We start from the raw sequence: 54,971 nt of genomic DNA, 5'->3' as shown, positions 1-54,971 counted from the left end.
AGGCGAGCTCCTCGATGCTCGGCAGATAGAACCGGTCGGCGCGCGGCACGATCACGCTCGCCACCGTGTCCCACACGCCGATGAAGTGGATCGTCGGCCAGCGCGAGGAGGTGATGCGCGCGAACTGGGCGGCGAGATCGAACTTGTCCTTCGGCAGCGGGCCGTCCTCGTCGCTGCCGGCATCCGTGAGGTCGCTGACATCATTGCCGCGCCCCGAGCCGGAATATTGCTTGTAGGAGACGAGGCCGGAACCTGGGAGGTTGACCTGCTCCGGCGAGATCAGCCCGACCTTGTGAATCAGCCCCGCCAGCACCCGCACCGTATAGGCTCCGCGGGAGAAGCCGAACAGATAGATCTTGTCGCCCGGGCTGTAGTTCTCGATCAGGAAGCAATAGGCCGACAGCACGTTGTCATCGAGCCCGTAGCCGGTGGCGAGCCCCAGCACCAGATTGATGTTGGCCTTCCAGCGGTGCCACGTGCTGGGCTTCGTCACCGTGCCGACGCCGGGATCGTAGAACACCAGCTGCCGCGGATGCGTCTTGTCGGTTTTGCGCAGGCAGCGATAGAGCTTCAGGACGTTGGAGATGTTCTCGCTGATCTCGTTGCCGGTGCCGTCGCAGCAGATGACGAGATTTTTCGGATCGGTTTTGCGCTCGTGCTCCACGGTACGCCCCTCCCGGTAATGCTACCGGTGCGAGTATAGCTGAAGCCTAGCCCGATTGCTTAATCATCTGTTGACATTAACCACTTGTTAACCATGCGGTCGCCTAATGTTGACGAGTGGGGGATCACCATGTCGGCCCATGTGACGCGAGCGAAGTTGATGCCTGTTTTGGCCGATCCGGCCATTCGTTCGGCTGCGAGGCTCGCGGTTCGCGCCACGGCCGTCTTACAGAGCAAAACGGCTGTCCTACGGAGCAAAGCAATGTTCGGAAAGGACGATCTAGTGGACAATCTCAGCCGCGACCTCGATCGCGTGCGCGTAAGGCGCGATGCGCTTGCATCGGAAGCCACGACCCTGACGGCCCAGATCGCCGAAATCGAAGCCCGCCTTTCGGAGGAGAAGAAAAGGCGGGAGCGTGATCGCGTCCTGGCCGAGATCGAAGCAATCAAGACCCGAATCAAGCAAGCCGCCAGCGCGTTTGCGCCCGTCGTCGATGGTCTCTCCAAGGCGATCGAGTCGGCCGCGACAGTCGTGCCCGAGGCGCGCGATCTCAACAGTTTCCTGGTGTCGGTGGCGACCGAGATCGACAGCGTGCTCGATCCCCTGCTGCGCGGACTGGACCAGCGCGCGGATGCGGTGCGGATCGGCCAGGTCGCACTGGACCTCCCGAGTACGGTCACTGAAGCGCCGATCGAGCCGCCAAAAGACAACGCCGATCGCCTGCTTCGTTTCCCGGCATGGCTGTCTCGCGACAAGGAGACGGAAAAGCCGGAAACAGCGGAGAACCCGCGCAGCACCGCGGCGTGAATGGTCCGCGCACGGCGCGCAGCTCAGGAAGCTCGCAGGCTGTGAACGTGCTTCGCCTCATGGTTCGAGACGCGCCGTAAGGCGGCGCTCCTCACCATGAGGGTCCAGGATCTCGCCGCAAGACAAGACCTCATCCTGAGGAGCCCGCTTACAGCGGGCGTCTCGAAGGATGGGCCGCGCACGCGGACAAGTCGCTAGCGGTGAATTTCCGGCGTTGGGAGAGCTAAGTTTTGCCCCGTCATTCCGGGGCGCGCCTCTTGGCGCGAGCCCGGAATCCATTGCTCAGCAGTCACTGCGGTCCGATGGATCCCGGGCTCGCGACTTCGTCGCGCCCCGGGATGACGACCTGTTGTTGGGCGCGCTGGTCGCCAGGCAAGTAACCCCGGCTTCCGCTGCCGCTCAGTTCGCGGTGCGGCGCAGGAAGGCGGGGATATCGAGAATGCCTTCGTCGGCCACATTGCGCGGAGAGGCGCGGCCGTAAGGATCGAGCGGCCGGGGAGCCGCCTGGCGCGCATAGTCCTGATTCGGCCTTGCCGGTTGCCCCGCGGGCGCCGCCGGGCGGAGCGGCGGGCTCTCCACTTGCGGCAGGGGTGCGCCACGCTCGATGCGATCGGCGATGCGGCGGCTGTCGTTGCGCAGCCTGCCGGCGAGCTGCGTGAGCGCGGTTTCCACCGGATGCGCCTCTTGCGCCGGGTCGAGATTGTCGATGCCCGTCGCCACCACCGAGACGCGGACGATGCCTTCAAGGCTCTCGTCGAAGGACGCGCCGACGATGATGTTGGCGTCCGGATCGGCCTCGTCGCGAATGCGGGTGGCGGCTTCGTCGACCTCGAACAGCATGAGATCCCGGCCGCCGGTGATGGAGATGATGAGGCCGCTGGCGCGCTTGATCGAGGGGTTCTCGATCAATGGATTGGAAATCGCGGCCACCGCGGCGGCGAGCACGCGCTTCTCGCCGGAAGCCTCGCCCCGTCCCATCATCGCCTTGCCCTTCTCCTTCATGACGGAGAGGACGTCGGCAAAATCGAGATTGATCAGGCCTTCCTTGACGATGAGGTCGCTGATGCAGGCGACGCCCGAATAAAGTACCTGGTCGGCAAGGGCGAAGGCATCGGCGAACGTGGTCTTCTCGCTGGCCACCCGGAACAGGTTCTGGTTCGGGATGATCAGGAGGGTGTCGACCGACTTCAGCAGCTCCTCGATGCCGGCTTCGGCAAAGCGCATGCGGCGCTGGCCCTCGAAGTAGAACGGCTTGGTGACCACGCCGATGGTGAGAATGCCGAGCTCGCGCGCGGTCCTGGCGACAATCGGTGCGGCCCCGGTGCCGGTGCCGCCGCCCATGCCGGCCGTGACGAACACCATGTGTGCGCCGGCCAGATGCTCGCGGATCGTATCGATCGCCTCCTCGGCTGCGGCGCGTCCCAGTTCGGGCTGCGAGCCGGCGCCGAGGCCTGCGGTGACCTGGGTGCCGAGCTGGATGAGGCGCTTGGCCTTCGACATGGCCAGCGCCTGCGCGTCGGTATTGGCGACGACGAACTCGACCCCCTGTAGCCCGGCCGTGATCATGTTGTTGACGGCATTGCCGCCGGCGCCGCCGACCCCGAACACGACAATGCGGGCCTTCATCTCGCGAATATCGGTATTGCCTGTCATCTGTCCCTCGAGGTCGCTCCGGCAAGCCGGGGATTTGAGAAAGTACTTAAGTCACCTGCGGGCCGCACGGTCTGCCTCCACGATGGAAGCGGCCAGACGTCCCAATCGCAGCGCGGCCTGTCCCGCGACCGAGCCGCCAGCCCGGCCGCTGCTCCGCAGCGCCGCCACTTCATCTTCCAATCGTGCCGCCCGCTCATTGGCTGCCGCCGTCTCGGCCGCCGCCTGCAGCAGCTCGACAGCAAGGCGATCGGCGCGCTCGCTCTCGCGCTCGAAAACCGCCCGGTAGCCGGCTGCAATGGCTTCGAGCCGCGCGATCTCCGCCTTGTAGGCCTCGATCTCCAATGCCGCGGTCTTCGATGCCGCGATCTCTGAGGTTTCGGTCTCTGCAATGGGGGCTTTGAGGTGGCCTGCCTGGCGGCCAATTCGCGGGCGGGGCATGTAGCGCAGTTCGGAGAAATCGACGCCCACCAGCGCCTTGCCATCATCCGACCGCGCGCGCGGCCACCGGCGCCGTCTGGCAAGCGAACGAGCGGCCTCGCGCGAGACGTTGAGGCGGGCAGCTAGCTCGGCATAACTCAACAACTCAACGGACATCGGCTGTCTCCAGGAACGAACCGGGGAGGCATTGCAGGCTGATGATGGCTGGGCAATGACTTGAAGCTAGGCTGCGTTGGTTAATGGACGGTTAACGCGCGCGCGGGCGCGTTAAGTTCGTCGTGCGCAGGCGGCGATGGAGCTTCGGGGCGTTGGAGATGGTCTGGCTGATCTCGTTGCCGGTGCCGTCAGAGCAGATGACGAGGTGTTTCGGCTCGGACTTGCGCTCGTGCCACACGGTGCGACCCTCCCGGTGATGCCACCCGGCGGGTAGGGCGGAAAATGTGCCGACCATCGTTCGATTTTGAGTTGGCTCAGCCCGACTTCATCGCTCTTACTTTGATCGAAAGGGCCAAGCAAAGCACGATAGAGGATTGTCAGGAATGTCGTTTTTCCCAGTCCGTTGATGCCTACGACTGCGTGCACACCTCTCTCGAACGCATGCACGATTCCCTTGGACTTCTCCGTCTGAAAGAGTTCGTAACCTTGAATTTCAATTCGTCGGATTATCGGAAATTGGATCACGACCGGAAAGGACTGCTAGCTAGAGCCAAACTACCGGTGCGGCAAATGCACTGAACATCGATTTTGAGAATGCATTGCCGAAATGGCGGGAGAAATATTGCTGACTAAGGTATTTCGGAATGCATGCGCCGCCCCGAACCGAGTATCGCCAAAAAAACCGCCAGCGCAAGCAGAGGTTTAGAGTTGGGTGGATGCTACTTTGTGAGTAGGAAAGTGGAGTGCAGAGTTGCGCAGCCACAAACAAAAACGGCCGGATCTTTCGATCCGGCCGTCACGCAAACACCTACTGGCTAAGACTTACGCCACGCGACGCAACTTAGCCCTCGCCCAAACTTTCGAAGTGCCTAGCTCGCTTTCTTCGCCGGCTCGCCGCCGACCTTCTTCTGGATCTGGCGCTTGAGCTCGAGGGCGCGCGGCGACAGGGCGTCGGCGTTGGCCTTGAGCAGGAAGGCGTCGAGGCCGCCATTGTGGTCGACGCTCTTGACCGCATTGGTGGAAACGCGCAGGCGCACGTTGCGCTCGAGGGCTTCGCTGATGAACGTCACGTTGACGAGGTTCGGCAGGAAGCGGCGCTTGGTCTTGATGTTGGAGTGGCTGACCTTGTGGCCGACGAGGGGGCCCTTGGCCGTCAGTTCGCAGCGGCGAGACATGGCAAAAATCCTTATCCTTTCCCCCAAGCGTTGCGGCGGCCATTCGGGGCGCCACGGGGGTCGTAAATTCTCTGTCCTTGCAGGGAGCGGGCGGACGTATAGGGGGGAAGGGGCGGGTAGTCAAGGCGACGGGGCCGAAAGGCCCTGTCGTCCCGGGGCGCGCGGAGCGCGAACCCGGGATCTTGGCCCACCGGGAGGTGCGCTCCCTCTCCCGCTTGCGGGGGAGGGCGGGGTGGGGGTGCCTCCGTGGCGAAGGGCGGTCGATATCACGGTTGGTGTCCCCGCGTGGAGAGAGCCCTCACCCGCGCCTTCGGCGCGACCTCTCCCGCAAGCGGGAGAGGTGTTCGAGCCCGCGGCGGCCCGATCACGAAAACGGCAATGTTTGAAATGCCTTACCACCACATAAAGGGCGTATTCGGCCGCGAAGAGGGAGGCTGAGTTCCCGGCCTTTCGTGCCCGGATCATTGTTTGCCGCGATTTTCCGCTTAAGTAACAGCCACTCGCATCCCGATTGGATCGCTTCGTGCCCATTTCCCCTCTTTTCCCGCATCGGCTGCGCATCGCCGGCAGGTTCGCGCTGGCCGCTTTGGGCGGGCTGACCCTGGCGTGGGGGGCCGCGCCCGCCGCAGCGCAGGGCAAGCTCGAGGCGCAGTATGAGGCGACGCTGGCGGGCATTCCCGTCGGCCGGGGCGCCTGGAACATCGACATCCAGGACGACGTGTTTTCCGCGGCGGCAAGCGGCGGCACCACCGGCATTCTGAAATCCTTCACGGGCGGGTCCGGCACCGGCGCCAGCCAGGGGCGAGTGGTCAATGGCGCGCTGGTCGCGACCGCCTACCAAGCCTCCACCATCACCTCGAAGAAGAAAGAGGAGATCCACATTGTCCTCGACAAGGGCAATGTGAAGGAGTTCGGCATCGTGCCGGAGCCGCCGGTCGATCCCGACCGCATCGTCGTCACCGACGCGCATCGCCGCGGCATCTGGGACCCGATGACGGCCTCGCTGCTGCGCGTGCCCGGCAATGGCGATCCGGTCTCGCCGGAGGCCTGCCACAACGGCGCGCCGGTGTTCGACGGCCGCATGCGCTACGACCTCAAGCTCGATTTCAAGCGCATGGAGATGGTGAAGGCCGAGAAGGGCTATCGCGGCCCGGTCGTGGTCTGCGCGCTCTATTTCGTGCCCGTCGCCGGCTACATCCCCGATCGTCCCGTGATCAAATACCTCGCCGCCCAGCGCAACATCGAGATCGCGTTTGCGCCGATCGCGGGCACGCGGGTCCTGGTTCCGTTCTGGCTGAAAGTGCCGACGCCCTTGGGTCCGGCGATGCTGGAGGCGACGAGCTTCATCACGGCACCGCAGCCGCCAAGGGTCGCGAAGACGCAGTAGGCGCCGCGCTGCCGTCGCTGCGTAGCCCGGATGGAGCGAAGCGCAATCCGGGATTTTCACCCGCTGCTCCCCGCATTCCGCTGCGCTCCATGCGGGCTACGATGTCCCGTCATTCCGGGGCGCGACGAAGTCGCGAGCCCGGAATCCATCAAGCCGCAGAGCTTGTCTCCCAATGGATTCCGGGCCCGCGCCTGACGGCGCGTCCCGGAATGACGAGACGGAGCGTTTGGCACGCCGCCTCAACGCCTTACGCGCCGTCACCCCGTCCACCCGTTCTCCTTTGCATGGGGTTGTTTTCGCGAAAATGCGTGGGGGCAGGCAGCGGGAATCCATTTGACTCCGCCCCGATTCTGATTCGACTCGGCGCCATCCCCAATTTTAAGGAACTCGCTACGAAATGATCGCTTGTGCGGCGGAGCAAAACTCCATCTAGTGCGCAACCAAGAGGCGTCCCGCGACATGTTGCGTGAACGTAACAGGAAGCAAAGGGGAGTCAGCGATTCGGCCGCGATTCGTTCTAGAGTCGTTCCGAGGCTTAAGAAGAGCGGAAAAAGCGTCGCAAAGTGAGACAGTTGGCCGGGATTTTTAGGGAGCTCTCCTGCTCCCTGTCCCCGTCCTTACGGGGAGAGGGTTGGGGTGAGGGGCTGCTTCCACGGATTCGGTGATGGCTGGACTAGCGGAGACTCCCCCTCACCCGAATTCGAGCTGCGCTCGAATTCGACCTCTCCCCGCAAGCGGGGCGAGGTGACTTCCAAGCGCTTCGCGCCTCCAGCGACAACGGCTTCGCCGTTGCGCGGGGATGATGGGGACGGATCCAGCTCGAGCCGCCCCGCCGCCCCAAAACGGCACTGACAATCGCCCAAATCGCTACTACCTAATCCGCTAGTCATGGCCTTTCCTCCTTCCCCCTTCGCTTCCGAGCGCGCTCCCGGCGCTGGCGTCACTGCGGTGCTCGGGCCGACCAACACCGGCAAGACCCATCTCGCCATCGAGCGGATGCTCGCGCATTCCAGTGGCATGATCGGGCTGCCGCTGCGCCTGCTCGCGCGCGAGGTCTACAACAAGATCGTCGATCGGGTTGGTGTTGAGGCCGTCGCGCTGATCACGGGCGAGGAGAAGATCAAGCCGAAGAACCCGCGCTACTGGGTCTCGACCGTCGAGGCGATGCCGCGCGACCTCGACGTCTCGTTCCTCGCCGTCGACGAGGTGCAGATCGCCGCCGATCTCGAACGCGGCCACGTCTTCACCGACCGCATCCTCAACCGCCGCGGCCGCGACGAGACGCTGCTGCTGGGCGCTGCGACGATGCGCCCCATCATCGAACGGCTGCTGCCAGGCGTGTCCATGATCACGCGACCGCGCCTGTCCAGCCTCGAATTCGCTGGTGACCGCAAGATCACGCGCCAGCCGCGGCGCACCGCGATCGTCGCGTTCTCCGCCGATGAAGTCTACGCCATCGCCGAGCTGATCCGTCGCCAGCATGGCGGCGCGGCCGTTGTGCTCGGCTCGCTGTCGCCGCGCACGCGCAATGCGCAGGTCGCGATGTTCCAGAACGGCGACGTCGATTATCTCGTCGCCACCGATGCGATCGGCATGGGCCTCAATCTCGACGTCGACCACGTCGCCTTCGCCTCCGACCGCAAGTTCGACGGCTACCAGTTCCGCCGCCTCACGCCGGCCGAGTTCGCGCAGATCGCGGGCCGCGCCGGCCGCGCCACGCGCAACGGTACTTTCGGAACGACAGGACGCTGCGCGCCGTTCGAGCCCGAGCTCGTCAACGCGCTCCAGAACCACACCTTCGACGCCGTGAAGATGCTGCAATGGCGGAACTCCAAGCTGGATTTCTCCTCGCTCGGCGCGCTCCAGGTCTCGCTGAACCTGGCGCCCGGCCATGAGGCACTGACGCGCGCGCCGATCGCCGAGGACATGCGCGTGCTCGATCACGCCGCCCGCGACGTCGAGGTGCGCGACAAGGCGCACGGCAAGGCGGCGGTGGAACGGCTGTGGGAGGCCTGCCAGATACCGGACTACCGGAAACTGTCGCCGGCGGCCCATGCCGAGCTTGTGACCACGCTCTACGGCTTCCTGATGGACAAGGGCTGCATCCCCGATAACTGGTTCGCAGCCCAGGTCGACCAGGCCGACCGGATCGACGGCGACATCGACACGCTGTCGGGCCGGATCGCGCAGATCCGCACCTGGACCTTCGCCGCCAACCGCCCGGACTGGCTCAAAGACCCCGAACACTGGCAGGGGATCACGCGGGAGGTCGAAAATAAATTGTCAGATGCGCTTCATGAACGGCTGACGGAGCGTTTCGTTGATCGTCGGACCAGTGTATTGATGCGCCGCCTGCGGGAGAACACGAGCTTGAATACTGAAATCGGCAAGACCGGCGAAGTCATCGTCGAAGGCCATGTCATCGGCCGCCTCGATGGCTTCACCTTTGCACCGGATGCGGCGGAAGCCGGCTCCGATGCGAAAGCCTTGCAGGCTGCAGCGCAGGCCGTGCTCGCCGGCGAGATCAACACGCGCGCGGAAAAGCTCTCCGGAGCACCCGACGAGCAGTTCGTGCTGACCTCCGAGGGCATCATCCGCTGGACCGGCGATGCGGTGGCGCGCCTCGTCGCCGCAGAGGAGGCGCTGCATCCGCGCATCCGCATCATCTCCGACGAGCGCCTGACCGGCAGCCCACGCGAGAAGGTGCAGGCCCGGCTCGATCTCTGGCTCAAGACGCATATCGAAAAGCTGCTCGGGCCGATGTTCGAGCTCAGCAAGGCCGAGGACGTCACCGGCATTGCCCGCGGCATCGCCTATCAGCTCGTCGAGGCGCTCGGCGTGCTCGAGCGTCCGAAGATCGCCAATGAGCTGAAGGATCTCGACCAGCCCTCGCGCGCTACGTTGCGGAAGTACGGCGTCCGCTTCGGCGCCTATCACATCTATTTCCCCGGCCTCTTGAAGCCCGCCGCGCGTGCGCTCGCCGCGCTGCTCTGGGCGCTGAAGCAGGACAATGTCGACCTGTCGGCGCTGTCGGGCGCGCAGCATCTGGCGAGCTCGGGCCGCACCTCGTTCCCGGTCGACAAGCAGCTCCCGCGCGATGCCTATCGCGTGCTCGGCTACAAGCAGGCCGGCGAGCGCGCCGTGCGCGTCGACATTCTGGAGCGGCTCGCTGACCTGATCCGTCCGGCGCTGGCCTGGCGTGAGGCTTCGCCCGGCGAAAAGCCGGCCGGTGCTTTCGATGGCCGTGGCTTCGTGGTGACGCAGGCGATGACCTCGCTCACCGGCTCCGCCGGCGAAGACTTCGCCTCGGTGCTGCGCGCGCTCGGCTATCGCATGGAGAAGCGCCCGCCGCTGCCGCCGAAGCCGCAGGTCACCGAGACGCCCGCTGCGGAGACGCCGTCTGGCGAGGGCAGCGCGGAGACTGTTGGAGAGACCACTTCGGAAGTCGTTGCCGGCGGCCTGCTGGAGGAGGCGACTGCGCCTGCCGAGGCTGTGACCGAAGTGGCTGCCGAGGCCGTCACGGTCGAAGATGCGCCCGGCATGGAGCTGCACGACGAGCCCGTGCACGAGGCCGTGCCCGCGCTCGAGGCATCGCCTGACGCGCCCGTTACGCCGGAAGATGCGCCCGGCATCGCGCCGCCAGCGGAGGAAGGCACTGCCCCGGCCGAGCCCGCCGGTCTCGAGGCTGCCGCTGCTGAAACCGCTGCGACGGAAGCTGCCGCGTCGCCCGATGCCGCCGCTCCTGGTGCGGAGGCTGCGGCAGAAGGCGCACCCGCTGAGCCCGAGCTCGTCGAGGTCTGGCGTCCCGGCGGTCGTCACGAAGACCGCAAGCCGCGCCACGAGCGCCACCGTCACCAGCGTCATCAGCGCCCGCAGGCGGGCGCCCAGGCAGGCGCTGCGCCCGCGGAAGGCGAGGCCGCACAGGCCGCCGACGGCGAGAAGCGTGGCGAGCGCCATCGTCATGGCGGGCATCGGAAAGATTTCCGCAAGGGCCGCGAAGAGGGCGGCCAGGGCGGTGATCGCCGCGAGCCGCGTGGTGACGACAAGAACCGCCGCTTCGAGGGCAAGGATCGCGATCGTAGCAAGGGCAAGTTCGGCGAGCGCGAGGGTGGCCGCGAGCATCGTGGCCGCGACCGCGACAAGGGCCGCGATCGCCGCGACCGCGAGTCCGGTCCGTCGCTCCGTCCCTACGCCTCGAGTGCGAACCCGCGCGAGCGCGATCGTCCGATCGATCCGAATTCGCCCTTCGCAAAGCTCGCCGCGCTGAAAGAGCAGCTCGCGGGGCGCAAGGAGTAATCCCACGACGACCGAGCGCCAGCGACTCGATAAATGGCTGTGGCATGCGCGGGTGGTGAAGGCGCGGACCTCGGCGGCCGAGCTCGTCGAGTCCGGCCATGTGCGCGTCAACGGCGTGCGCGAGACCTCGCCGGGGCACGCGATCAAGATCGGCGACGTCCTCACCATCGCGCTCGATCGCGCCGTGCGCGTCTTGAAGGTCACCGCTTTCAACGAGCGTCGTGGCGATGCGGCCTCCGCACGCGTGCTCTACGAGGAAGTCGGTGACGTAAAGCGCAATTAATTGCGCTGCGTATTCATTTCTTGGCTGATCAAACGCGGAAAGCCGTCATGATCGCCGCTGTCGATCTTGCAGCGCCGGGCCATCCGCGCTACGCAAGCCTCGACTTTTAAAAGAGCTTTTCGGAGCGTTGGATGACTTACGTCGTCACTGAGAACTGCATCAAGTGCAAGTACACCGACTGCGTCGAGGTCTGCCCGGTCGACTGCTTCTACGAGGGTGACAACATGCTGGTCATCCATCCTGACGAATGCATCGACTGCGGCGTGTGCGAGCCGGAATGCCCCGCCGACGCCATCAAGCCGGACACGGAACCGGGCCTCGAGAAGTGGCTCGAGGTCAACGCCGAATACGCCAAGAGCTGGCCGAACATCACCCAGAAGAAAGAATCACCCGCCGACGCCAAGGAATTCGACGGCAAGGAGGGCAAGTTCGAGAAATATTTTTCTCCGAATCCCGGCTCTGGTGACTAATTCGCGCCCAAACTTAACCCTAATACCTTCGTCAGCGCCGAAAACCAGCCCGAAAAGCCCCTAAATCATTGATTTTTGCGGGAAATGTGCTATATTGGGCACATTAAGCCGAACCCCGTCAGCCCGTTTGGCCCTTCTGGGTTCCCGTGAAACCAAATGTCGAACAGGGGCGTGGCAGTTTCCGCGCGCAGGCTGTGTCACAGAAAACGCGTAAAAAGAGTACTTCAGCGAGGGCTTCCCATAAGGAGGCCAAAAAAGTCGCCGCGGCGAGCCGTAGCGCATCCAAGGGCCGTGCCGCCACGAAGGCGTCGGCTGCAAAGTCCTCCAAGAACAAAAGAAGTGCGATGCCGAACAAGCCTGTGAAAACTGCCGCGAAAGCGACCGTTTCGAAGCCTGCCGCTGCCAAGACTGCTGCCGCCAAGCCCGCGCCGAAGGCGCCTGTTGCTGCCGCCCCTGCCAAGGCCCCCGTCGCTGCCAAGCCGGCCGTGAAGCCCGCTGCTGCGCCGAAGGTCGAGGAGAAGAAGGTCGTGACCCAGCGCCAGGGGTTCAAGGCCAACGAATTCGTCGTCTATCCCGCTCACGGCGTCGGCCAGATCCTGGCCATCGAGGAGCAGGAGATCGCCGGTGCCAAGCTCGAGCTGTTCGTCATCAACTTCATCAAGGACAAGATGACGCTGCGCGTTCCGACCGCGAAGGTCGCCAATGTCGGCATGCGCAAGCTGTCCGAGCCCGCTCTGGTGAAGAAGGCGCTGGAAACCCTGAAGGGCCGCGCCCGCGTCAAGCGCACCATGTGGTCGCGCCGCGCCCAGGAGTACGAAGCAAAGATCAATTCGGGCGACATCGTCGCGATCGCGGAAGTCGTGCGCGACCTCTATCGTTCCGAGTCGCAGCCCGAGCAGTCCTACTCTGAACGCCAGCTTTATGAAGCGGCGCTCGATCGCCTGTCCCGCGAGATCGCGGTGGTGCAGCACTCGACCGAGACCGAAGCGATCAAGGAGATCGAGGCCCAGCTCGCCAAGAGCCCGCGCCGCACCAACGCCAAGGCGGAAGCCACTGAGGGCGAGGGCGATGCGGACAACGAGAGCGATGCCGACGATACCGACGGCGACGACAGCACGGTCGCCGACGAGGCAGCGTAAGCGCCACGCGTCGATCGCAACAGATCAAAAGCCCGGCCGTTCGGCCGGGCTTTTTGTTTGGCCGGCTCGGTAGGGTGGGTTAGCGCAGCGTAACCCACCGCTTCTCTTCACGCGTGGACAGCAAAGAGGTGGGTTACGCTGCGCTGACCCACCCTACGTTCGCGCTACGCGTGTCGCTTGTCCGGGGCAACGACGGAGCTACTTCACCGGCCGCTTCTCGAGCTTCCGCGCGAGCGTCCGCCGGTGCATCCCCAGCCGTCGCGCCGCTTCCGAGATATTGAAATCCGTCTCGATCAGTGTCTGGTGGATGCGCTCCCACTCCAGGGTCTTGATCGAGGTCGGGCGCGCATCCAGCGCGACCTCGGCGTTGCCGCCGGCCTTGTGGAAGGCGGCCTCGATGTCGTCGGTGTTGGAGGGCTTTGCCAGATAGTGGCAGGCCCCCAGCTTGATGGCTTCGACCGCTGTCGCGATGCTGGCAAAGCCGGTGAGGACCACGATCAGCATCTCCGGATCGTGGGTGTGCAACAGCTCGACGCAGGCAAGGCCGGAGGCGCCGCCGAGCTTGAGGTCGACCACGGCGTAGCCGAAGGAGCGCTCCTCCAGGACTTTCCGGACCTCTTCGATCGATGCCGCCAGTACGACCTCATAGCCGCGCCGCTCGAAGGAGCGCTTCAGCGTGCGGGCGAAGCCGGAATCGTCCTCGACGACGATGAGCGAGCGGTCAGGCGTCAAAGCCGCCTCCGATAGCGAGCGTTGCCAGCGGCAAAGTAAGGCGGACGGTGGCGCCGCGCTTCCTGTGGTTCTCGGCGGTCACGCTGCCTCCCAGTTTGCGCACGACGTTCACCACCAGGAACAGGCCGAGCCCGCCGCCGGCGCGGCCCTTGCTCGACTGGTAGGGTTTGCCGACCTGCGCCAGCATCTCGGGCGCAAAGCCGGGGCCGCGGTCGCTGATCGACAGCACCAGCTTGTCGCCCTCGCGTTCGGCGAGCAGCTCGACCCAGTCGCGCGAGACCTCATAGGCGTTGTCGAGCACGTTGAAGATCACCTGCTTCAGCGCGATGTCCGAGACGATCGCGACGTCCTCGCCGAAGGTGTTGACGAAATAGAGCGTCCGCGCCGAGCGCGCATTGCGCCACTCCTCGACCATGTCGGTGAGGAACGCCGTCACCGTTGTCGGTGACGATCCCTCGCCGCGCGCTTCGCCTGCGGAGACCAGGATGCCGGTCACGATGGTCTTGCAGCGTTGCAGCGAGGTTTCCATCTCGGCCAGATCCTCGGCGAGCTCGCGGTCGGCCGCGAGGTCCGGCATGCGGCGCCAGTCGCTGAGGATGACGGAGAGCGAGGCGAGCGGCGTGCCGAGTTCGTGAGCGGCGCCGGATGCGAGCAGGCCCATGCGGACGATGTGATCCTGCTCGGCCGCGTGCTGGCGCAGCGCGGCCAGATGCGCATCGCGCTCGCGCAGGTTCCTGTTGATGCGGGTCACGAACACGACGAGCAGCACGGCATTGAGGATGAAGCCCAGCAGCATGCCTGCAACTGTGAGTGTATATGTCTCGCTGAGCGGATTGGGCGGCAGATCGAGCGGACGGTAGGCCACCGTCAGCCAGACGAAGCTCGCGCAGGTCAGCGCCACCAGCGACCAGGTCGAGCGGCCATCGAGCAGCACCGCACCCAGCGTGACTTGAAGCAGGAACAGCGACGTGAAGGGATTGGTGGCGCCACCGCTGAGGTAAAGCTGCGCGGTCAGCGCCGCGACGTCCAGCATCAAGGCGACCAGCAGCTCGTTGTTGGTGATCGCGGCGCGATGGTGCACCCAGACCAGGCTGGAGACGTTGAGCAGGACCAGGGCACCGATCACCGCGCCCATCCGCTCCAGCGGCAAGGGAATGCCGAGCCCGTAATGCACGGCGCCGATGGTCACGATCTGGCCGACCACCGCGGTCCAGCGCAGCTGGATCAGCAGCGCCATGTTCTTGCGGTTGGTCTCGTCGTCGGTGGGCGAGGCGCCGGTCAGGCCGCTGCGCGCGTCCGCCTGCGATTGCAGCGCGACGGCCAGCTCGGCATGGGGAAGCATCTTCCCGTCGTCAGGTGGGCTCGATCGTTCCAGCATCTGATCCCGTCCTGCGGGCGGTGGCATCCGAGCCGCCGGCCGGTTCGTGGACGAAGCGCCTGCGGCGGAACAGCCCGCCGCCGAATGTGACGAAAAGTTTACCGGCCAGCATGAAGGCCAGGGCAAACCACGTCAGCGCGTAAATCAGGTGGTTATTGGGAAAGCTGATCACGGTCAATCCGCCGATTGGACCGCTGCCTGTACGCGGCGCAGCGTCCGCATCAATGAAGAATGGGGCGACGCCGTGCAGGCCACGTGCCGCTGCGATTGCAGCGACGTCGCGCGAATACCAGCGGTCGTGAACGGGGTCGTTCGTCCTGAGGAATCCGCCTTTCGGCTCCGTCATGCGCAACAAGCCGGTGATATCGACCTGACCCTGCGGATTGCTATCCTGGCGCGTCGATGCGTCGCGCCGCTCGGAGGGCACGAAGCCGCGGTTGATCAGGACCAGCGTGCCGTCGTCGCGCCGAAGCGGCGTGAGCACCCAATAGCCGGCGCCTTCCTCGGTGACGGCCTGAACCAGCGTTTCCCGGTCATGCAGGAAGCGGCCTGTGACGGTGACGTGTCTGTACTCGTCATTTGCGGTGGAGACCGCGGGCCACGCTGCAGGCGAGGGGATCGGCTGGGCGGTGGCGTGGACGCGCTGCTCGACGCGGTCGATCAGCGCCAATTTCCAGGTGCGGCGTTCGATCTGCCAGACGCCGAGGGCGATCAGAGCAGCGAAGGCCGCGAGCGCGAGGACCGTGAGCCACAAGGGAGGCCGCGCGGTCTTGCCGCGCGTCCCGTTTGTCCCGTGGTTCGCGGTCCCGGTTTCGTTCACTTCATCCCGCTCATCTCGTGGATCGGCATCATGTTGGCGTTGAGGTGGTTCATGACCCATAGCGAGCCCGACAGCGCGATCACGACCATGACGATGGTGAAGATCAGCGCCATCATGCTCCAACCGTTCTCGGATGTCGTGTTCATGTGCAGGAAGTAGATCATGTGCACGACGATCTGCACAACCGCGAAGGCCATGATGACGAGCGCGGTGATCTGCTTGCTGGGCAGCGCGCCGCTCATCACGAGCCAGAACGGAATCGCGGTGAGCACGACCGACAGCACGAAGCCGAGCATATAAGTCGAAAGCGTGCCGTGCGATTGGTTGTCGTGGTGATGCTGGCCCGCAGCGGTGGCGTGGGTGTCGGTGTTCATCGCAGCACTCCCAGGAGATAGACGAAGGTGAAGACGCCGATCCAGACCACGTCGAGGAAGTGCCAGAACATCGACAGGCACATCAGGCGACGGCGATTGGCCTCGATCAGGCCGAACTTCCAGACCTGCACCATCAAGGTCACCAGCCAGATCAGGCCGCAGGTGACGTGCAGGCCGTGGGTGCCGACCAGGGTGAAGAAGGCGGACAGGAAGGCGCTGCGCTGAGGCGTCGCGCCCTCATGGATCATGTGGGCGAACTCGGTGAGCTCGATGCCGATGAAGGCGGCGCCGAACAGGCCGGTGATCGCGAGCCACATCTGCGTCTGGCCGATGCGGTTCTGCTGCATCGTCAGCATGGCGAAGCCATAGGTGATCGACGACAGCAGTAGCATCGAGGTGTTCACCGCGACCAGCGACAGGTCGAACAGATCCTTCGGCGCCGGGCCGGCGGCATAGCTGGCGCCGAGCACGCCGAAGGTGGCAAACAGGATCGCAAAGATGAGACAGTCGCTCATCAGATAGATCCAGAAGCCGAGCGAGGTGCTGTATCCTTCCGGATGCGGGTGCTCGTCGGCGAGGTAGAACAGCGGCTCGCCCGTTTGGGTGGGTTTGACAGCGATCGTCATTTACTTGGCTCCGGCGAGCAGTTTGGTGCGCGCGTCCTCGGTCCGGATGACGTCGTCAGCCGGAATGTCGAAGTCGCGGTGATAGTTGAAGGTGTGACCGATCCCGACGACGAGCATCGCGATGAAGCTCGCAGCGGCCAGCCACCAGATGTACCAGATCAGGCCGAATCCCATCGCGGTGGCAAAGCCGGCGAGGATGATGCCGGTGCCGGTGTTGCTCGGCATGTGGATCGGCTTGAACCCGGTGAGGGGGCGCTGGTAGCCGCGCTTCTTCATGTCCCACCACGCGTCATTGTCGTGAACGACGGGCGTGAACGCGAAGTTGTAGGCCGGCGGTGGCGAAGAAGTCGCCCATTCCAGCGTACGCGCGTCCCAGGGATCACCGGTGACGTCCTTGAGCTGCTCGCGCCGGAGGAAGCTGACCGCGAACTGCACCAGCATGCAGATGATGCCGAGGAAGACGAGGCCCGCGCCGATCGCGGCGATGATGAACCAGATCTGCAAGCTCGGATCGTCGAACACGCGCAGGCGCCGGGTCACGCCCATCAGGCCGAGCACATAGAGCGGCATGAAGGCGAGGTAGAAGCCGGTGACCCAGAACCAGAACGACAGCTTGCCCCAGAACGGATCCAGCTTGAAGCCGAACGCCTTCGGGAACCAGTAGCCGATGCCGGCGAACGCGCCGAACACCACGCCGCCGATGATCACGTTGTGGAAGTGCGCGATCAGGAACAGGCTGTTGTGCAGGACGAAGTCGGCCGGCGGCACCGCGAGCAGCACGCCGGTCATGCCGCCGACCACGAAGGTCAGCATGAAGGCGATGGTCCACATCATCGGCAGCTCGAAGCGGATTCTGCCGCGATACATCGTGAACAGCCAGTTGAACATCTTCGCGCCCGTCGGGATCGAGATGATCATCGTGGTGATGCCGAAGAAGGAGTTGACGCTGGCACCCGACCCCATCGTGAAGAAGTGGTGCAGCCAGACCAGGTACGACAGGATGGTGATGACCACCGTGGCGTAGACCATCGAGGTGTAGCCGAACAGGCGCTTGCCCGAGAAGGTCGAGGTGACCTCCGAGAAGATGCCGAAGGCGGGAAGAACCAGGATGTAGACCTCGGGATGGCCCCAGATCCAGATCAGGTTCACGTACATCATCGGGCTGCCGCCGAAATCGTTCGTGAAGAAGTTGGTGCCGACGTAGCGGTCGAGCGAGAGCAGCGCGAGCACGACGGTCAGAACGGGGAAGGAGGCGACGATCAGCACGTTGGTGCAGAGCGAGGTCCAGGTGAAGACCGGCATCCGCATCATGGTCATGCCGGGGCATCGCAGCTTGACGATGGTACAGATCAGGTTGATGCCGGATAACGTGGTTCCGACGCCGGCGACCTGCAGCGCCCATATGTAATAGTCGACGCCGACGTCTGGACTGTAGCCGATGTTCGACAGCGGCGGATAAGCAAGCCAGCCGGTGCGGGCGAATTCGCCGATGAAGAGCGAGGCCATCACCAGCACCGCGCCGCCGACCGTCATCCAGAAGCTGAAATTGTTCAGGAACGGGAACGACACGTCGCGGGCGCCGATCTGGAGCGGCACGACGTAGTTCATCAGGCCGGTGACCAGCGGCATCGCCACGAAGAAGATCATGATCACGCCGTGGGCGGTGAAGACCTGGTCGTAGTGATGCGCGTTGAGGTAGCCCTCCGAGCCGCCAAACGCGAGCATCTGCTGGCCGCGCATCATGAGCGCGTCGGCGAAGCCGCGCAGCAGCATCACGATGCCGAGGATCATGTACATGATGCCGATGCGCTTGTGGTCGACGGTGGTGAACCACTCGCGCCACAGATAGCCCCAGAGGCGGAAATAGGTGAGCCCGCCGAGCAGCGTGATGCCGCCGAGGGCCACCACCACGAAGGTGCCGACGACGATCGGCTCGTGCAGCGGCAGCGATTCGATGCCGAGCCGGCCGAAGATGAGCTTGAGAAGATCAGGAGACATGCGAGCTCTCTTTAGGAGTCTGACTTCGGACGTTGTCCGAGGAAGAAGGACGAAGACTTGAGCGGCGTGAAGCTCGGACGCTTCAGGCCGGCGCCGAGCAGCGGGGTTGCGTCGCTGGGCGCCTTGATGTCGGCGGTGGTCTGGCCTTGCGGCGCATCGGGCGTGCAGGTACCGGCGACGAAGGTCGGCTCGCCGCCGAGCGCGGTGCCGCGGCGCGCATACTTGTCGTAGGCGAGCGGCAGGGTGTTGTTCAGGCCGTCGTGGCCGAGGCCGCCCTTGGCGTCGATCGCCATCATTTCGCTCTGGCACATCTTGCCGGTCTCAACGCACATGTTGAGGATCAGGCGATAGAGATCGGCATCGACAGTGCCGTAGCGCCGCACCGGCTCGTTCTGGCTCGGCTTCTCGAGCTGAAGATATTCGGCGCGACCGAGCGAGCCGCCGGCCGATTTGGCGCTGGCGATCCAGGCGTCAAAGCCCTTGTCGTCGAGGCCGTGGAAGGCGAAGTGCATGCCGGAGAAGCCGGCGCCGCTGTAGTTCGCCGAAAAGCCCTTGTAGGTGCCGGCGTGGTTCACGACGGCGTGGAGCTTGGTCTCCATGCCCGGCATCGCATAGATCTGGCCGGCGAGCGCGGGGATGTAGAACGAGTTCATCACCGAGGAGGCGGTGATGCGGAAATTGATCGGGCGATCAACCGGAGCAGCCAGGTCATTGACGGTGGCGACGCCGTAGTCCGGATAGATGAAGAGCCATTTCCAGTCGAGCGCGACGACGTCGACCTCGAGCGGCGCCTTGGCCTGATCCACGGCGCGCTCCGCATTGATGCGGCCGAGCGTGCGATAGGGGTCGAGCAGATGCGTGCCCATCCAGGTCAGCGCACCGAGGCAAACGATGATCAAGAGCGGCGCCGACCAGATCACCAGCTCGAGCTTGGTCGAGTGGTCCCAATCCGGCTCGTAGCGCGCCGACTTGTTGGACTGGCGGTAGCGCCAGGCGAACAGCACCGTCAGCCCCATCACGGGCACGACGATCAGGAGCATCAGGACGGTGGAGATGATGACGAGGTCGCGCTGCTGGGCAGCGATATCGCCGGCTGGCGCCAGCACGATGTAGTTGCAGCCGCTAAGTGCAGCCGCCAAAGGTAGTAACGCCAGGATCTTGAGACGAGACACGGGCCGAGCCTTCTGAGAATGAGTTTCCTTTGCGGGACCAAGGGGTAGCTGCGGCGCAACAATCCGGACATTGGACAATTTGTCCAATGTTGCAGTGCGGGAGGTTGGTTCAGACAGGCGCAGATTGCCCGGCGTCCGCCGGGTGCTCGGCTTTGGTTTTCAGGACGTTAAGGGCGCACGATGGCGACGGCACAAACCCCCGCAATGGCAGACCTCCACACGGGCGAGCACGGCCACGACCAGGCCAGTCCCGGCGAGATCGCCATCGGCGTCATCATCGGCCGCACCTCGGAATTCTTCGACTTCTTCGTCTACGCCATCGCCTCGGTGATCGTGTTTCCGCGCCTGGTCTTCCCGTTCGCGAGCGAACTGACCGGCACCCTCTATTCCTTCGCGATCTTCGCGCTCGCCTTCATCGCGCGGCCGCTCGGCACCGTCATCTTCATGACGATCGACCGGCAATACGGCAAGACGGCCAAGCTGGTCACCGCGCTGTTCGTGCTCGGCACCGCCACCGTCGCGATCGCGTTCCTGCCCGGCTATCACGAGATCGGTGCCACCGCGATCTGGCTCCTGGCCATGGCGCGCGCCGCGCAGGGTCTCGCATGGGGCGGTGCATGGGACGGCCTTGCCTCGCTGCTGGCGCTGAACGCGCCGCCGTCGAAGCGCGGCTGGTACGCGATGGTGCCGCAGCTCGGTGCACCGCTCGGGCTGATCGTGGCGAGCGCCTTGTTTGCCTATTTCGCCGGTAATCTGTCGGCCGACGATTTCTTCGACTGGGGCTGGCGCTATCCATTCTTCGTCGCCTTCGCCATCAACGTCGTGGCGCTGTTCGCCCGCCTGCGCATGGTGGCGACCGAGGAATATGCCGCGCTGTTCGAGACTCGCGATCTGCAGCCGGCGCGCATCTCCGACACCGTCGCGCGCGAAGGCCACAACATCATGCTGGGCGCGTTCGCGCCGCTGGCGAGCTTCGCGTTGTTCCACATGGTCACGGTGTTTCCGCTGTCCTGGGTGTTCCTGTTCACCCGCGAGAGCCCGGTGCGCTTCCTGATCATCGAGATGGTCGCCGCCGTGTTCGGGGTCGCTGCGATCGTCGCCTCGGGCGTCATCGCCGACCGGGTCGGCCGCAAGTCGCTGCTGATGGGCTCGGCGATCGCGATCGCGGTCTATAGCGGCTTTGCTCCGCAGCTGCTCGATGCCGGCGCGTTCGGCGAGACCATCTACATGGTGATCGGCTTCATCCTGCTCGGCCTGTCCTTCGGCCAATCCTCGGGCGCGATCGCCTCGAACTTCAAGCAGATGTACCGCTACACGGCCTCGGCGCTCACCTCCGACATGGCCTGGCTGTTCGGCGCCGGCTTCGCCCCGCTCGCCGCGCTCCTGCTCGCCACCAATCTCGGCGTCATCGCCTCCGGCGCCTATCTGCTCTCGGGCGCGCTGTGGACCCTCGTGGCGCTCTGGCTCAGCGGCCAGCGCGAGGCAGGGGACATGGATGCGGGGCGGTAGGTTCAACTCAGGCGGAGCAGCTTATTCAGCCGTCGTCCCGGCGATGGAGTTTGTGGCTTCGTAGGGCGGGCAAAGGCGCACAGCGCCGTGCCCACCATCCTTCCACGATTGCGGGCAGACGTGGTGGGCACGCTTCGCTTTGCCCACCTACGAGAAACTAGCGGGCGTCAATCCACCACGATCTTGACGCGGTCGCGTACCTTCACCTGCGCGGTGCGATCGAGGCCGTTGAGAACGCGGAAGCGTTCGGTCGGGTGATCGACGCCCGACATGCGGTGGGAGAGCGATTCCACAGTGTCGCCGGGCTGCACGGTGATCACCTTGAGGCGCAGGGGCCGGGCGGCCTGGATCTCATCGAGCGTCAGGCGGCGGAATGAATTGACGGTCTCGCGCGCATTGCGCTCGCTCTCGGTCGATTTCTGCTTCGTGGCGAAGATGAAGCGGTAAACGTCGCTGCCGAAGCGCAGCGCATAGACCTTGAACTGCCACTGGTCGCCCTTGGCGGTTGCGGACGCGCCAGGAAAACCGTTGATGGTGAGATCCTCGATCGAGGCCTTCTCGACGCCTTCCATCCAGCCCGAATTGAGGTAATCGCCGAGCGACTGCTCGGCCGGCACGCGCACCACGTCGAAGCGCATCGCCTGCGAGCCGCCCTCGCGCACGCCGATCACCGCCTGTGCGGTGTTGTCGAGCGTAAAATTGTCCGGCGCCTGGAAGGTGAAGCCGAGTTTTGGATGCAGGAAGCGGCGGCCGCGAACGAAGCCTTCGCTGGGATCCTCGCCATAGACGAGGTTGTCGATCGCGGCGAGATAGCTCTCGCGGTCACGTTCGCCGCCTTCGGGCGCAGCATATTGCCGCGCGATCGTCTGCGCATTCTGCACGCGCTCCGGGGTTGCCGGATGCGACGAGGTGAAATCCTGCGCGCGCGGATCGAGGGTGTTCTTGCCGGCCTTGAGCTCGGCATTGCGCTCCATCGCGGAAAGGAAGCGCGCGGCGCCATAGGGGTCGAAATGCGCGCGGGCGGAAATGCCCACCCCGATGCCGTCAGCCTCGAACTCCTGGTTGCGCGAGAAGCTTGCCATGGTGAGCTTGGTCTTGGCCAGCGCAAGCGCGGTGAGATCGGGATCGTTGCTCATGTCGGTGACGACGCGGGTGACGATCGCGGCCTGGCGGGCCTGGTCCTCGCGCATCGCGGCGTGCTTCGACAGCACATGCGCCATCTCGTGGCTGAGCACGGAGGACAATTCCGAGGTGTCGCTCGCGAGCGCCAGCAGGCCGCGCGTGACATAGAGCTGTCCGTTCGGCAGGGCGAAGGCGTTCACCGCGCCGGAATTGAGGATGGTGACCTTGTAGCCCTGGTCGGGACGGTCGGAGGCCGCGACCAGCCGCTCGACGGTCTTGGTGACCAGTGATTCGAGCCGCGGGTCGTCATAGGCGCCGCCATAGCTCGCCAGGATGCGCTCGTGCTCCTTTTCGGTGGCCGGCGTCTGCGCGACGGCCGGCTTCGGCTTGGGCATCGCGACCGTCGGCGGCGCCGCAGCAGTCTGGAACCGGCCCATGTCACCGCATCCGGCGAGCGTCGTGCCCAGCAAAAGGCATAGCGCGGCCGGCGCAGCTCGAAGTCTGCGGCGTTCGCCCTTTCCGTGCCGTTCTAGCACCCCGTTCACGTCGCTTAACCCGTGCCCTGGCCCTAAGGCCTCACCCCAGTAGGCTCGATTGCGCCCAGCAATTCAACCTGTCCCAAGAGACGCACGTCAATCCGTGGCCCCGTATTCCCCTCGACCCAGCCTCGGACTCGAATCCGTCGATTCTCCAGAGACTTAAGGGCAATTCCGGCGCCCTCAAAGGCCGGTGCGATGCGCCTTGAAATAGTCGCGGTAAAGCCGCGTGTCCAGTTCCGTCCGAAGTTGAGGTAGGTCATTGCCCCAGCTTGCCGGACCGACAGGACTTTGCCCTCGACCACCATAAAGCGCCCAATCCCGGCCAAAATATCGTCCGGACTTTCCGCGTTTTTTATGGCCAACGGGTCAGCCCAGCTGCCCCTTTTTTGGCGCCGCGCCTCGGCTTCCGCCGCCATCAGGGCGGCCGCGCAATCCTTGTCCGCGATCTCGGCCGAGACGATCGCCTCGCCCTGGGCGAGCAGGAGCGCCTGCGCTGACGTTTCGCTGTCCCGGATGAAGACGAGCGCGGACTGGCGCCCATAACGATCGGGCGTGTCGTCGCTGCCGTGGAGCGCCACGTCGCGCCCGACGAGCAGCGATGTCAGCGCCTGCTTCGTCGTTGCGGTCGGCTCGATGCCGGTGAGACGCACCTCGCGGCCGTCATCGAGACGCAGGCTGCGTGCGTCCGTGATCGCAGCAACGCGGCCTTCGCCTTGAGACTCGAACTGGCAGACCGCCGCGAACGCGGCGTCGCGCGATCCGATGAGGAGTGCCGCAGTGGCGATGAAAGTGAGCGGTCGCTTCACGTTGCCCGGAGAGGTTGCGTTGCGTGACACTTTTAACTCAAACGTGGCCGAGGACGAAGGGAATTTGGCCGGGCGCCGCTGCCGTAGGGTAGGCAAAGCGAAGCGTGCCCACCACTTTGCCAAGCGAAACAGATTGGTGGGCACGGCGCGCAAAGGGCGCGCCTTTGCCCACCCTACAACTGTCGTGCTCGGCCGCTTCCGCATCCTCAGTCATTGCGAGTGCAGCGAAGCAACCCAGAGTCTTTCCTCGGTGACAGTCTGGATTGCTTCGCTGCGCTCGCAATGACGAATGTGGAAAGAGATTAGCCAATCGCGCCATTCCGTTTTGCGGAAAACGTGCGCTGCTCGCGTGGCGCTTCTGCTTGCTGCGCTCTCGCGCATGCGGCATGATTGCGGCAATAGCGATAACCAAGAGCAATAACCAAGCCGCCATTAGAGTAAGGCGATCAAGGGAGGATTTTAATGAGGAAAATTTTGTCCGGCATTTTTGCCGCCGCGTTCGCGATCGGTGCGAGCGCCGTGCAGGCCCAGGACAAGCCACCCCTCAAGATCGGCGGCATCCTCGACATGTCGAGTCTCTACGCCGATATCACCGGGCCCGGCAGCGAGACCGCGGCCAAGATGGCGGTGGAGGATTTTGGCGGCGAGGTGCTGGGCCGCAAGATCCAGGTGCTCGCGGCCGACCATCTCAACAAGGCCGACCTTGCCGCCAACATCGCCCGCGACATGCTCGACAACCAGGGTGTCGAGATGATCTACGACGTTGCGGCCTCCGCAACCGCGCTCGCCGCCGGCGAGATCGCGAAAGCGCGCAACAAGATCATCATCTTCAACGGCCCCGGCTCGATCCGCCTCACCAACGAGGCCTGCGGTCCCTTGACCGTGCACTACGTGTTCGACACGTTCGCCCAGGCCAATGTGACTGGACTTGCCGCGGTGAAGTCGGGCCTCGACACATGGTTCTTCCTGACCGCCGATTACGCCTTCGGGCAGGATCTGGAGAAGGACACCAGCGCCGTCGTGGTGAAGACCGGTGGCAAGGTGCTCGGCAATGTCCGTCATCCGCTCAATACGTCTGACTTCTCCTCCTTCCTGCTGCAGGCGCAGGCTTCCAAGGCCAAGGTGATTGGCCTTGCCAATGCCGGCGGCGACACCGTCAACGCCATCAAGCAGTCGGCGGAGTTCGGCATCATGAAGGGCGGCCAGAAACTCTCGCCGCTGCTCGCCTTCGTCACTGACATCGACTCGATCGGGCTCGAGACCGCGCAGGGTCTGTTGCTTGCGGAGGCCTTCTACTGGGACCTCAACGACGACACCCGCGCATTCTCGAAGCGCTTCACCCAGCGCATGAAGCGCCCGCCGACCTCGGCGCAGGCCGGCGTCTATTCTTCGGTCACCCATTATCTCAAGGCCGTGAAGGCGGCCGGCACGACGGACTCTGCTGCTGTTATGAAGGTGATGAAGGAGACGCCGATCAACGACTTCTTCGCGACGAACGGCAAGATCCGCGACGACGGCCGTATGATCCACGACATGTACCTGTTCGAGGTGAAGAAGCCTTCGGAATCGAAGGGCCGCTGGGACGACTACAAGCTGCTCGCCACGGTGCCCGGGAACGAGGCGTTCCAGTCGCTGGAGCAGTCACGCTGCCCGCTGGTGAAGAAGTGACGGCGTGAGCCGTCGTGGCGACAAGCAAGCCATGCGGCAGGTCGTCATCCCGGGGCGCGACGAAGTCGCGAGCCAGGGATCCATCGGGCCGCACTGACAGTTGAGAAATGGATTCCGGGCTCGCGCCAGGAGGCGCGCCCCGGAATGACGGAGCAAAACAACGACAACAAGGGAAACGTCTCATGAGCAACGACATGGTCCTGCAAAAGCTCGAAGACGGGCTCCTCACCATCACCATGAACCGCCCCGAGCGGAAGAATGCGCTCAACCCCGACATGGTGCGCGGTCTGGTCGAGGCCGCGCGGCGCGCGGCCGATGATCCCGAGGTGCGCGCGGTGCTGTTCAAGGGCGCCGGTGGCTCGTTCTGTGTCGGCGGCGACGTCAAATCGATGGCCGAGGGACGCGCGCCGCTGCCGTTCGAGACCAAGCTCGCCAACCTGCGCCGCGGCATGGAAGTTTCGCGCATCCTGCACCAGATGCCAAAGCCTGTGGTAGCGCAGCTCGATGGCGCAGCGGCCGGTGCCGGGCTTTCGATGGCGCTGTCCTGCGATCTGCGCGTTGCCTCTGAGTCCTGCAAGATCACGACCGCCTTCGCCAAGGTCGGTTTCTCCGGCGACTATGGCGGCACTTATTTCCTCACCCAGCTGCTCGGCAGCGCGCGGGCGCGCGAACTCTATCTGATGTCGCCGGTGCTGAGCGCGAAGGAGGCGCATGCGATCGGCATGGTGACGAAGGTCGTGCCCGACGCCGAGATCGATGCGGCAGCCCATGAGCTCGCGCTGTCGCTGGCCCAGGGCCCGTCGATCGCGCTCGGCTACATCAAGCGCAACATCAACAATGCCGAGCATCTGGCGCTGGAGGACTGCTTCGACGGCGAGGCGATCCATCACACCCGCTGCGGCGACACCGCGGATCACAAGGAGGCCGCAAAGGCCTTCGTCGAGAAGCGCAAGCCCGCTTTCAAGGGCGCGTGACGATGGCCGCCTATATGCGGCTGCGGCAGATCTGCCTGGTCGCGCCGCAGCTCGGCCCGGTGATCTCTGACATCGCCGAGATCATGGGCCTCGCCGTCTGCTATCGCGACGGCAATGTCGCAAAATACGGCCTGGAGAACGCGCTGCTCCCGGTCGACACGATCCTGCTCGAGGTGGTGGCGCCGTTCAGGGACGGCACCGCGGCCGGCCGCTTCATCGAGAAGACCGGCGGCCGCGGCGGCTACATGGCGATCTTCTGCTGCAACGATCCGGACGAGCGCGGCCGCAACGCCAATGCCTTGGGCGTGCGCACCGCGAGTGTGATCGACCACCCACCGTATCATGGCGTGCAGCTTCATCCACGCGACTGCCGCGCCGCCTTCATCGAGTTCAACCACACCAAGGGCAGCGACGACATTCTGGGTCGGTATCCGCCGGCGGGGCCGGACTGGCAGAAGTTTATCCGGAAAGAGACGACGCAGGCGCTGACGGGCGTGGAGATGCAGAGTCCGGACCCGGAAGGGCTGGCCGAGCATTGGGGCAGGATCATCGGCCTCGCACCGGGCAATACCGGCGACGGTGCGGCCGAGCTGAAACTGCCCAACGCCAGCTTCCGCTTCGTGAAGGGGCCGAACGAGATCATGAGCGCCCTGGAATTTCGTGTCACTGATGCCGCGCACGTGCTTCATGTTGCGCGCGAGAAGGGACACGCGGTCGCAGGGAGCGAGTTCTTGCTGGGCGGGGTGACGTTCCGGCTTGCTTCGTGAGCTCTTGCGTTCGCGGCTCTCAATCCGTCATCCTGAGGTGCGCCGCGCGGTGCACGCACCGCATGGCGAGCCTCGAAGGATGAGCGGCCCGGCTGGTGGCGTTCATCCCTCGAGAGCTCCGCTGCGCTCCGGCACCTCAGGATGACGGGCTGACATAAGAAAGGGGTCAAACACATGCCGCATCCGCTCGACAGCTTCTTCGCGCCGGCCAGCATCGCGCTGATCGGGGCCTCGCGCGATCACGAGAAGATCCCGGGGCGGCTGCTCGCGATGCTGCGCAAGAACGAGTATCCCGGAAAGATCTATCCGGTGAATCCGAACTATGCCGAGATCGACGGGCTCGCCTGCTACAAATCGATCGCCGATGTCGGTGCGCCGGTCGATCTCGCCGTCATCATCATTCCCGCGCGGGCGGTTCTCCCTGCGCTCGAGCAATGCGCGAGCGCCGGCGTGAAGAACGCCGTCATCATCTCCTCCGGCTTTGCCGAGGAGGGCGGCGACAGCGCGGCGATGCAGGACGCGATCGCGGCGCTCGCAAAACGCACGGGCATACGGATTTCCGGGCCGAACGCCGAGGGCTTTTTCAGCCAGGTGCAGCGGGTGGCGGCGACCTTCAGTCCTGCGGTCGATGTCAAGCCGGACGTGGTGCCGCTCATTGCCACCACGCGGCGGATCGGCATCGTCGCGCAGAGCGGAGGTATCGGCTTTGCCTATTATCACCGCGCCAAGGCGCTTGGCATTGCCGTGAGCTATGTCGTCAGCGCCGGCAATGAGTCGGACCTCGGCGCCGGCGAGTTCCTGGACTACATGGTGCAGGACTCTTCGACCGACGTGATCCTGCTGTTCATCGAGGGCATCCGCGACGTCGGCAAATTCCTTGCCGCCGCGCGGCGCGCCGCGGAGGCGAAGAAGCCGGTCATCGTCACCAAGGTCGGCCGCTCCAGCGCGGGGATGCGCGCCGCCGCCTCGCACACCGCCAGCATGGCCGGCTGGTCCGCGGCCTATGATGCGGTGTTCGCAAGATTCGGCTTCATCGTCTCCAACGATCTCGACGAGGCGCTGACGATCGCGGCGGTACTCGCGAGCAATCCGCTGCCGAAAGGCGATCGCGTCGCTGTCGTCACCGTCTCCGGCGGTGCCGGCATCTGGGGCGCGGATGCCGTGGCGCTGCGCGGCCTGCAGGTGCCGGAGCTGTCCGAATCCATCCAGGCCGGGATCGCGACGCTGATGCCGTCCTACGGCAGCGCGCGCAATCCGATCGATGTGACAGCGCAGGGCGTGACCTCGGGCGGTTTGCAGAAGAGCGTCGATCTGCTCACGGTCTCCGACGAGGTTGATGCGATTTTGGTCGTGCTATCGCTGTCGAGCGACGTTCGGATGCCCTTTAAGGAGCCCGAGCTGAAGCCGGTGCTGGCAGCGCAGCACAAGCCCGTGGTGTTCTATTCCTACACGCTGCCGTCGGAGTTTGCGCGGCGTGAGCTTGCTAAATCCGGCGTCGTCGTGCTCTCCGGCCTCACCCATGTCGGGGTCGCGATGCGGCAGCTGGTCGACTATGCCGGCTTCAGGCTGCCGAAGCTTGCCGATGAGACGCGGCTGCCGGCACGCGATCTCTCTGCGCATCTGACGTCGCCCGTTCTGTCTGAAGCCGACAGCAAGGCGCTGCTCCGTGCCGCCGGGATTGCGCTGCCGGACGAAGTGCTGGCGAAGGACAAAAGCGGGCTCGACGAGGCAATCGCGCGCACAGGCTTTCCGCTGGTGATGAAGATCCAGTCGCCGGACATCGCGCACAAGAGCGAGGTCGGTGGTGTGCGGGTCAACATCACGACCAAGGGCGAGGTGTTTCTGGCCTTCGAGACGCTGCTGAACAATGCGCGCCAGCATCGGCCCGAGGCGGATATTCAAGGCGTGCTGGTCGGGCCGATGGCGAAGCGGGGCGTCGAGATCATCGTGGGCACGATGACGGATGAGACGTTTGGCCCGATGGTGATGGTTGGGCTCGGCGGCATCACCACGGAACTGTTCCGCGACGTCGTCTATCGCCCTGCGCCGGTGAGCGCGGAGGAGGCCCGCGCGATGTTGGCGGCGCTGAAAGCGGCGCCGCTGCTGAACGGTTTTCGCGGGGCAGTAAAGACGGATGTCGCGGCGCTGGCGCAACTGATCGCCGACATCTCCGTGCTCGCCGCGCGGCACGCGAGCGAGATCGCGGAGATCGAGCTCAACCCGGTACTGGTGCACGCCGAGGGGCAGGGCGTGACGATCGTCGATGCACTGGTGGCGGGGCGGGGTTAAACCTCTCCCCTTGTGGGAGAGGGTGACTGCGCGAAGCGCAGCGGGGTGAGGGGTCTCTCTCCGCGAGCCAACTGCTTCAGTTGAATCTGCGGAAGCAACCCCTCATCCGGCGCTTCGCGCCACCTTCTCCCACAAGACAAGGGGAGAAGGAAGAAGGTGATCACCGCCCCTTGAAATTCGCCGCGCGACGTTCCTCGGTCGCCTTCACGCCTTCCTTGAAATCCTCCGTCGCTCGCAGCCTTGTCTGCTCGCCGAGCTCGTGGTTGGTTGCGGCCATCACGCGGTCGGCGAGGCCTTGGCGCATCGTCGCGCGGGTGGACACGAGGCCGAGCGGCGAGCATTCGGCGATCTCGCCGGCGAGCTTCATCGCGGCCGATTTCACCTGGTCCTGCGGCACCAGCTCGTTGGCGAGGCCCCATTTGTAGGCCTCTTCGCCGGTGACGCGGCGGCTGGTGTAGAACATCAGCTCGGCGTTGTTCTTGCCGATCAGCTCCGGCAACGTCACCGTCAGGCCGAAGCCGGGATGGAAGCCGAGTTTTGTGAAGTTCGCGGAGAAGCGCGCTTCGGGGCAGGTGACGCGAAAATCCGCGGAGACCGCGAGGCCGAGCCCGCCGCCGATGGCAGCGCCCTGCACGGCGGCGACGATCGGCTTCTTGGCGCGGAAGATGCGCACGGCCTGGATATAGAGGTGATTGATCGGGCCGAGGCTGTCGGCGGGATCGCCCTTTGCAGTTTTATCGGCTGCGCGTGCCTCCTGCTCCTGCCGTGCGGGATCGTTGAAATTGGCGCCGGCGCAGAATGCCTTGCCCTGTGCCGAAAGCACGGAAGCGCGGATCTCGATGTCGCGATCGAACTCGTCGAGCGCGTCCGCGATCTGGTTGATCAGCGAAATGTCGAAGAAGTTGAGCGGCGGCCGGCGGATCTCGATGGTGCCGACGTGTCCGACCTTCTCGACGCCGATATCTTTGTAGATACTCATGATGTTCCTCGATAATTAGCGCAGACCAAGCCCGCGGGCGATGATGCCGCGCAGCACCTCGGTGGTGCCGCCCTGGATGGTGAGTTTCGGCGCGGTCTTGATGGCGAAGTCGAGCTGCCGCTCCAGCGTCTCGCGGTTGGTCGCGGTCTCCTCGACGAAGGCGGCGAGATCGCGCACGCGATGCGGAAGCTGCTGCTCCCACACCGTGCCGATGTCCTTGACGATGGAGGCCTCCACCACCGGCTCCTTGCCGGCTTGCAGCATGCCGGCGACCGACACCGACATGCGCCGCATGGTGTGGAGCTGCGCCACGAGCCGGCCGATGCCTTCGGCGCTGCGCGTGTCCGGGTTGGGACCGACCGCGCGCACGAGCTCGGTCAGCACGTAGTAGGTCTCGAGGAAACGCTCGGGGCCGCTGCGCTCATAGGCGAGCTCCGATGTCGCCTGCTTCCAGGCGCCGTCGACCTCGCCGAGCACGTGATCGTCGGGAACGAAGAAGTCGGTGAAGACGACCTCGTTGAACTCGTACTGGCCGGTGATCTGGCCGATCGGGTTCACCTTGATGCCCGGCTGCTTCATCTTGACCAAAAACTGCGTCAGGCCGTGTCGGCGGTTTTCCTTGGTCGGCTGTGACGTGCGGAAGATCGCGATCATGTAGTCGGCGATATGCGCCGAGGAGGTCCAGATCTTGGTGCCATTGATGAGGTAGCCGCCGTCGGTCCTGGTCGCGCGCGTCTTTGCCGCGAACAGATCCGAGCCGGAATTCGGCTCGCTCATGCCGATCGCGAAGCAGATCTCGCCACGACAGATGCGCGGCAGGATCTCCATCTTGATATGCTCGGGCGCATACTTCAGAAGCACCGGCCCGCTCTGGCGGTCGGCGACGAAGAAGCGACGCGTCGGCGCGTTGGCGACGCGCATCTCCTCCGTCACCACATAGCGCTCGAGGAAGGAGCGCTCCTGGCCGCCATACTTTTTCGGCCAGGTCATCCCGAGCCAGCCTTTGGCGCCGACCCGGCGGGAAAATTCCGGCGCGTCGGTGTCCTCACGGTTAGGCTTGTGCGGATCGAAGGTGCCGGCGGCGATTTCTTCCGCGAGGAAGGCGCGCACTTCCTTGCGCAATTGCTCGCATTCGGGCGGCAGGCGGATCGGATCGAAACGGAGGGCAGCGGTCATAGATCTCGTCCCCTGATCAGCGCGAAGCCACGAGCGGCCACAATTCATCGGCGCCGCGACCCGCAACCAGCTTGCCGAGCTCGACGGCCCAGTGGCTCTCCGAACCGAAATCGTCACGCCAGGCCAGCGCCCGCAGCGAATAGCGGTGCAGGATGTGTTCCATGGTGAAGCCGATCGCACCATGCACCTGATGCGCGATGGCCCCGCCCTTTTCCGCGGCTTCGGCGCAGCGGATCTTTGCCGAGGCGGCTTCGAGATAAACTTCGTCGTCGAAGGCCTTGGCGTTCGCGATGGCATCGGCGGCCGAGGTTGCGGCCGCGAGCGCGGCGGCGGATTCACCCGCGAGCCGCGCGAGATTGTGCTGCACCGCCTGGAATTTCGAGATCTTCTTCTCGAAGGCGACGCGCTCGTTGGAATAGCGCACGGAGATGTCGAGCATCGCTTCCAGCGCGCCGGCGATCTGAAGGCTGCGCGCAACGCCGCCCATCAGCATCAAGTTGGTCTGGTCAAAGCCCTTTGGCGCCGGCTTGATGGTGACGGGCTGGACCTTGTCGAGCGTGATGGTGTCGCTGTGGTCGTAGCCGACATTGAGCCCGGATTCGATCCGCGCCTTGGCGGCGTCGACCTGCGCGATCGAGATGCCGTCCTTGCCGTGCGCCAGCACCGCAAAATGCTTGGCCGCTTTTGCGAACGGCACGCCGCGGGCGCGGCCGGAGAGCGAGCCGTCAGGGTTGAGCGTGATGCGATCCTTCGGGCTTGCCGGCACGACCGTCATCTCGCCGTCGGGCGAGGCGATCTTCGCCTGCGCGAGCAGCCAGCCCGCGAGCATGGTTTCGGCGAGGGGAACCGCGACCGCAAAACGGCCGGCGGCGTTGAGCAGGGCGAAGCCGTCGGCGAGGCTGGCGCCGGAGCCGCCGAGGTCATCAGGCACCCAGGACAGCGGCAGTCCGGCTTCGCTCAGCGCTTGCCACAGCGGCGCTCTCCACGCGTCCTTCTTGTCGTTGTTGATGGTTTGCGGATCGGCAAGATCGGCGAAGATCTTCTCCGCGGTCTCGACGACCATATTGTCACTCTCCGCCACAGCGTTCCCCGTGTTTTTCCATTGGCGCGACCGGCTCGTGGGCAGGCGCGCGGGTTCTTCTTGCGCCCGATGATCGGAAAAAGCCATGGCCGTGACAAGCGTTGATCGCAGGTCCATCTGCGGCGGCGACATGGGCGAAGGGCTAATTCCGCTTAGCGGAGTTTGCTCGATTTGCAGGGCGCGGCAAACTCGCTAAACAGAGCCCAGTGCATCGAAGAGCTTGCATTCAAGACAGGGGAAGGAAATCCGGATGGCAAAGGACGGCTTGTGCGCAATCGTGACGGGGTCCGCATCCGGGCTGGGCGCGGCGACCGCGGAAATTCTCGCGCGGAGTGGGGCGCGGCTCGTCATCAACTATTCCTCGAGCCAGAAGGAAGCCGAGGCCACCGCGGAAGCCTGCCGCAAGGCGGGCGCGGCTGAGGTTGTGGTCGCGCAGGGCGACGTCTCGCGCGATGAGGATTGCCGCAAGATCGTCGGGGTGGCCGCGCCCTGGGGCCGGCTCGACGTGCTCATCAACAATGCCGGCACCACCAAGCATGTCGCTCACGGCAATCTCGAAGGGCTGTCGTCGGAGGATTTCCAGCGGCTGTTCGGGGTCAACACCATCGGCCCGTTCCAGATGGTGCGCGCTGCGCGCAGCCTGCTCGAGGCCGGCGCGAATGCGTCAGGACGTCCGTCGGCGGTGGTGAACGTGTCTTCGGTCGCCGGCATCAGCGGCGTCGGCTCGTCGATCGCCTATGCCGCGAGCAAGGGCGCGCTCAACACCATCACGCTCTCGCTGGCGCGCGCGCTTGCGCCCCTCATCCGCGTCAACACGGTGTGCCCCGGCTATATCGACACGCCCTGGTTCACCAAGGGCCGCGGCGAGGATGCGGCGAAGCAGGTGCGCGACAACGTGGTGGCGAAGGTGCCGCTGAAGGTCGCGTCAACGGCCGAGGATATCGCGCAGCTCGTCTGCTTCCTCGCGACGCCGGCGTCGAGCAACATGACCGGCGAGATCGTGCGCATGGATGCCGGGCTGCATTTGATTACTTAGCTCGTCATTGCGAGCCAACGGGTCCGCGCGGAGCGCGGCCCGATGACGCGCTCCGCGAAGCAATCCAGAAAGCGTCCGCGGTGATAGTCTGGATTGCTTCGTCGCAAGAGCTCCTCGCAATGACGGAGCATGAGGGCTTCTGCGGAGAACAAGACGGAGATGCCCGGGTCAGGCCCGGGCATGACGATGGGGAGGCAGTGCGCCTCTCTTCGGCGACGCTTTGAAGCGTCACCCCTTGATCACGCCGCTCGCGACCAGCCGGTGCCAGATGAACAGCACCACCACAGCGCCGATCGTTGCCATGATGAAGCCGGCGCCTTGGTCGGGGCTGTAATGGCCGATGGCCTGGCCGACGAAGGTGGCGAGGAATGCGCCGGCAATGCCGAGGATGGTGGTGAGGATGAAGCCGCTCGGATTGTTTGGTCCCGGTGCCAGAAAGCGCGCGATGAGGCCGGCAATGAAGCCGACGACGATGATCCACAACAGGCCGCCCATGCTCATGTCAGTGCTCCCCTTCCTGAAGCGTAGATCAGAGTTCGATTAAATTCTGCCCGAGATCTCGTCCTCGGTCGGTACTCGTCCGTCCGGCGTCAGATGGTCGACCACCTGCGGCAGGTACTGGCTGAGGCCCGAGAGCAGCTCCTCGCGCGACAGGCCGCTCTGGGCGGAGAGGCTCTCGATCTGATCGGCGCCGAGTGCATTGGCGAGATCGCCGGGCGCGATCGGCTTGTTCTGGCCCTTGCCGACCCAGGAATTCGCGGTCTCGCCGTGACCGCCCTGCTGGAGCTGGTTGAGGAGATCGCCGAGGCCGCCGCTGAGCACGGTGCCGGCCGCACCACCCGCAAGCAGGCCGCCGAGGCCGCCCTTGAGCAGATCGCTGAGACCGCCGCTACCACCGGGCCCGCCGGGAAGAACTGCGCCGCCCGCATTCGCAGGGGTCGGAGGCGGCAACGGTGACCGCTGCTGTGGCGCCGGTGCCGCATCAGGTTGACCGGCTGTCAAATGCTTGAATGCCTTCCAGGCGAGCAGGCCGAGGATCGCCATGGTCATCGGCGACATGCCGCCGGAGGATTCTTGTGAGCTTGGCGTGCTCGGACCGCGCGGGCCGTTCTGCATGCCGTTGAGGACGTCGAGTAGACCCATGGTGCTCTCCTTTGGCGTTCACCTTCGGCGAGCTCTCGCCGGTGACAGGCCCCCCCGGGGCAAAAACATATGAGGCTCTCATGACGGTTACAAGGCAGATGCGGCGCAACCCGCGATGGGCAGCCGGCCTCGCCTCTGCTATCGAGACGTCGGTTCAGGGGGGAGCAGGGCGTGGTTACGGATCGACCGATCGTGGTGGCAGGCGCGGGCGCCATCGGCTGTTTTGTCGGCGGCATGCTTGCGGCCGGCGACCGCCGCGTCGCGCTGCTGGTGCGGCCACGGGTGAAGACCGAGATCGAGCGGTTCGGCCTGCGGCTGACCGATTTCGACGGGTCCGAGACCAGGCTCGGCGCGGGCCAGCTCGCGCTGTCGGAGGATCCGTCGATCTTCCACAGCGCCGGCATCGTGCTGGTCACGGTGAAGAGCGCCGACACCGCTGACGTGGCCGATCAGATCGCGCAACATGCGCCGCAGGATGCGGTCATCGTCTCGCTTCAGAACGGCGTCGGCAACGTCGCGGTTTTGCGACAGCGCCTGGGTGGCCGGCGTGTGCTCGCCGGTATGGTGCCGTTCAACGTGATCGCGATGGGTGAGGGGCGTTTCCACCGTTCGACCTCCGGCGACATCCATGTCGAAGCGGACGAGGCCAATACGGCTCTCGAACTAGCGGTGCCCGGCCTCGCCATGCGCGCCAACAGCGACATCACCGGCGTGCAATGGGGCAAGCTGATCATCAACCTGAACAACGCGCTCAGCGCGCTGTCCGACTTGCCGCTCGCCGCGCAACTGGCTAGCCGCGAATGGCGGCGGCTGTTTGCCGATCAGATGGCGGAGGGGCTGGCCGCGATGAAGGCCGCCGGCATCACGCCGGTGTCGGCGACGCCGATCCCGCCGAACTGGACGCCGACCTTGCTGCGGCTGCCGGATACCATCTTCAATCTGATCCTGGGACGAACCATGAAGATCGATCCCGAGGCGCGTTCCTCGATGTGGCAGGATCTGAAGCAGGGGCGAAAGACCGAGATCGACTATCTCCAGGGCGCGATCATCGCGCTGGCCGAGCGGAACGGCGTCAACGTGCCGCTGTCGCGCCGCATTGTTGCGTTGATCAGGGAAGCCGAAAGCGCAGGCCAGGGCCCGCCGAGGCTGACGCCGCAACAGATCAGGGGCGCGGCGTGATCTCGCGCAGGCCGACAGGAGGAGCGCGATGAAACCTTGTTTGACGATGGGTCTCGCGCTGGCCGCGCTCTGCGGCGCGTCGACCTTCGCTCAGGCCCGGCCACCGACCGTCACGCCATCACCTGGTTATGACAGACGATTGCAGGAGAGCCGGTCGGCACTGAGTGGCACGGCGACGGCGCCGGTGAATCCGCCGGTGACTACACCCAAGCACAAAAACAAAAAGAAGAAGCGGACGAACTGAGGCGCCGCATCCTCAGTCGTCGTCCTGGCGAACGCCAGACCCATACCGCGGAATCTATCGATAGCGCCCGCGTTGACGGAGCAACAGCTCAGCCCTTCTTCGCCGGCTTGCTCGGTGTTGTCGGGTTGAACAGCTTTTTCAGCTCGTTCAATCCCTCGGACAGCCGTGGCCATTCGCAGGAGAACGAGCCCTTGGTGCAGGCTGCGCCCTTTGGTCGCGGCCCGCCGACGGTCTGCTGGACCTTCGGCCGCTCGACAGGGACCGGCACCCGCTCAGCCTCGCTGCGCAGCGCGATCCGCTGGAGCTGTTGTTCCTGCTGCTCGCGCTGCTGGCGCGCCGTGACTTCCGCCACGGCATTCTTGCGGCGCTCGTTGGCGAGATAGGTTGTGTAGGATTGGTCGATCTTCTTCTGCTCCTCCGGAGTCGGGTTGGGCCCGGCGATGTCGAAGGTGCGGTCCTGCAGGAAGTCGTAATAGGTGTAGCCGCCGCCCGCCTTGCGGCGCCCGGCGAACTTCGCGTTGCAATCGGCAAGCGCTGCCGTCTTCTCCGCCTTGGTGGCGGACTTCTCGGCGGCGTCGGCGCATTCCTCGAAGTCGACCGGCGCGCGCTTCCACCATTGGGCGTGGCCATGCGACATCGGCAGGACCAGTCCTGCCGAAGCAACGGCGAGCAGCGCCGCACGACGCCATGCAATCACAGACGACATTCTTACAAGGGTAATCTCTAGGGGACTCAACCCGAACTGAATCGGACCGGATTTTTGCCCGTTTATTGCCGCCTTGTCACCCATGGAACCCGGGAATTTCGCGTCTGTGTTGCTGACATTTTTTGCTTGACGTGGCCGAGGAGTCACAGCCGCGCGGCATGCGATGCGCTTAGAGTTCTATGGATCTGAATTCGAAGGGAAACGTCGGACATGAGAGCGTTGGCCCGTCTCGCAGCAATCGCGATGGCGTTGATTTGCGGCCATGCGTTTGCCGCGGACGAGGATGCGCTCAACCGCAAGCCGGTGCGGGCGATCGCCGACACGCGGCTCTCGGTCGGCGGCCAGGGCATTCTGCCGCTCTATCTCTCCAGTGACTGGTCGATGCCGCTGCCGGCGATCTCGCGCGCGATCATCGTGCTGCACGGACGCCTGCGCAACGCCGACGAATATTACATATCAGCCCATACCGCGCAGCTCGCTGCGGGCGACGTCGGCAAGAGCGCGCTCATGATCGTGCCGCAGTTCTTGGCAGAGATCGATATTGAAGCGCATAAGCTGCCCGCGGACACGCTGCGCTGGTCGCTGTCGGGATGGGAAGGCGGCGACGCTGCGCTCGCGCCGAACCCGCTATCTTCCTTCGAAGCGCTCGATGCGATCCTGGCCAAACTCTCCGACCGGCGCATCTTCCCGAACCTGAAGCAGGTCGTGGTCGCCGGACATTCCGGCGGCGGGCAGGTCGCGCAGCGCTACGCCATCGCCGGCAGGGGCGAAGCGGCTCTGTCGCGTCAACATATCGATGTCCGCTATGTCATCGCCAATCCCTCGTCCTACGCCTATTTCGGCGCCGAGCGGCCGAAGCCGTCCATCGCAGCATCCTGCCCCGGCTACAACAATTGGAAATACGGCATGGGCGATCGTCCGTCCTATCTTGCGGACGCGACCCCGGCCGCGCTCGAGCAGCGTTATGTCGAGCGTGAGGTGATCTATCTGCTCGGCACCCTCGATACCAATCCCGAGCATTCCGCGCTCGACAAGAGCTGCATGGCCCAGGCGCAAGGCGCCAATCGCTACGCCCGCGGCCACGCCTATGCGGACATCATGGCCAAGCGCGACAATGGCACGCCCAATCATCGCGTGTGGGACGTCGCCGGCGTCGGCCATGACGGCGAGAAAATGCTGACCTCGAAATGCGGCCTCGAAGCCCTGTTCGATCTGCCGGGCTGCGCGGCGGAGCGTTGATGCGGATGGCTTGAAGCAGCCGCCGCGGCTGCTACACTTCGGCTCGTGGCGCCTCGCCCTGGGGCGACACCAACAAGAAGACGAAGTGGAATCGCCTGATGCTGCTCGCAGCGCGATGATCCCGGAAAAGTCCGCCGCACGCTGTTGCGCGACGAGCGCGCGGCGTGGATGAAGGAGCGGGCGCGCGTTCCGGATTCCGTTGAAGGCGCGGGCCACATGTCGACTAACGAAAATCACGGAAGGACCGGACTTTCATGACAATTACAATCGCTGCGAACGGCGTGCCGAAGCCGCCGGCTGACATCATCGAGGGATTCAGGAGCGCGCCGACCTCGATCATTTCGGACAATCTCGGCCGCCTGCCTGGAGCGGTCGGGCTGAAGCCGTTTCATCGCGGCGGCAAGCTGGTGGGGACGGCCTTCACGGTGCGCACGCGTCCTGGCGACAATCTCGCCATCCACCGCGCGCTCGAACTGGTCGGGCCTGGGGATGTCATCGTGGTCGACGGCGGCGGCGACGAGACGCGGGCCCTCGTCGGCGAAATCATGAAGAACATCGCCGAATGGCGCAAAGCGGAAGGTTACGTCATCGACGGGGCGATCCGTGACGTCGCGGCTTTCGCCGCGTCCGACTTTCCCTGCTTCGCCCGCGCGGTGATTCATCGCGGCCCCTACAAGAACGGTCCCGGCGAGATCAACGTGCCGGTCTCGATCGGCGGCTCGGTGATCTCGCCCGGCGACATCGTGGTCGGTGACGAGGACGGCGTGGTGTCGTTTCCCGCCGCGACCGCCGCTGGGCTGCTCGAAGCGGTGCGCGCCCAGATCCTGCGCGAGGAGGAGACGTTGAAGGCGATCCGCGAGGGCCGCTACCAGGGCTCTTATGGAAAATCCTGATCAAGAGGGGAGGACGGCGTGAGCCAGAAGGACGAATTCCACAATCTCGACAATCCGAGTGATGGTCTCTTCCGCGAGCTCGGGCCGGGCCTGACCACGCGCATCTTCTCCGGCGAGCAGGCGATGCTGTCGGTGGTGACGCTGGCGCCGCATGCGCAAGGTACGCTGCATCATCATCCCGAGGAGCAATGGGGCGTGCTGCTCGAGGGCTCGGCGGTCCGGGTCCAGGGCGGCGAGGAAATTCCGGTGAGGAAGGGCGATTTCTGGCGCACGCCGGGCAACGTGCCGCACACCATGCGCGCCGGCCCCGACGGCGCCCGCGTGCTGGACATTTTTAGTCCACCGCGGCCCGAATACAGAAAACCGGGGTCCGGTTTCGGGACGATCTGAAGCGCTCAAAAGCAAAAAGCAAAGCGCAAAAAAAGGGGAGGGAGACCATGAGCATCACACGACGTGCGCTGCTGGCCGCACCGGCCATCCTCGCGATGGCGCCGGCGGCAGCGCAGGCCGGCAAGATCACGCTGGTGGTGCCGTTTCCACCGGGCGGCTCGACCGACGCGATGGCGCGGCTGCTGCAGAGCAATCTGCAAACCAAGCTCAATCGCATCGTCGTGGTCGAGAACAAGTCGGGCGCCGCCGGCGCGCTCGGCGCGGCGCAGGTCGCAAAGAGCCCGCCGGACGGCTCGTCGTTCCTGGTGACCTTCGATTCGCATGCGGTGATCCCGTCGATCCTCGACAAGCCGCCGGTCGACGTCGAGCGCGAGCTGATGCCTGTCCTCCTGGTCGGCACGGCACCTTATGTGATCGCCGCCAACGCCGGCCGTCCCTACAAGAGCTTTGCCGACGTGGTCGCGGCCTGCAAGCAGACGCCGGGCGCGGTGAAATATGCCTCCGTCGGCATCGGCACGCTCGGCCATCTCGCGATGACCGTGCTGGGCAGCAAGGCCGGCGTCGAGATCACCCACGTGCCCTATCGCGGCGGTGGGCCTGCCATGAACGACGTGCTGGGCGGCCATGTCGATCTCATCGCGGGATCGGCGGCGCTGGTTGGCGCCCAGCTCGGCACCAACATGCTGCGGCCGATCCTGCAACTCGGCCGCGAGCGGCTGCCGCTCCTGCCGGACACGCCGACCGCGATCGAGGCCGGCTTTCCGGATTTCGAGACGCTGGCCTGGTGGGGCATCTTTGCGCCTGCCGGAACGCCTCCCGACATCGTCGCAGGCCTCGCGACGGCGTCCAAGGAGATCCTGAGCGAGCCCGCGACCGCCGCGCAGCTCAAGGAGACACAGCAGATGACGTTGCTGCTCGAGGATGGTGCCGCATTCAAGACCTTCTTCGACAAGCAGGTCGCCTATTGGGGCAAGGTGGTGCGCGAGAATAATATCAGGGCATGAGAAGCCTCCTCCCGGGATTGCCATCCCAGGTCCGGTGCCTCGCGCGTGCCTTAAGCGTCAGAGCATCTTGCCGACGATCTTCGTCATGTCTGCAGCCGAAAACGCGCGCAGCGTTTCGGTGCGGACATTGCCGAGTGCGCTGAGACTGAGGCTGAGCGACATCGCGGCAGCCTCGTCTGGAGCCTCCAGAACGGTCACAACGTCATATCGTCCCTGCGTCCAGACGATCTCTTTCACGGTCACGCCGAACGTTTTGGCCATCTCCTTGTAGGCGTCGGCCCGCTTCGGCGAGTCCTTGACGTTGCGGACTCCCTGATCGGTGAAATTCCCCAGCACGACATAGGTTACCATGGTCGTCCTCCCTGGTTACTCGCATGAGGAAACCGCGCCGAGTTTGCCACGGCGGCCGAGACCGCGCCACTTGCGCGTTGGGAACGTCAGCGGATGCGACTTATCCGGTCAGGACAACGGCCGCGCGAAACTGAGCTCGTGGCCGTCGGGGTCGATGAGATGGAAGTAGCGCTCGCCCCATTCCGCATCGCGCGGTGTGGTCGACGGCTGCCACCCGGCGGCGCGCGCCTGCTCGTAGATCGCGTCGACATCGGCAACATGGAAGATGACGCGGCCCCACCAGGACCAGCGCTTGTCGTCCGGCTGCGCGGTCAAATTCAGATAGCCGGTGCCGGCGCGAAAGCTGGTGAATGCAGCAGCATCGCCGCCATACAGGAGCTCGAACCCCAGCGAATGGTAGAAGTGCACGGCGCGCCCCATGTCATGCGTGCCGAGCGTGATGGCGCTGATGCTTTCGATCATGTGAACTGCTCCGCCGGGAGGGACCTGGGCACGATTGTACAGCCGCCTTGCTTGGGTTGACGATGGTCCGGGCCGCCTTGCGGCTGGCGAACCTTATCCTGCTCTGCTATGAGGAGGCCGAGCCCGCCCCGCGGGTTCCGCGGTCCCGTAGCTCAGCCGGATAGAGCGGCGGTTTCCTAAACCGTAGGTCGGATGTTCGAGTCATCCCGGGATCGCCATTTTGTCATGTGCCATCATCCCCATTGGCCACGCTCCGGCGCGAGCTGGAGGTCATCGGCTGCCGCTGGTGGCATCCGACGGGACCGGGGTCAGGCCTGCTCGCGATAGAATTGCAGCAACCGCGTGCCGGCCGGCGAGAGCCAGTCGGGCGCGCCGGTGATGTAGCCCTCGAGGTGATTGCTCGTTCCGACGAGATAGGTGATGGGCATGCCGACGAGCCTGAAGATGGAGGCGGACGCCTCTGCCGTCACGCCATACGCATCGACGTAGCAGGCGAGGTTTTGCACGGGGAGGCCCCCGAGAAACGTGCGGATCTTTTTGAGGTCCTTCGTGTCCGTGCAGATCGCGACGATGTCGAGCCGGTCCGGCCGCGATCCGGCAAGGCTGGCGAGCGCAGGCAGGTCGAGCCGGCACGCGGCGCACCATGTCGCCCAGAAATTGGCCAGCGTGATGCGGCCCGGTTTCGCCGTCACGACGACGTCCTTGCCATGCAGGTCCTGAAGCCGGAGCTGCGGCATCGGCGCGCGCGGCCGCACGACCGTGAACTGGCTGCGGCCGGTTTCGAACATCGGCGGCCAGGCCGGCTCGGCTTGCGCGCCGCTTGCGCGTAAGGACGTAACGAGTGCCGGCGCGGCGATCAGGAGCGATCGCCGCGACAAGGCCGGGCCCTTCTTGCGAGATCTCTCATGCATGGATGTAGGCCCAGCCCTTGAGCTGCAGCTCGACCACACGTCCGATGCCGAAGGGCACGAGGCTCGCGCCGGCAATCAGCGGGATCGAGATCTGCTCCTTGGCCTCCGCGATCGCCTTGGATGACGCGCACATGCTGTAACTGAGGTTGGGCAGCGACTGGCGCAGCGTTGCGAGCGGTTCGGTCAGCGTGCTCTTGTCCGCCCGGAATACGTCGATGCCCTTGCCGTTGGCAACGACCTCGATCAGCAGTTTCGTGCCCTTCTCGGCAAAATGCCGGGCGAGGTTGGCCGAGTAGCTGACGGCGTGTCCCATGACATAAGGCTCGTTGCTGTCGATCAGGATGACGACGCCGTCGACGAGACGATCCTCCTTGGCCGCGGCGGTGCCGCCGGCCGTGAGGATCGAGGCGCCGGCGAGCAAGCCCCGGCGCGACAATCGGTTGGAAAGTGTCGTCACGGTTGGCGTGCCCGCGTATCAGACCTGACGCGGTGCGATCGGCGCCTTGCCGTTGCGTCCCCACAGCACGAACAGGGCGAGCGCCAGCAGGACGACGTTGAGCGGGGTGACCGGGGCCTCGCCGCGCGAGATGTGGAAGACCAGCGCGAGGACCTGCAGCACGGCGCAGCCGAGCGCGGCCAGCACGGTCAGCCGCGGCAGGATCCGGGTCAGCGCCGGCAGCAGAATGCCGATACCGCCGGCGAGATCGACCACGGCGACGAAGCGCACGAAGGTTTCGGAATACTCGCCCGCCCAGGGCATCATCGCGGCAAGCTGCGGGATGGGCGTGAGCAGCTTGACCAAGCCGGCCGAGATGAAGACGAAGGAAATCAGGATCTGCGCGATCCAGAGGCCGATGCGGAGGGCGCGGCCGGGCGTGGCGGTCTCGAGGGCGGTGATGGACATGGTGGTCTCCGGTTGTTGACGGTCGCCACCATTTGATGATTTCACCAGATTTAATCATTATATGTTCCGGGATAGGTTCCTTTCCTGAATGTTGATGATCTCATGGATTCGCTGGTCAGTATGCGGGTGTTCTGCCTGGTCGCGGAGCTGAAGAGCTTTGCGGCCGCGGCCCAGCGCCTGCGCATCTCGCCCGCCATGGCGAGCAAGCACGTGATGCAGCTCGAGAAGCGGCTGGGCACGCGGCTCCTCAATCGGACCAGCCGGCGCGTGAGCCTGAGCGAAAGCGGGACGCTTTATTTCGAGCAGACGCGGCAGATGCTCGATTCGCTCGACGAGATCGAAGCCGCCGTGAGCAAGGCGACCGTCGTTCCGCGCGGTACGCTGCGGCTGACCGCGCCGGTGTGGATGGCGAACGCGATATTCGCAGGCGTACTGGCCGACTATCAGGCCCGCTATCCGGAGGTGTGCCTGGATGTCGACCTCAGCGGTCGGCTGGTCAATCTGGTCGAGGAGGGATTCGATCTCGCCTTGCGCGCAACCGGCGCGCCCGACGAGGCCCTGATCGCGCGGCCGATCACCAGGGTCGCATTCTACCTGGTCGCCGCCCCCGCGTTTCTCGATCGCGCCGGCCGCCCGAACAAGCCGGCCGACCTCGCCGGTCAGGCGCTGTTGCACTATGCGCTCTATCCCGGCGATAGCTTCTCATTCACGAGCGAGCGCGGCGTCGAAACCGTCAAGCTCAATCCGGTCCTGCGCAGCGGCAACGAAACGCTGCTTCACATGGCAGCGCTGGAGGGCATGGGCTTCGCCTTCCTGCCGAAATGGCTGGTCGCCGACGACATCGCCGCCGGCCGTCTCGAGCACATCCTGCCCGACGATGTCATCTTCGAGGGGCGCCTGTTCGCGGTCTATCCGAGCCGCAAATATCTCTCCGCGAAGGTGAGGACCTTCATCGACTTCATCGCCGCCGACAGGCGGATGAGATAGCAGGCTACAACGACCGCGCGATCAGGAGCTTCATGATCTCGTTGGTGCCGCCATAGATCTTCTGGATGCGGGAATCGATGAAGATGCGCGAGATCGGGTATTCCTGCATGTAGCCATAGCCGCCGAAGAGCTGCAGGCATTCGTCGGCGGTCTGCACCTGCTTCTCCGAGCACCAGTATTTCGCCATCGAGGCGGTGACGGTGTCGAGGTCTTTTGCGACCAGGCGCTCGATGCACCAATCGACGAAGACGCGCGCGATCATCGCCTCGGTCTTGCGCTCGGCCAGCTTGAAGGCGGTGTTCTGGAAATCCATCAGCGGCTTGCCGAAGGCGGTCCGCTCCTTGGTGTAGTCGGTGGTGAGCTTGACCGCCCGTTCCATCGAGGCGACGGCACCGACCGCGAGCGCCAGCCGCTCCTGCGGCAATTGCTGCATCAACTGGACGAAACCCTGGCCTTCCTCCCGGCCGAGCAGGTTTTCCGGCGGCACCGCGACGTTGTCGAAGAACAGCTCGGATGTGTCGGAGGCGTGCAGGCCGATCTTGTCGAGGTTGCGCCCGCGCTTGTAGCCATCCGCGCCCGCGGTCTCGACCACGATCAGCGAAATGCCCTTGGCGCCGACCTCGCCGGTGCGCGCGACGACGATGACGAGATCGGCGGCCTGGCCGTTGGTGATGAACGTCTTCTGGCCATTGATGACGTAGGAATTGCCCTGCTTCTTCGCGGTGGTCTTGACGCTTTGCAGGTCCGAGCCGGTGCCGGGTTCGGTCATGGCAATGGCGCCGACCATCTCGCCCGATGCCATCTTCGGCAGCCAACGCGTCTTCTGCTCCTCCGAGCCGTAGTTGAGGATGTAGTGGGCGACGATGGCGCTGTGCACGGAGACGCCGGTCGTCAGCTCCGGCACCGTGCTTTCGAGGTCTTCCAGCACGGCGGCATCGTAGGCGAAGGTCGCACCCAGGCCGCCATAGGCCTCGGGCACGCTCGCCAGCAGCGCGCCCATCTCGCCGAGCCCGCGCCAGGCGAAGCGGTCGACCATCTTCTGCTCGCGCCATTTCTCGGCGTGCGGCGCCAGGTCCTTGGCAAGATATTTCCGGAACTGGTCGCGGAAGACGTCGAGCTCTTCGGTCATCCAGGAGGAGCGGTAGGACATGGAAACCTCGGTTGATGCGGCTGCCGGCTTGGTAGTCCAGCGCACGGCGACAATTATTGTGTTTTCAGGCTGCGCCGGTGACGCTACCAAGGCGGCCGGATACGCGTCTTGTTGGGATGTCTGATTTTGGCCGTCAAAACCCAAACCGTCAAAACCCAAACCGTTAAAACCCAAGAGCTCAAGCTCGACATCGAGCGCATCGGCACCGTCTCCGCCATTCTGATGCAGCCGGACAATGCGCGCGCCTGTTACGTCCTGGCGCACGGCGCGGGCGCCGATATGCGGCATGCGTTCATGGACAAGGTCGCGGCGGGCCTCGCGGACCGCGGCATCGCGTCGCTTCGCTTCAATTTTCCCTATATGGAGAACGGCAAGGGGCGTCCAGACCAGCCGGCCGTTGCACACGCCACCATCCGCGCGGCTGTCGAGGAGGCGGCGCGGCTCTGCCCGGGATTGAAGCTCATCGCCGGCGGAAAATCGTTCGGTGGTCGCATGACCTCGCAGGCGCAGTCCAAGGCGCCGTTGCCGGGCGTAAAAGGGCTCGCCTTTCTCGGTTTTCCCCTGCATGCCGACAAGAAGCCATCGACCGAGCGCGCCGAGCACCTTGGCGGCGTCGCCATTCCCATGCTGTTCCTCCAAGGCACGCGAGACGGGCTCGCCGATCTCGGCTACCTCAAGCCCGTGATCGAGACGCTCGGCCCAAAGGCCAGGCTGCATGAGGTCGCCGGCGGCGATCACTCCTTCGCCGTGCTGCGAAAGTCCGGCCGCAGCAATGAGGAAGCGCTTGCGGAGGTGCTCGACACGCTCACGGCCTGGATCGACGAGATTGCCTGAGGTTCAGGCCGCGTAGAGGCCCTTGTCGCGCGCCTTCTGGATCGCCAGCGCGGCGATCAGGTCGAGCGTCGGCGTCGACAGGCCGCCTGCGCGGGCGAAGGCCGCGGGGGCCTTCACCAGCACGTCGATCTCCATGGCGCGGCCGAGCTCGTAATCCTGGAGCAGCGACGGCTTGTGGTTGGGGGCGGGGCCACTTCGCGTCACGCGCTTGACCTCGGGAATGAAGTGCTGCGCGATCTCGTTGGCCTCGTTCAGCATGCGCGGGATGACGTCGGTGAAAGCGGGGTCGTCGCGCACGCCGCGCGCGGTCTGGCCGGTCAGCAGGCACAGCACCGACAGCGACATGTTGGTCAGCAGCTTTGACCAGATCGCCTCGCGGATCTCCGCCACCGGCGGCGATTCCAGCCGCGCATCGTTCAGGACGCCGCGGAGTTTCGTGATGCGCTCGCAATTGCGGTCGTCGCATTCGCCGATCAGCAGGCGGTTGCGGTCCGGCGTGAGGTTTTGAACCACGCCGGGTGCGACCACCTCGTTGGAGGAGAAGACCACCCCGCCGACGATCCGCTCTTTCGGGATGCAGGCGCGCAGCCGCCCGCCCGGATCGAGGAAGGTAATATCGGGCGGTGTCGGGTGTCGTGGCGGCAGGCCGATCCCGTACCACCAGGGAATGCCGTTCTGCGCGAAGACGATCGCGGTGTCCTCGCCGAGCAGCGGTTTGATGCTGCTGACCAGTCCCGGAAGCGCGGTGGCTTTCAGTGTGCTGATCACGACGTCCTGCGGACCGAGCTGGGCCGGATCGCCGGAGGCGTTCACCTTGGCGCCGACCTCGGAATCGCCGACGCGCAGCTTGAGGCCGCCCGCGCGCACCGCTTCGAGATGCGCGCCGCGCATCACGCATGAGACCTCATGGCCGGCGCGTGCGAGGCGTACCGCAAGATGACTGCCGACGGCGCCCGCGCCGAAAATGCAAATGCGCATGGTGTGATGTCCCGTCCCTGGAATCCCGTGCCTGCTGCCCGACCCCAGCATGGCACAACCCGCCATGCGATGGGCGCGACCGCCCCACCACGGAAAGATATGGATCAGGACGCGCGGCCTCGGCCATAGTGCGCGGCAAACAAACGACCGGAGGATCACCGATGACCGCCAGCCCCGTCCTGTGGACCCTCGATGCGCGCGGCGTCGCGACCGTCACCTTGAACCGGCCCGAGGTCAACAACGCCTATGACGGCGCGCTGATCGCGGGCGTGCTCGCGGCCATGGACGATCTCGGCAAGAAGCCCGGCCTTCGCGTCGTGGTGCTGCGGGGCAACGGGAAGCACTTCCAGGCCGGCGCGGACCTCAAATGGATCAACGGCGTGCGGCCGCAATCGCCTGAGGCGAACGAGGCGGCGTCCCGGGCGACGTTCGAGGCAGTGCAGCGGCTCAACACGCTGCCGATTCCGACGGTCGCGCTGGTGCAGGGCGGCTGTTTTGGTGGCGGTACCGGCGTGATCGCGGCCTGCGACGTCGTGATCGCGGCCGACAACGCGCTGTTCTCCATCACCGAGGTGCGCTGGGGCCTGACTGCCGCGATCATCATCCCGCAGCTCTGCGATGCCATCGGCGTGCGGCAGGTGCGCCGCTATGCGCTCACCGGCGAGCGTTTCGGCGCCGAGGACGCCCGCCGCATCGGCCTCGTCCATGACGTAGTGCCGCTTGCCGATCTCGATGCCGCCGGCGCCAAGGTGGTCGAGCAATTGCTCGCCAACGGACCGGAGGCGATGGCCGAGACCAAGCGGCTGGCGCTGGAGAGCTCGTTCGGCGGAATGGCCGTGGATGATGCGGCTTACAAGCGGCTCGTGCACCTGCATTCAGTGAAACGCCAGAGCGCGGAAGCGGCGGAAGGGCTGGCATCGTTCGCCGAGAAGCGCGCGGGGAATTGGGAGCCGCGCAAGGCGTAACCGCGTCGGCTGCTCAGCAGCCGCGGCAGATGCCGTGGATGCTGCGATATACGGCCTCGTCGTCCTGGCGCATCTGCCGCACCGATTCGAGCGTCTTGCTCTCGTCGGTCGGCGTCGCGGGTTTGCGCCGCGCGGCCAGTTCTTCCTCCTGGCGCTTGTAGCAGGCTTCGCGATCGGCCTTGGCCTGGATGAAGCGGCAGTTCTGCTCCAGCGCCGAGGCGGGACCGGCAGACATCAGGACGGCGATCAGGGCAGGAAGAGCGAATTTCAAAAGCGTCGAATCCATGGCGCCTCTTCTCTCAGGTCCGATGGCCTGGAGCAACCGCCATGTTGTGACAGCAGCGCGACGGTATCACAGCGCCGCAAGCGACGTCTTGAGCTGGGTGAGCAGCGCCTGCACCGCGGCCGCATTGCGCCGCCGCTCGGGGACGGCGGCCTTCACCCACAGCTCGGGAATCGGAAAGTCGCGCAGCACCGGCTTGAGCGTGCCGGCGCGCAAGGCATCCGCGACGAGATAATGCGAGATCAGCGCGATGCCATTGCCGGCGATCGCACTGCGCGCCAGCACATGTCCCTCGTTGGAGGCGAGCAGCGGACTGACCTGGATGCTGATGCGACCCCGCGGTCCGTCAAAAATCCATTCGGGGCCGGTCGGCAGAAAACTGAGGCAGCGATGATCGACGAGGTCGCGCGGATGCTTTGGCGTGCCGTGTTTCTTCAAGTAGGCGGGTGAAGCGCAGAGCAGCCGCTTCAGCGGACATAGCGGTTCGTCGACGACACCTCCGAATGAATGCGGGAAGGCGCCGATGGCGATGTCGAAGCCCTCTGTCACCGGATCGACCGGGCGATCGATCAGCACGATCTCGAGTTTCAGTCGCGGGTTCTTGGTCTGGAAGGTGCTGAAGGCGTCGGCGAGCCGTGCCACGGTGAGCGAGGTCGGCGCCTTGATGCGCAGGTGATCGACGAGGTCGTGGCCTTTCTCGCCCATCCGCGACAGCAGGTCGGTGGCGTCGGCGACGACGCCGCGTGCGCGGTAGACATAGCGTTGACCGGCCTCGGTGAGCCGCAATTGCCGCGTCGAGCGGTGGAATAGCGGCGTGCCGATCCGCGCCTCCAACTGCGTGACGCGCTTGGCGACCACCGAGGTCGAGACGTTGAGCTTTCGCGCGGCGGCGGAAAAGCCGGCCGCATCAGCGGTGGCGAGGAAGGCCTGAAGGTTCACCAGTATGTCCATTCGACCTTTCTCGATTCGCGAAAACTGATCGCGTATTTTGGTGGATTGTAGCCTCACCCGCGTTAATTCATAGTCGGGCCCAAGCAAAGGATTTTCAGGGATGGGACGCGCCATGCGGGCCACGACGATCGAGGAACCAGCACGCCAGGTGCCGCTCTACGGCGAGTATGAAGTCGTCGTGCTCGGCGGCGGACCGGCCGGCATCGTGGCGGCGGCATCAGCCGCGCGCGCGGGGCGGCGGACGCTGCTGATCGAGCGCTACGGCTTTCTCGGCGGCATGGGCACCGCAGCCGGCGTCACCAATTTCTGCGGTCTGCATGGCAATGTCTACGGCAAGGCCCACCGCCTGGTGCAGGGCATGGCCTCCGAGCTGCTCGCCCGGATCGACCGGTTGAACGGCCTGAACGCTCCGCATCTGATCCTCGGCAAGGTCTTCGCGCAGGCCTATGACACCGCCGCCTACAAGATCGCGGCCGACGAACTCCTTGCAAGCCACAAGGTGCACATCCTCTTCCACGCCCTCGGCGCCGGCGTGGTGATGGGTGACGACCGCCGCATCGACGCGCTGATGGTCGAGACCAAGGCCGGGCGGCAGGCGGTTCGCGCTGAAATCTTCATCGACTGCTCCGGCGATGGCGATCTCGCCGTCTGGGCGGGCGCGCCGTTCGAGGTCGGCGACGCGCATGGCCATCCGCTCTACCCGTCGATGATGCTCCGTCTCAACGGCATCGATCCCGAGCGGGCGGGCGAGGCCTGGCGGACCATCCCGCAATTGATGGAAATGGCCATCGCCGCCGGCACGCACAAATTCCCGCGCAAAAGCGCGATCGTGCGGCCGCAGAAATCAGGGATCGAATGGCGGGTGAATTTCACGCAAGTAGCGCGCGAGGACGGCCACGCCATCAACGGCATCGAGCCCGACGATCTCACCCGCGGCGAGATCGAGGGCCGCAAGCAGGCGCTCGCCGCGTTCGAATTCCTGCGCACCGTGCCGGGCTTTGAAAAATCCTACATCGTCGACCTGCCGCCTCAGCTCGGCATCCGCGAGACCCGCCGCATCAAGGGCGGCTATCAGCTCAGCGGCGAGGACGTGCTCGGCTGCGCCTCGTTCGAGGATTCGATCGGCGTCAATGGCTGGCCGATCGAGGCTCATGTTCCCGGCGACGTCGTCTTCACCTTCCCGCCGATCCCGGAGTCGCGCGGCTATAACGAGCTGCCCTATCGCATGCTGGTGCCCGACGGCGTCGACAATCTTCTGGTCGCCGGCCGCTGCGCCTCGATGACCCATGAGGGGCAGTCGGCGGCGCGGGTCTCCGGTGCCTGTTTCGTCATGGGTGAGGCGGCCGGTTCCGCCGCCGCGCTGGCGCTCGCCGGAAACCGGATCCCGCGTGACATCCCGGTTGAAAAATTGCAGGAAACGTTGAAACAACAGGGCGCCTTCATCGGGCGGGACCAGACCGTGCCCGAAGGGCTGTAAGAAACGACGGAGAAGCCGGATGGGTTGGGTTGCGCGGTTCGCAGTAGCTGTTCTGTTGGCGCTGACGACGATTGGATCGGCGCAGGCCGAGGAGGCGCTGAAGGCCAAGATCGGCGTGCTCAGACTGTCTTCGTCCGCGCCCGTCTTCATCGCGCAGGACAAGGGCTACTTTCGCGAGGCCGGCCTAGAGGTCGAGCTGAAATTTTTCGATGCGGCGCAGCCGATTGCGGTTGCCACCACCTCGGGCGACGTCGATTTCGGCATCACCGCCTTCACCGCCGGCCTCTACAATCTTGCCGGCAAGGGCACGCTGACGGTGATCGGCGGCATGAGCCGCGAGAAGGCCGGCTATCCCCTGATCGGCTATTTCGCCAGCAACAACGCCTATGCCGCCGGGCTGAAGTCGCCGAAGGACCTCGCCGGAAAACGGGTCGCGGTGACGCAGGTCGGCTCCTCCTTCCACTATTCGCTCGGCCTGCTCGCGGACAAATACGGCTTCAAGCTCGCCGACGTGAAGATTGTGCCGCTGCAATCGCTGTCGAATGCGGCGGCGGCGCTGAAGGGCGAGACGGTCGATGCCGCGCTGCTTCCGGTCTCGACCGCGCGAAAGCTGATGGATGAGGGCGGCGCGAAATTCCTGGGCTGGGTCGGCGACGAGACGCCCTGGCAATTGGGCGCGATATTCGCTTCGCCGAAGACGCTCACCAACAAGGTACTCGTCACAAAGCTGCTCGGCGCGCTCGCCAAGGCTGACCGCGAATATCACGACGTGATCCTCGCCGCCATGAAGGACGGCGTCGTGCCGATCAACGAGCGGACAAAACCGCTGCTGGAGATCATCGCGAAATACACCAATCTGCCGCTCGAGCAGGTGGTCGGCAACTGCGCCTATATCGATCCGGACGGCAAGCTCGATGTGAAGAACGTCGACAACCAGATCAAGTGGCTGCAGCAGCAGGGCTTTGCCGACAAGGGCTTCGATGCCAACGCGATCATCGCCAAGGATTTTGTGAAGGCGGATTGATGCCTCAGGCGAATAACCATCCCCGTCATCCTGAGGTGCTCGCGAAGCGAGCCTCGAAGGATGCACGGCCGGGATGCGGCGCGGCCGTCGCCCTTCGAGGCCTCCGCTTCGCTCCGGCACCTCCAGCGACAACGACTTCGCCGTTGCGCGGGGGTGACGGATCAGGGAGCAGCGTGTGACATGGACCTGATCGCCAACCACATCACCCACCGCTTCGGCGACCTCGCCGTGCTCGACGACGTCTCCTTCACGGTCGGAGCGGGCGAGGTGGTGGCGATCGTCGGGCCATCCGGCTGCGGCAAGAGCACGCTGCTGTCGATCCTCGGCGGGTTATTGCAGCCGACCTCGGGGGCGCCTGAGCTGCGCGGGGCGCCGCCGGCGGACAGTCTCAATCCGCTGACCTTCGTGTTCCAGGACTTTGCGCTGCTGCCCTGGGCCACGGTGGAGGAGAATGTCGAATTCCCGCTGCTGCACACCCATCTCTCGTCGGCCGAGCGCCGCGCGCTGGTCGACGATGCCCTGCGGCGCACGGGTCTGACCGATTTCCGCAAGACCTATCCGAAGCAGCTTTCCGGCGGCATGCGCCAGCGCGTCGGCATTTCGCGCGCGCTCGCCGTCAAGCCCGCCATTCTCCTGATGGACGAGCCGCTGTCGGCGCTGGATTCGCAGACCCGCGAGCTGTTGATGGAAGATTTTGTCCGCCTGCTCGCCGACGGCGGCATGGGCGCGGTCTACGTCACGCACAATCTCGAAGAGGCGGCGCGGCTCGCCGACCGCATCGTCGTGCTGTCGCGGCGGCCGGGGCGTATTCGCGAAGTCGTCACCGTGCCGATGACGCGCGCGGCGCGTGGTGAGACGTCGGCGCGGGAAAAGCTGCTCGCGCTCCAGAACCAGATCTGGTCGCTGATCCGTAACGAGGCGATCGATGCCGAGCGCGAGGTCCAGCATGCTTGATCGTGCGGCAGCGGAAACATCGGCGAAAGACGAAACGACCCGGCGCGTCCGCTTCCGCGGCGCGGGGTTCGTGCCCGCGAGCAGCCGTTTCGGCGGCTGGATCGCGCTCGCGCTCGTCATCGCGGTGTGGCAGGCGGCCGGCAGTGCCGGTCTCGTCAATCCGCTGTTCCTGCCAGCTCCGTCGGCGATCGCGCGCGCGATCTATGAGCTCGCGATTTCGGGGGCGCTCTGGCAGCACCTTTCCGCTTCGCTGCTGCGCATCGGTGTCGGCTGGCTGCTGGGAACCGCGGCGGGCGTGGCCGTCGGCTTCGCCATCGGCCTGTCGCGCCTTGCGCGCAGTGTCGGCATCACGTTCATCTCCGCCTTGTTCCCGATCCCGAAGATCGCGCTGCTGCCGCTGCTGATCCTCTGGCTCGGCATCGGCGAAGAGCCGAAGATCGCGACCATTGCACTCGGCGTGTTCTTCTCGACCGCGATCTCGGTCTATAGCGGCGTCGATGCCGTGCCGCGCAATCTCATCCGCATGGCGCAGAGTTTCAATGTGCCGTTCGCCACCATCGTTCGGAAGGTGATCTGGCCGGGCGCGCTGCCTTCGATCCTCGCCGGCTTCCGCATCACCGCCTCGGTCGCGCTGCTGCTGGTCGTCAGTGCCGAGATGATCGGCGCCCAATACGGCATCGGCGCCTTCGTGCTCCAGGCCGGCAATCTCATGCAGACGGATCAGTTGCTTGCGGGCGTCGTGATCCTGTCGGTGTTCGGGCTGGCGGTCGGGAAGGTGATCAATCTGCTCGAGACGAAGCTGTTGCACTGGCGATAGCTTCGCCGGGACGACGGACCCGTAGGGTGGGCAAAGCGCAGCGTGCCCACCGCGTCCACCTCATTCGCAGGGAAATGGTGGGCACGGCGCAGGTGCGCCTTTGCCCACCCTACGAAGGTAAGCCCTCACGCATTCCCGCGATCCTCGCGGAACAGATCGAGCTTCTGCTGCACGGGGCGGTCGGAGAAGCTGAACAACACGGCGTCCGCGTCGGCCTCATGCGTGACCCAGTGCCAGCTTGGTACCACGAACAGATCGCGCGGGCCCCACTCGAACGTCGCCTCGCCGATGCGGGTGCGACCCTTGCCTTCGATCGGACAGAACACGGTCGCGTCGGTCGAGCGGTAGCGTGCGGTCGTAAAACCCTTCGGCAGCAGCTGGATGAAAGTGCCGATGGTCGGCATCGCGAAATCGCCGGTCTCGGGATTGCTGAATTTCAGCTTCAGGCCGTGGCAGGCATCCCACTCCTCGCGCGCCTTGGCGCTTTCCAGCGCCTCGCGGGTGTAGGCATAGGGATAGCTGAAGATCGGCGAGGTCTTCGAACTCCGCTTCCCGTCGACGGGCAAGAGATTGTGGCCGTAGCGGGCAAAGCTGTCGCCGGCCGGCTTCGTGATCTTCTGCTGGTCCTCCTTGGAGCCTTCCGCAAAGGAGCAGTCGAAGAACTGCACCAGGGGGATGTCGAGACCGTCGAGCCAGAACATCGGCTCGTTGGTTTCGTTGGAATGATCGTGCCAGGTCATCGACGGCGTGATGATGAAGTCGCCGGGCTCCATCGCGGTGCGCTCGCCGTCGACCGCGGTGTGCGCGCCCTTGCCCTCGAGCACGAAGCGCAGCGCCGACTGGCTGTGCCGGTGCGCGGGCGCGACGTCGCCGGGCACCACCATCTGCACGCCGGCATAGAGCGACGTCGTGATCTTGGATTGCCCGCGCAGGCCCGGATTTTCCAGGACCAGCACGCGCCGCTCGGCTTCCTTGGCGGTGATTAGCTTGCCGGCTTCTGTCATGTAGTCGCGGATGACGTCGAACTTCCAGAGATGCGGCCGGCAGGCGCTCCTCGGCTCCGGCGTGATCAGGTCGCTCATGACAGTCCAGAGCGCGGTGAGATTTTCGCCGTCGATCTTCCGGTAGAACGCCTCGCGTTCCGGCGTCTTGGTCACGGCTTCCATGGCGCGCCTCCTGTTTGTTTTCTAATTTGACAGTATACTTACGATCTGGGTAGCGTCAATCAGTGATGAATGCTAGACGCCGTCATTCCGGGGCGCGCCGCAAGGCGCGAGCCCGGAATCCATACTCCCGATGGTGGTTATGGATTCCGGGCTCGACGCTGGCGCGTCGCCCGCAATGACAGACTAAAAAGAGAGGGAGGGTTCCGATGAAGCTGCACGGCTATTTCCGCTCCAGCGCCGCCTATCGCGTGCGGATCGCACTGAACCTGAAGGGGCTCGGCGCCGAGCATCTGCCGCATCATTTGCGCAAGGGCGAGCAATGCGCGCCCGCCTATCTCGCCATCAACCCCCAGGGGCTTGTGCCGGCACTGGAGAGCGATGCGGGTGCGGTGCTGACCCAGTCGGTCGCCATCATCGAATGGCTCGATGAGACCCATCCGAACCC

At 65.1% G+C, this 54,971-nt stretch carries 55 protein-coding genes, 1 tRNA gene and 1 pseudogene (1 of these 57 cut by a window edge); 27 read left to right on the top strand and 30 right to left on the bottom strand.

Features of this window, described 5'->3' with window-relative positions; translation table 11 throughout:
• Positions 1 to 664, bottom strand: the 5' portion of a protein-coding gene (locus AXW67_RS15700; RefSeq protein WP_063678603.1) for a T6SS phospholipase effector Tle1-like catalytic domain-containing protein. 653 nt of this gene lie to the left of the window's left edge; only the first 664 of its 1,317 coding nucleotides appear in the window; it begins with the start codon at positions 662 to 664; its stop codon lies off the left edge, out of view.
• A 159-nt stretch (positions 665 to 823) separates the two neighbouring features.
• Here AXW67_RS15700 and AXW67_RS15695 point away from each other — a divergent pair, with 159 nt between their 5' ends.
• Complete coding sequence (locus tag AXW67_RS15695; protein WP_245315564.1) at positions 824 to 1,471, top strand: hypothetical protein; 648 nt, start codon at positions 824 to 826, stop codon at positions 1,469 to 1,471.
• 399 nt (positions 1,472 to 1,870) lie between these two features.
• On the opposite strand, the gene ftsZ is transcribed toward AXW67_RS15695, so the two are convergent.
• The 4 genes from ftsZ to rpmB form a co-directional block, all read right to left on the bottom strand.
• Positions 1,871 to 3,124 carry a cell division protein FtsZ gene (gene ftsZ, locus AXW67_RS15690; protein WP_027553440.1) on the bottom strand — a complete coding sequence of 418 codons (1,254 nt, stop codon included), beginning with the start codon at positions 3,122 to 3,124 and terminating at the stop codon, positions 1,871 to 1,873.
• Positions 3,125 to 3,175: 51 nt separating this feature from the next.
• The gene (locus tag AXW67_RS15685; RefSeq protein WP_063678601.1) at positions 3,176 to 3,718 is read right to left on the bottom strand and encodes a hypothetical protein; all 543 of its coding nucleotides are present in this window, start codon (positions 3,716 to 3,718) and stop codon (positions 3,176 to 3,178) included.
• A gap of 91 nt (positions 3,719 to 3,809) precedes the next feature.
• A complete protein-coding gene (locus AXW67_RS41870) occupies positions 3,810 to 3,956 on the bottom strand; it encodes a hypothetical protein (RefSeq protein WP_201723673.1) in 147 nt (48 codons plus the stop codon).
• Positions 3,957 to 4,587: 631 nt separating this feature from the next.
• Positions 4,588 to 4,893 (bottom strand): 50S ribosomal protein L28, encoded by a 306-nt coding sequence (gene rpmB / locus AXW67_RS15675; RefSeq protein ID WP_027553445.1) that lies wholly within the window; start codon positions 4,891 to 4,893, stop codon positions 4,588 to 4,590.
• Positions 4,894 to 5,470: 577 nt separating this feature from the next.
• On the opposite strand from rpmB, the gene AXW67_RS15670 reads away from it, so the two are divergent.
• From AXW67_RS15670 to AXW67_RS15650, 5 genes and pseudogenes are all read left to right on the top strand, one after another.
• Positions 5,471 to 6,280 carry a DUF3108 domain-containing protein gene (locus AXW67_RS15670; protein ID WP_063678669.1) on the top strand — a complete coding sequence of 270 codons (810 nt, stop codon included), beginning with the start codon at positions 5,471 to 5,473 and terminating at the stop codon, positions 6,278 to 6,280.
• 888 nt (positions 6,281 to 7,168) lie between these two features.
• Positions 7,169 to 10,576 carry a helicase-related protein gene (locus AXW67_RS15665; protein WP_063678599.1) on the top strand — a complete coding sequence of 1,136 codons (3,408 nt, stop codon included), beginning with the start codon at positions 7,169 to 7,171 and terminating at the stop codon, positions 10,574 to 10,576.
• Between the two features lie 13 nt (positions 10,577 to 10,589).
• A pseudogene (locus AXW67_RS15660) lies at positions 10,590 to 10,859 on the top strand (RNA-binding S4 domain-containing protein); the annotation flags it as partial.
• 131 nt (positions 10,860 to 10,990) lie between these two features.
• Positions 10,991 to 11,329: a ferredoxin FdxA gene (fdxA, locus tag AXW67_RS15655; protein WP_063678598.1), complete on the top strand. Its 339-nt coding sequence runs from the start codon at positions 10,991 to 10,993 to the stop codon at positions 11,327 to 11,329.
• 344 nt (positions 11,330 to 11,673) lie between these two features.
• Positions 11,674 to 12,468 (top strand): CarD family transcriptional regulator, encoded by a 795-nt coding sequence (locus AXW67_RS15650; RefSeq protein WP_082907902.1) that lies wholly within the window; start codon positions 11,674 to 11,676, stop codon positions 12,466 to 12,468.
• A 198-nt stretch (positions 12,469 to 12,666) separates the two neighbouring features.
• Here AXW67_RS15650 and AXW67_RS15645 read toward each other — a convergent pair whose 3' ends face one another.
• The 7 genes from AXW67_RS15645 to cyoA are packed head-to-tail and all read right to left on the bottom strand — an operon-like array spanning position 12,667 to position 19,568.
• The gene (locus AXW67_RS15645) at positions 12,667 to 13,200 is read right to left on the bottom strand and encodes a response regulator transcription factor (RefSeq protein ID WP_027553451.1); all 534 of its coding nucleotides are present in this window, start codon (positions 13,198 to 13,200) and stop codon (positions 12,667 to 12,669) included.
• Positions 13,190 to 14,578: an ATP-binding protein gene (locus AXW67_RS15640; RefSeq protein WP_063678597.1), complete on the bottom strand. Its 1,389-nt coding sequence runs from the start codon at positions 14,576 to 14,578 to the stop codon at positions 13,190 to 13,192. The genes AXW67_RS15645 and AXW67_RS15640 overlap by 11 nt, the downstream gene beginning before the upstream one ends.
• Entirely contained in the window at positions 14,553 to 15,398 is an 846-nt protein-coding gene (locus AXW67_RS15635; protein ID WP_063678596.1) for an SURF1 family protein, read from the bottom strand. Before AXW67_RS15635 ends, AXW67_RS15640 begins: the two co-directional genes overlap by 26 nt.
• A complete protein-coding gene (cyoD, locus tag AXW67_RS15630; protein WP_063678595.1) occupies positions 15,395 to 15,772 on the bottom strand; it encodes a cytochrome o ubiquinol oxidase subunit IV in 378 nt (125 codons plus the stop codon). The genes AXW67_RS15635 and cyoD overlap by 4 nt, the downstream gene beginning before the upstream one ends.
• Entirely contained in the window at positions 15,769 to 16,398 is a 630-nt protein-coding gene (gene cyoC / locus AXW67_RS15625; RefSeq protein ID WP_027553455.1) for a cytochrome o ubiquinol oxidase subunit III, read from the bottom strand. The genes cyoD and cyoC overlap by 4 nt, the downstream gene beginning before the upstream one ends.
• Positions 16,399 to 18,396: a cytochrome o ubiquinol oxidase subunit I gene (cyoB, locus tag AXW67_RS15620; RefSeq protein ID WP_063678594.1), complete on the bottom strand. Its 1,998-nt coding sequence runs from the start codon at positions 18,394 to 18,396 to the stop codon at positions 16,399 to 16,401.
• 11 nt (positions 18,397 to 18,407) lie between these two features.
• Positions 18,408 to 19,568: a ubiquinol oxidase subunit II gene (cyoA, locus tag AXW67_RS15615; RefSeq protein ID WP_063678593.1), complete on the bottom strand. Its 1,161-nt coding sequence runs from the start codon at positions 19,566 to 19,568 to the stop codon at positions 18,408 to 18,410.
• Between the two features lie 180 nt (positions 19,569 to 19,748).
• Between cyoA and AXW67_RS15610 the strand changes: the two genes are divergently transcribed.
• Complete coding sequence (locus AXW67_RS15610) at positions 19,749 to 21,077, top strand: MFS transporter (protein WP_027553458.1); 1,329 nt, start codon at positions 19,749 to 19,751, stop codon at positions 21,075 to 21,077.
• 167 nt (positions 21,078 to 21,244) lie between these two features.
• Here AXW67_RS15610 and AXW67_RS15605 read toward each other — a convergent pair whose 3' ends face one another.
• Positions 21,245 to 22,636, bottom strand: a complete 1,392-nt coding sequence (locus AXW67_RS15605; RefSeq protein WP_245315561.1) for a M48 family metalloprotease — start codon at positions 22,634 to 22,636, stop codon at positions 21,245 to 21,247.
• 131 nt (positions 22,637 to 22,767) lie between these two features.
• Positions 22,768 to 23,574: a thermonuclease family protein gene (locus tag AXW67_RS15600; RefSeq protein WP_145927638.1), complete on the bottom strand. Its 807-nt coding sequence runs from the start codon at positions 23,572 to 23,574 to the stop codon at positions 22,768 to 22,770.
• 432 nt (positions 23,575 to 24,006) lie between these two features.
• Here AXW67_RS15600 and AXW67_RS15595 point away from each other — a divergent pair, with 432 nt between their 5' ends.
• The 4 genes from AXW67_RS15595 to AXW67_RS15580 all read left to right on the top strand — a co-directional run bounded on the left by AXW67_RS15595 (position 24,007) and on the right by AXW67_RS15580 (position 29,242).
• Positions 24,007 to 25,212, top strand: a complete 1,206-nt coding sequence (locus AXW67_RS15595) for an ABC transporter substrate-binding protein (protein WP_063678591.1) — start codon at positions 24,007 to 24,009, stop codon at positions 25,210 to 25,212.
• A gap of 182 nt (positions 25,213 to 25,394) precedes the next feature.
• Positions 25,395 to 26,186 (top strand): enoyl-CoA hydratase, encoded by a 792-nt coding sequence (locus AXW67_RS15590; RefSeq protein ID WP_027553461.1) that lies wholly within the window; start codon positions 25,395 to 25,397, stop codon positions 26,184 to 26,186.
• Positions 26,187 to 26,188: 2 nt separating this feature from the next.
• Positions 26,189 to 26,953, top strand: a complete 765-nt coding sequence (locus AXW67_RS15585; protein ID WP_063678590.1) for a VOC family protein — start codon at positions 26,189 to 26,191, stop codon at positions 26,951 to 26,953.
• A gap of 174 nt (positions 26,954 to 27,127) precedes the next feature.
• The gene (locus AXW67_RS15580; RefSeq protein ID WP_063678589.1) at positions 27,128 to 29,242 is read left to right on the top strand and encodes an acetate--CoA ligase family protein; all 2,115 of its coding nucleotides are present in this window, start codon (positions 27,128 to 27,130) and stop codon (positions 29,240 to 29,242) included.
• A gap of 160 nt (positions 29,243 to 29,402) precedes the next feature.
• Here the strand turns inward: AXW67_RS15580 and AXW67_RS15575 are convergent, their stop codons facing one another.
• The 3 genes from AXW67_RS15575 to AXW67_RS15565 are packed head-to-tail and all read right to left on the bottom strand — an operon-like array spanning position 29,403 to position 32,478.
• Complete coding sequence (locus AXW67_RS15575; RefSeq protein WP_063678588.1) at positions 29,403 to 30,221, bottom strand: enoyl-CoA hydratase/isomerase family protein; 819 nt, start codon at positions 30,219 to 30,221, stop codon at positions 29,403 to 29,405.
• A 15-nt stretch (positions 30,222 to 30,236) separates the two neighbouring features.
• Complete coding sequence (locus tag AXW67_RS15570) at positions 30,237 to 31,397, bottom strand: acyl-CoA dehydrogenase family protein (RefSeq protein WP_027553465.1); 1,161 nt, start codon at positions 31,395 to 31,397, stop codon at positions 30,237 to 30,239.
• Between the two features lie 16 nt (positions 31,398 to 31,413).
• Positions 31,414 to 32,478 carry an acyl-CoA dehydrogenase family protein gene (locus AXW67_RS15565; protein ID WP_063678666.1) on the bottom strand — a complete coding sequence of 355 codons (1,065 nt, stop codon included), beginning with the start codon at positions 32,476 to 32,478 and terminating at the stop codon, positions 31,414 to 31,416.
• A gap of 250 nt (positions 32,479 to 32,728) precedes the next feature.
• Here AXW67_RS15565 and AXW67_RS15560 point away from each other — a divergent pair, with 250 nt between their 5' ends.
• Entirely contained in the window at positions 32,729 to 33,514 is a 786-nt protein-coding gene (locus tag AXW67_RS15560; protein WP_063678587.1) for an SDR family NAD(P)-dependent oxidoreductase, read from the top strand.
• Positions 33,515 to 33,742: 228 nt separating this feature from the next.
• Here AXW67_RS15560 and AXW67_RS15555 read toward each other — a convergent pair whose 3' ends face one another.
• Positions 33,743 to 34,015 (bottom strand): GlsB/YeaQ/YmgE family stress response membrane protein, encoded by a 273-nt coding sequence (locus tag AXW67_RS15555; RefSeq protein ID WP_082907900.1) that lies wholly within the window; start codon positions 34,013 to 34,015, stop codon positions 33,743 to 33,745.
• Positions 34,016 to 34,054: 39 nt separating this feature from the next.
• The gene (locus AXW67_RS15550; RefSeq protein WP_027553470.1) at positions 34,055 to 34,657 is read right to left on the bottom strand and encodes a YidB family protein; all 603 of its coding nucleotides are present in this window, start codon (positions 34,655 to 34,657) and stop codon (positions 34,055 to 34,057) included.
• A 171-nt stretch (positions 34,658 to 34,828) separates the two neighbouring features.
• Here AXW67_RS15550 and AXW67_RS15545 point away from each other — a divergent pair, with 171 nt between their 5' ends.
• Together AXW67_RS15545 and AXW67_RS40510 are read left to right on the top strand one after the other, a co-directional pair.
• On the top strand, positions 34,829 to 35,836 hold the full coding sequence (locus AXW67_RS15545) for a 2-dehydropantoate 2-reductase (RefSeq protein ID WP_063678586.1): 1,008 nt from the start codon (positions 34,829 to 34,831) through the stop codon (positions 35,834 to 35,836).
• 28 nt (positions 35,837 to 35,864) lie between these two features.
• Positions 35,865 to 36,080, top strand: coding sequence for a hypothetical protein (locus AXW67_RS40510; RefSeq protein WP_082907899.1), 216 nt, complete (start codon positions 35,865 to 35,867; stop codon positions 36,078 to 36,080).
• An 88-nt stretch (positions 36,081 to 36,168) separates the two neighbouring features.
• Here the strand turns inward: AXW67_RS40510 and AXW67_RS15540 are convergent, their stop codons facing one another.
• The gene (locus tag AXW67_RS15540; protein WP_063678585.1) at positions 36,169 to 36,786 is read right to left on the bottom strand and encodes a hypothetical protein; all 618 of its coding nucleotides are present in this window, start codon (positions 36,784 to 36,786) and stop codon (positions 36,169 to 36,171) included.
• A 210-nt stretch (positions 36,787 to 36,996) separates the two neighbouring features.
• On the opposite strand from AXW67_RS15540, the gene AXW67_RS15535 reads away from it, so the two are divergent.
• From AXW67_RS15535 to AXW67_RS15520, 4 genes are all read left to right on the top strand, one after another.
• Positions 36,997 to 38,025 carry an alpha/beta hydrolase gene (locus tag AXW67_RS15535; protein ID WP_063678584.1) on the top strand — a complete coding sequence of 343 codons (1,029 nt, stop codon included), beginning with the start codon at positions 36,997 to 36,999 and terminating at the stop codon, positions 38,023 to 38,025.
• A gap of 254 nt (positions 38,026 to 38,279) precedes the next feature.
• Entirely contained in the window at positions 38,280 to 38,918 is a 639-nt protein-coding gene (locus tag AXW67_RS15530) for an RraA family protein (RefSeq protein WP_063678583.1), read from the top strand.
• Positions 38,919 to 38,936: 18 nt separating this feature from the next.
• Positions 38,937 to 39,308, top strand: a complete 372-nt coding sequence (locus tag AXW67_RS15525; protein WP_063678582.1) for a cupin domain-containing protein — start codon at positions 38,937 to 38,939, stop codon at positions 39,306 to 39,308.
• Positions 39,309 to 39,355: 47 nt separating this feature from the next.
• A complete protein-coding gene (locus AXW67_RS15520; protein WP_063678581.1) occupies positions 39,356 to 40,312 on the top strand; it encodes a tripartite tricarboxylate transporter substrate-binding protein in 957 nt (318 codons plus the stop codon).
• A 57-nt stretch (positions 40,313 to 40,369) separates the two neighbouring features.
• Here the strand turns inward: AXW67_RS15520 and AXW67_RS15515 are convergent, their stop codons facing one another.
• Both AXW67_RS15515 and AXW67_RS15510 read right to left on the bottom strand, forming a co-directional pair.
• A complete protein-coding gene (locus tag AXW67_RS15515) occupies positions 40,370 to 40,663 on the bottom strand; it encodes a GYD domain-containing protein (RefSeq protein ID WP_063678580.1) in 294 nt (97 codons plus the stop codon).
• A gap of 108 nt (positions 40,664 to 40,771) precedes the next feature.
• A complete protein-coding gene (locus tag AXW67_RS15510) occupies positions 40,772 to 41,125 on the bottom strand; it encodes a VOC family protein (protein WP_063678579.1) in 354 nt (117 codons plus the stop codon).
• A gap of 141 nt (positions 41,126 to 41,266) precedes the next feature.
• Between AXW67_RS15510 and AXW67_RS15505 the strand changes: the two genes are divergently transcribed.
• Positions 41,267 to 41,343 (top strand) — tRNA-Arg (locus tag AXW67_RS15505).
• 90 nt (positions 41,344 to 41,433) lie between these two features.
• On the opposite strand, the gene AXW67_RS15500 is transcribed toward AXW67_RS15505, so the two are convergent.
• Genes AXW67_RS15500 through AXW67_RS15490 form a run of 3 tightly spaced genes read right to left on the bottom strand, consistent with a single transcriptional unit; the run spans position 41,434 to position 42,940 of the window.
• A complete protein-coding gene (locus tag AXW67_RS15500; RefSeq protein WP_063678578.1) occupies positions 41,434 to 42,036 on the bottom strand; it encodes a TlpA family protein disulfide reductase in 603 nt (200 codons plus the stop codon).
• Positions 42,029 to 42,493 carry a DsrE family protein gene (locus AXW67_RS15495; RefSeq protein WP_063678577.1) on the bottom strand — a complete coding sequence of 155 codons (465 nt, stop codon included), beginning with the start codon at positions 42,491 to 42,493 and terminating at the stop codon, positions 42,029 to 42,031. The genes AXW67_RS15500 and AXW67_RS15495 overlap by 8 nt, the downstream gene beginning before the upstream one ends.
• An 18-nt stretch (positions 42,494 to 42,511) precedes the next feature.
• Entirely contained in the window at positions 42,512 to 42,940 is a 429-nt protein-coding gene (locus AXW67_RS15490; protein ID WP_063678576.1) for a DoxX family protein, read from the bottom strand.
• Positions 42,941 to 43,042: 102 nt separating this feature from the next.
• On the opposite strand from AXW67_RS15490, the gene AXW67_RS15485 reads away from it, so the two are divergent.
• A complete protein-coding gene (locus tag AXW67_RS15485) occupies positions 43,043 to 43,927 on the top strand; it encodes a LysR family transcriptional regulator (protein ID WP_063678575.1) in 885 nt (294 codons plus the stop codon).
• A gap of 4 nt (positions 43,928 to 43,931) precedes the next feature.
• Here AXW67_RS15485 and AXW67_RS15480 read toward each other — a convergent pair whose 3' ends face one another.
• Positions 43,932 to 45,077, bottom strand: a complete 1,146-nt coding sequence (locus AXW67_RS15480) for an acyl-CoA dehydrogenase family protein (RefSeq protein ID WP_063678574.1) — start codon at positions 45,075 to 45,077, stop codon at positions 43,932 to 43,934.
• Positions 45,078 to 45,203: 126 nt separating this feature from the next.
• Here AXW67_RS15480 and AXW67_RS15475 point away from each other — a divergent pair, with 126 nt between their 5' ends.
• Positions 45,204 to 45,911 (top strand): alpha/beta hydrolase family protein, encoded by a 708-nt coding sequence (locus AXW67_RS15475; protein ID WP_063678573.1) that lies wholly within the window; start codon positions 45,204 to 45,206, stop codon positions 45,909 to 45,911.
• A gap of 3 nt (positions 45,912 to 45,914) precedes the next feature.
• On the opposite strand, the gene AXW67_RS15470 is transcribed toward AXW67_RS15475, so the two are convergent.
• The gene (locus AXW67_RS15470) at positions 45,915 to 46,889 is read right to left on the bottom strand and encodes a ketopantoate reductase family protein (RefSeq protein WP_027553485.1); all 975 of its coding nucleotides are present in this window, start codon (positions 46,887 to 46,889) and stop codon (positions 45,915 to 45,917) included.
• A gap of 161 nt (positions 46,890 to 47,050) precedes the next feature.
• On the opposite strand from AXW67_RS15470, the gene AXW67_RS15465 reads away from it, so the two are divergent.
• Positions 47,051 to 47,854, top strand: coding sequence for an enoyl-CoA hydratase-related protein (locus AXW67_RS15465; protein ID WP_063678572.1), 804 nt, complete (start codon positions 47,051 to 47,053; stop codon positions 47,852 to 47,854).
• Between the two features lie 13 nt (positions 47,855 to 47,867).
• On the opposite strand, the gene AXW67_RS15460 is transcribed toward AXW67_RS15465, so the two are convergent.
• Both AXW67_RS15460 and AXW67_RS15455 read right to left on the bottom strand, forming a co-directional pair.
• On the bottom strand, positions 47,868 to 48,140 hold the full coding sequence (locus AXW67_RS15460) for a hypothetical protein (protein WP_082907898.1): 273 nt from the start codon (positions 48,138 to 48,140) through the stop codon (positions 47,868 to 47,870).
• Positions 48,141 to 48,206: 66 nt separating this feature from the next.
• Complete coding sequence (locus AXW67_RS15455) at positions 48,207 to 49,088, bottom strand: LysR family transcriptional regulator (protein WP_063678571.1); 882 nt, start codon at positions 49,086 to 49,088, stop codon at positions 48,207 to 48,209.
• A 112-nt stretch (positions 49,089 to 49,200) separates the two neighbouring features.
• On the opposite strand from AXW67_RS15455, the gene AXW67_RS15450 reads away from it, so the two are divergent.
• The 4 genes from AXW67_RS15450 to AXW67_RS15435 all read left to right on the top strand — a co-directional run bounded on the left by AXW67_RS15450 (position 49,201) and on the right by AXW67_RS15435 (position 53,360).
• Positions 49,201 to 50,565, top strand: coding sequence for an FAD-dependent oxidoreductase (locus tag AXW67_RS15450; protein ID WP_063678664.1), 1,365 nt, complete (start codon positions 49,201 to 49,203; stop codon positions 50,563 to 50,565).
• 19 nt (positions 50,566 to 50,584) lie between these two features.
• Complete coding sequence (locus tag AXW67_RS15445; RefSeq protein ID WP_063678570.1) at positions 50,585 to 51,589, top strand: ABC transporter substrate-binding protein; 1,005 nt, start codon at positions 50,585 to 50,587, stop codon at positions 51,587 to 51,589.
• A 180-nt stretch (positions 51,590 to 51,769) separates the two neighbouring features.
• Entirely contained in the window at positions 51,770 to 52,543 is a 774-nt protein-coding gene (locus tag AXW67_RS15440; protein WP_027553491.1) for an ABC transporter ATP-binding protein, read from the top strand.
• On the top strand, positions 52,536 to 53,360 hold the full coding sequence (locus tag AXW67_RS15435) for an ABC transporter permease (protein WP_063678569.1): 825 nt from the start codon (positions 52,536 to 52,538) through the stop codon (positions 53,358 to 53,360). The genes AXW67_RS15440 and AXW67_RS15435 overlap by 8 nt, the downstream gene beginning before the upstream one ends.
• 125 nt (positions 53,361 to 53,485) lie before the next feature.
• Here the strand turns inward: AXW67_RS15435 and gtdA are convergent, their stop codons facing one another.
• Positions 53,486 to 54,526 (bottom strand): gentisate 1,2-dioxygenase, encoded by a 1,041-nt coding sequence (gtdA, locus tag AXW67_RS15430; protein WP_027553493.1) that lies wholly within the window; start codon positions 54,524 to 54,526, stop codon positions 53,486 to 53,488.
• Positions 54,527 to 54,732: 206 nt separating this feature from the next.
• Here gtdA and AXW67_RS44050 point away from each other — a divergent pair.
• Positions 54,733 to 54,971 (top strand): glutathione S-transferase N-terminal domain-containing protein (locus AXW67_RS44050; protein WP_245315559.1); only part of this gene is annotated, 239 nt, incomplete at its 3' end.

It is taken from the genome of Bradyrhizobium neotropicale (assembly GCF_001641695.1).
Classification (GTDB): domain Bacteria; phylum Pseudomonadota; class Alphaproteobacteria; order Rhizobiales; family Xanthobacteraceae; genus Bradyrhizobium; species Bradyrhizobium neotropicale.
Note: the sequence above shows the minus strand (reverse complement) of the source record. Positions and strands in the feature narration are given on the sequence as shown.

What these genes read in the sequence shown, in the direction of transcription:
- AXW67_RS15440 (WP_027553491.1), top strand. Translation starts at nt 51,770, where the DNA reads ATGGACCTGATCGCCAACCACATCACCCACCGCTTCGGCGACCTCGCC.
- AXW67_RS15480 (WP_063678574.1), bottom strand. Translation starts at nt 45,077, where the DNA reads ATGTCCTACCGCTCCTCCTGGATGACCGAAGAGCTCGACGTCTTCCGC.
- AXW67_RS15470 (WP_027553485.1), bottom strand. Translation starts at nt 46,889, where the DNA reads ATGCGCATTTGCATTTTCGGCGCGGGCGCCGTCGGCAGTCATCTTGCG.
- AXW67_RS15500 (WP_063678578.1), bottom strand. Translation starts at nt 42,036, where the DNA reads ATGCATGAGAGATCTCGCAAGAAGGGCCCGGCCTTGTCGCGGCGATCG.
- AXW67_RS15450 (WP_063678664.1), top strand. Translation starts at nt 49,201, where the DNA reads ATGCGGGCCACGACGATCGAGGAACCAGCACGCCAGGTGCCGCTCTAC.
- AXW67_RS15560 (WP_063678587.1), top strand. Translation starts at nt 32,729, where the DNA reads ATGGCAAAGGACGGCTTGTGCGCAATCGTGACGGGGTCCGCATCCGGG.
- fdxA (WP_063678598.1), top strand. Translation starts at nt 10,991, where the DNA reads ATGACTTACGTCGTCACTGAGAACTGCATCAAGTGCAAGTACACCGAC.
- rpmB (WP_027553445.1), bottom strand. Translation starts at nt 4,893, where the DNA reads ATGTCTCGCCGCTGCGAACTGACGGCCAAGGGCCCCCTCGTCGGCCAC.
- AXW67_RS15485 (WP_063678575.1), top strand. Translation starts at nt 43,043, where the DNA reads ATGGATTCGCTGGTCAGTATGCGGGTGTTCTGCCTGGTCGCGGAGCTG.
- AXW67_RS15550 (WP_027553470.1), bottom strand. Translation starts at nt 34,657, where the DNA reads ATGGGTCTACTCGACGTCCTCAACGGCATGCAGAACGGCCCGCGCGGT.
- AXW67_RS15590 (WP_027553461.1), top strand. Translation starts at nt 25,395, where the DNA reads ATGAGCAACGACATGGTCCTGCAAAAGCTCGAAGACGGGCTCCTCACC.
- cyoB (WP_063678594.1), bottom strand. Translation starts at nt 18,396, where the DNA reads ATGTCTCCTGATCTTCTCAAGCTCATCTTCGGCCGGCTCGGCATCGAA.
- AXW67_RS15435 (WP_063678569.1), top strand. Translation starts at nt 52,536, where the DNA reads ATGCTTGATCGTGCGGCAGCGGAAACATCGGCGAAAGACGAAACGACC.
- AXW67_RS15605 (WP_245315561.1), bottom strand. Translation starts at nt 22,636, where the DNA reads ATGGGCCGGTTCCAGACTGCTGCGGCGCCGCCGACGGTCGCGATGCCC.
- AXW67_RS15555 (WP_082907900.1), bottom strand. Translation starts at nt 34,015, where the DNA reads ATGAGCATGGGCGGCCTGTTGTGGATCATCGTCGTCGGCTTCATTGCC.
- AXW67_RS15455 (WP_063678571.1), bottom strand. Translation starts at nt 49,088, where the DNA reads ATGGACATACTGGTGAACCTTCAGGCCTTCCTCGCCACCGCTGATGCG.
- AXW67_RS15685 (WP_063678601.1), bottom strand. Translation starts at nt 3,718, where the DNA reads ATGTCCGTTGAGTTGTTGAGTTATGCCGAGCTAGCTGCCCGCCTCAAC.
- AXW67_RS15610 (WP_027553458.1), top strand. Translation starts at nt 19,749, where the DNA reads ATGGCGACGGCACAAACCCCCGCAATGGCAGACCTCCACACGGGCGAG.
- AXW67_RS15465 (WP_063678572.1), top strand. Translation starts at nt 47,051, where the DNA reads ATGACCGCCAGCCCCGTCCTGTGGACCCTCGATGCGCGCGGCGTCGCG.
- AXW67_RS15570 (WP_027553465.1), bottom strand. Translation starts at nt 31,397, where the DNA reads ATGACCGCTGCCCTCCGTTTCGATCCGATCCGCCTGCCGCCCGAATGC.
- AXW67_RS15490 (WP_063678576.1), bottom strand. Translation starts at nt 42,940, where the DNA reads ATGTCCATCACCGCCCTCGAGACCGCCACGCCCGGCCGCGCCCTCCGC.
- AXW67_RS15580 (WP_063678589.1), top strand. Translation starts at nt 27,128, where the DNA reads ATGCCGCATCCGCTCGACAGCTTCTTCGCGCCGGCCAGCATCGCGCTG.
- AXW67_RS15695 (WP_245315564.1), top strand. Translation starts at nt 824, where the DNA reads ATGCCTGTTTTGGCCGATCCGGCCATTCGTTCGGCTGCGAGGCTCGCG.
- AXW67_RS15575 (WP_063678588.1), bottom strand. Translation starts at nt 30,221, where the DNA reads ATGAGTATCTACAAAGATATCGGCGTCGAGAAGGTCGGACACGTCGGC.
- cyoD (WP_063678595.1), bottom strand. Translation starts at nt 15,772, where the DNA reads ATGAACACCGACACCCACGCCACCGCTGCGGGCCAGCATCACCACGAC.
- AXW67_RS15460 (WP_082907898.1), bottom strand. Translation starts at nt 48,140, where the DNA reads ATGGATTCGACGCTTTTGAAATTCGCTCTTCCTGCCCTGATCGCCGTC.
- ftsZ (WP_027553440.1), bottom strand. Translation starts at nt 3,124, where the DNA reads ATGACAGGCAATACCGATATTCGCGAGATGAAGGCCCGCATTGTCGTG.
- AXW67_RS15665 (WP_063678599.1), top strand. Translation starts at nt 7,169, where the DNA reads ATGGCCTTTCCTCCTTCCCCCTTCGCTTCCGAGCGCGCTCCCGGCGCT.
- AXW67_RS15520 (WP_063678581.1), top strand. Translation starts at nt 39,356, where the DNA reads ATGAGCATCACACGACGTGCGCTGCTGGCCGCACCGGCCATCCTCGCG.
- AXW67_RS15530 (WP_063678583.1), top strand. Translation starts at nt 38,280, where the DNA reads ATGACAATTACAATCGCTGCGAACGGCGTGCCGAAGCCGCCGGCTGAC.
- AXW67_RS15640 (WP_063678597.1), bottom strand. Translation starts at nt 14,578, where the DNA reads ATGCTGGAACGATCGAGCCCACCTGACGACGGGAAGATGCTTCCCCAT.
- AXW67_RS15535 (WP_063678584.1), top strand. Translation starts at nt 36,997, where the DNA reads ATGAGAGCGTTGGCCCGTCTCGCAGCAATCGCGATGGCGTTGATTTGC.
- AXW67_RS15515 (WP_063678580.1), bottom strand. Translation starts at nt 40,663, where the DNA reads ATGGTAACCTATGTCGTGCTGGGGAATTTCACCGATCAGGGAGTCCGC.
- AXW67_RS40510 (WP_082907899.1), top strand. Translation starts at nt 35,865, where the DNA reads ATGAAACCTTGTTTGACGATGGGTCTCGCGCTGGCCGCGCTCTGCGGC.
- AXW67_RS15650 (WP_082907902.1), top strand. Translation starts at nt 11,674, where the DNA reads ATGCCGAACAAGCCTGTGAAAACTGCCGCGAAAGCGACCGTTTCGAAG.
- AXW67_RS15585 (WP_063678590.1), top strand. Translation starts at nt 26,189, where the DNA reads ATGGCCGCCTATATGCGGCTGCGGCAGATCTGCCTGGTCGCGCCGCAG.
- AXW67_RS15510 (WP_063678579.1), bottom strand. Translation starts at nt 41,125, where the DNA reads ATGATCGAAAGCATCAGCGCCATCACGCTCGGCACGCATGACATGGGG.
- AXW67_RS15445 (WP_063678570.1), top strand. Translation starts at nt 50,585, where the DNA reads ATGGGTTGGGTTGCGCGGTTCGCAGTAGCTGTTCTGTTGGCGCTGACG.
- AXW67_RS15540 (WP_063678585.1), bottom strand. Translation starts at nt 36,786, where the DNA reads ATGTCGTCTGTGATTGCATGGCGTCGTGCGGCGCTGCTCGCCGTTGCT.
- gtdA (WP_027553493.1), bottom strand. Translation starts at nt 54,526, where the DNA reads ATGGAAGCCGTGACCAAGACGCCGGAACGCGAGGCGTTCTACCGGAAG.
- AXW67_RS15595 (WP_063678591.1), top strand. Translation starts at nt 24,007, where the DNA reads ATGAGGAAAATTTTGTCCGGCATTTTTGCCGCCGCGTTCGCGATCGGT.
- cyoC (WP_027553455.1), bottom strand. Translation starts at nt 16,398, where the DNA reads ATGACGATCGCTGTCAAACCCACCCAAACGGGCGAGCCGCTGTTCTAC.